The organism is Saccharothrix sp. NBAS 001 (assembly GCF_056640475.1).
In genome coordinates this window covers 4,812,482-4,867,702 of record NZ_CM153251.1, presented here as the reverse complement: position 1 = coordinate 4,867,702, position 55,221 = coordinate 4,812,482, and the positions used below count along the sequence as shown (strand labels likewise).

Below are 55,221 nucleotides of genomic sequence, written 5' to 3'. Positions count from 1 at the left end.
TTGCGGGCGACCGGGACGCGGGCGGCGGAACTGCGCTCCTCGATGAGCCCCGGCACCACCTCGCTGTGGCCCGACCTGCCGATCGGCTCGGTGTCGGCCAACGTCACCGCCTCCCACGACCGGCTGCGCACCATGGCGCTGGCCGTCGCCCTGCCGGGCACCGGCCACACCGGGTCGGCGGCGCTGGCCGCGTCCGTGGTGAGCGGGCTGAAGTGGCTGCGCGACAACGCCTACACCGCCGGACGGGCCGCCTACGGCAACTGGTGGGACTGGCAGATCGGCACCCCGCAGAAGCTGCTGGACACCTGCGTGCTGGTCGACACCCCGAACCTCGCCGAGCACCTCGCGGCCGTCGACCACCACGTGCCGAGTTCGCTGGTCTCGTCCTACACCGGCACCAGCACCGGGGCCAACCGGGTCGACCTGTGCCACGTCCTTGCGCTGCGCGGCGTCCTCGGCAGGACAGCGGCCAAGCTGGCGACCGCGCGCGACGCGCTGTCGCCGGTGTTCCCGTACGTGCTGACCGGCGACGGGCTCTACCCCGACGGGTCGTTCATCCAGCACACCTGCGTGCCCTACGCGGGCGGCTACGGCGCGGTCCTGCTGATCGGGCTGACCCGCGTGCTCGGGCTGCTGGCCGGGACGCAGTGGGCGGTCACCGACCCGGACCGGCAGGTCTTCCTCGACTCGGTGGACCGCGCGTTCGCGCCGTGGATCATGAACGGCCTGGTGATGGACGGCGTGTCCGGACGCGGCATCAGCCGGGGCGGCGCGGGCGACTTCGGCCGGGGCCGGGGGATCGTCGGCGGTGTCCTGCTGCTGGCCGGGTCCGGGCTGGGCACGGCCGCCGAGTCGGCGCGGTGGCGCGGTCTGGTCAAGGGCTGGATCACGCGCGGCACCTTCCGGCCCTACCTGTCCGACAGCGCGGTGAGCGTGCCGGACCTGGCGCGGGCCAAGGTGCTGCTGGACTCCGCCGTCGCGGCCTCGCCCGCACCGGTCGGGCACCGGCTGTTCGCGGCGATGGACCGGGCCGTGCACAACCGTCCTGAGTGGACGTTCTCGGTGAGCATGTCGTCCGCGCGCACCACGTTCTACGAGACCGGCAACGGCGAGAACCTGCGCGGCTGGCACACCGGCAGCGGCATGACGTACTGGTGGGGCGACACCTACGGCAACGGCCAGTACACGGACTCGTTCTGGGCGACCGTCGACCCCTACCGGCTGCCCGGGACCACGGTGTCCCGCAAGGCTCTGGCGGACGCGGCAGGCGGCGCGTGGAACCAGACCCGGCCCACGTCGGTGTGGGCGGGCGGCGCGAGCGACGGCGTTTACGCGGCGCTGGGCCAGGACGTGCGCGGCCTCCAGAGCACGCTGACCGGTCGCAAGTCGTGGTTCTGCCTGGACGATTCGGTGGTCTGCCTGGGCGCGGGCATCGCCTGCGCGGACGGCACGGCCGTCGATTCGGTGGTGGACAACCGGAACCTCGGCGCGTCCGGCACCCACCCGCTGGTGGTCGACGGCGTGACGCAGCCGACCACCCAGGGCTGGAACCGGACGTTCGGCAACGCGCGGTGGATGGCGATCGGCGGGTTCGGCGGGTACCTCTTCCCCGACGGGGCACCGGTCACGGCGTTGCGCGCGGAACGCACCGGCCGCTGGCGTGACGTCGACACCGGCGGCAGCACCGACCCCGTGACCCGGCGATACCTGACCCTCTACGTCGACCACGGCACGAACCCCGCGGCGGGCTCGTACGAGTACATCCTCCTGCCCGGCGCGGACGCCGCCGCCACGGCCGCGCGCAGCGCCTCGCCCACGGTCACGGTGCTGGCCAACACCGCTGCGGTGCAAGGGATCTCCGCGCCCGGAACGCACGCGGCGAACTTCTTCGCGGCCGGGACGTGCGGGCCGATCACGGCCGACGCCCCGTGCTCGGTGCTGGTGCGCCGCGCCGGCGGGCAGGTGTCGGTCACCGTCGCCGACCCCACCCGCACCTCGGCGACCGTGCTGGTCACGTTGACCGACAACGGTTTCACCAGGGCGACCGGCGACCCCGCGGTCACCGTGCTCGGCACCTCGCCCACCACCCGCCTGCTGGTCGAGGTCGGCGGTTCGCAGGGGCGCAGCCACACCGTGACCCTCGGGACCGGCGGTGCGGTCGGGGCCGAGGTGCGGAAGGTGGCTCCCGGCGCGGACGCGTACGTGCGCGACGGCAGCTACGCGTCGACCAGCTACGGCACGGAGACGTCCCTGGTCGTCAAGACCGTGTCCGGGGCCGGGTACAACCGCAACGCGTTCCTGTCGTTCGACGTGGCGTTGACGGCCGCGCCGAAGCGCGCGGTGCTGTGGGTGCACGGCGCCGTCGCGGACGCGGGCGGCACCCAGACCACGTTGTCCGCGCGCGGAGTCACGGCGGCGTGGACGGAATCGGTCACCTGGAACACCCAGCCCGCGATGGGGCCGGAGGTGGCGCGCGGCGCGGTCGGCCGGGCGGACTGGATCCCGTTCGACGTCACGGCGCACGTGCGCGGCCGGTTCGCGGACCGGACCTTGTCGTTCGCGCTCACCGGGAGTCCGCTCGCGGTGACGCTCGCCGCCCGTGAGAATTCCGCCGACCGCCCGTTCCTCGAAGTAGTCACCGACTGAGCGTTGGTGTGGATATGATCCCGGGACGATCGTTTGATCGTTCGATCAGCCGGGAGGCGCGCATGGACGCGAGCCGCAGACACCACGCCATCCTGATGGCCGTGCGCCGGGACGGGAGCGTCCGCGCCGCCGAACTCGCCACCAGGCTCGGCGTCTCCGCGATCACCATCCGCCGCGACCTCGCGGAACTGGAGGAACGCGGGGACGTCAGCCGGGTGCACGGCGGCGCGGTGCTGCCCAGCTCCATCCGGGACGCCGCGGTCGCGCCGGCCGTGCCCCGGGTGGCCGGCCGCCGACCCACCATCGGCATGGTGATCCCGGCCGCGAGCCAGTACTTCCGGGAGATAGTCGAGGGCGCGCGCCGCGCGGCGCAGGCCCGTGACATCAAGCTGGTGCTGGCCGTCTCGGACTACAACCTCGACGACGACCGCTCGCACGTGCAGCGGCTGCTGGAGGCCCGGGTCGACGGCCTGCTGCTGACCCCCAGCGAGCCGTTCTCCCGCCTGGCGCCCGCGCTGGAGTGGATCGCCGAACTGCCGATCCCGGTGCTGTTCGTGGAGCGCTCCTACGAGCCGACCGCCCACCTGCACCCGGTCGAGTACGTGTCGTCGGACCACCAGCACGGCGCGATCCAGGCGATCCGGCACCTGGCCGAGCTGGGCCACCGCAACATCGCGCTGGTCACCAGCCAGTCGCCGACCAGCGGCTGGATCACCCGGGGCTACGACGCGGCCGTGGAGGCGATGGGCCTGTCGGCCACCATGCCCCGCCACGAGAACCACACCCACGAGGGGATCGCCCAGCACCTGGACGACTTCCTCGACGGGTTCGCGGCGGCCGGCGTCACGGCCGTCCTGGCGCACCCCGACAACATCGCGATCCAGATCCTGCAACGGGCCCGCCAGCGCGGCCTGGTCGTGCCGGACGACCTGTCGGTGATCGCCTACGACGACGAGTTCGCGGGCCTGGCCGACATCCCGCTGACCGCCGTGGCACCACCGCGCGAGAACGTGGGCCGCCTGGCCGTCGAATTCCTGCTCCGCAAGCTGCACAGCGGCCGGACCGACCGCGCGGAGCTGCACATCCACCTGCTCCCGCACGTGGTGGTCCGAGCCTCGACAGCGGCCCCGCGCGCCACCGCGCGCGCCTGACCGGTCACCCGGGATCACCCCGCCGTTTGCGGTGGGCGACCCACCACAGGTCCACCACCAGCCCGGCGGCGAGCAGCGCGAGCACCACCGCGAGGAACGGGTAGTCGGCGCGCGCCAGCAGCACGGCCGCCCCGCCGTTGAGCACGATGCCGAGACCCGCGAGCCACAGCCGCAACGTCAACGCGCTGCGCGGCGGGGCGCGCGGTGGCAGCCCGTCCTCGTCCATACCCACCGGGTGCCCCGATCGGCCGACCCGCACACGGCCCACCCGCGGCCGTTCACCCGTAAGTGGGACGCGAAGCCGTCGACGCGGTGCCCTACCTGCGGTAACGGGTGGCGAGTTCGGGGCTTTGGCCCGCGAAGGCGGCGAGGTCGGCCTCGAAGACGCGCCTGAGCAGGCCCGCGTCCTCGACCCCGGGAGCGCACACCACCTCGCCGAGTTCGAGGCCGGCGAGCGCGGCGGTGACGACGTCCTCGGCGCTCATCCTCGGCACGCCGGACAGGTCGAGCCCCTGCACGGTGTGGAACTCGGTGGCGACCACGCCGGGGCAGACGACCTCCACCCGCACCCCGGTCCCCTCCAGCTCGGCGGCGAGCGCCTGGGACATGGCCACGAGGTGGGCGAGCGTGCCGGCGTAGACGGCGCGACGCGGCATCACCGACGAGGGCGCCGGTCCGGAGAAGGCGATCATCCCGGCGACGGTGACGATGGCCCCGCTGCCGCGTTCCAGCATTCCGGGCAGCACGGCGCGGGTGAGCAGCGTCGGTGCCGGCACCTTGACGCCGACGAGTTCACGGGCTTTCGCGGGCGGCAGTTCGACCAGCGGCATGTAGTGCGCGACACCCGCGTTGTTGACCAGCACGTCGACCGGCCGCGCCCGCGCGACCTCGACCACCGCGTCGAGACCGGCGTCGTCGGCCAGGTCGGCGGCGACGACCCGCACGTCGACCTCGGGCAGCGCCGCCGCGAGTTCGTCGAGGCGGTCCCTGCGGCGGCCGACCACGACGAGGTCGTGGCCGTCGGCGGCCAGGCGCTCGGCGAACGCCTTGCCGATGCCGGACGACGCGCCCGTGACGAGTGCGAGTCGAGACATGTCCACTGCCCTCCGCCGATGTCGAGCGCCACCACGGTATGCCCGCACACCCGGCACCGCATCCGCGCGACCGCCCGACTCCGGCCCGCCGGCCCGAGCCGGGACGACCGCGCAACCTGCCGGAGCGGAGCGAGGACTTCCGCAGCGGGGAACCGAGGGCAGTCGTGCACGTGATCGACGCCGCAGCGGAGAACGGGCGGTTTCTGCCGGTTCGCTGCGATTCACCGATTCCACCCCGATCGGTAACGCGGCCGGGTTAGCTTGTCGATCATGAGTGAACAGAACCCGACTGGTGCCGGTCTCCGTTCGATCGCGAGCGGAACGCGGCGCGTGGCGGTCGCCGCGGCCCTGGTCGGCACCGCGCTGCTCGGCGTGACCGCCTGCTCCGGCGGCAGCACCACGGCTGCCGGTGGGACCACCACGACCACCACCCGCCAGGAGTCCACGACCACCGCGGACGCCCCCGCCACGACGAAGGCGGACAAGGGGACGGCCACCGGATCGGTGAAGCTGCCCGACGACCTGCCCGCCGGCGTGGTCCTGCCGGAGGGCGGCCTGATCGAGGTCTCCGGTGCCGCCGGCGCGCGCGTCCTGGTGTTCAAGGGCGACCAGGACGTCGCCGAGTCCTACCACTCGACGCTGACCGGCAAGGGCTACATGGTGGTCGGCACGCCCACGGCGTTCACCGCGACCAAGGGCACCTCGTCCATCGTCGTCGCGGCGGGCGGCGACACCGTCACGGTGACCGTGGCGGGCGTCTGATCACCCGTTCCCGACCGCTCGGACCGCAGTCGAACCCGGTTCCTCCGGGCAGGGCGATCGCCCCGCCCGGAGGAACCTCCGGCACGGGAGGCCGTCGGCGTGTCAGGACTTCAGTACCCGGTGCGGTCGCGCCACCACTCGTCGTCGATGACCAGATCATCCGTCTCGAACAAGCGGCGGTCGAACTCGGCGACGTCCACCGGTGGCGGGGTGGTGTTCATGACGGCGGTGATTTCCGACGGCAGTCGGACGTCGTGCGCCTCGACGTAGTGCGCTAGCCCCGCCGGCCAGACGAAGTGAACACCGTCGGTCGACTCCGTGCTGCCGTTCGCCTGTCCGCAGATACGACAACGCGACACGCCTGCGGCGGCAACGATCACCGTCCCGTTGCGAAGGTATTCCACCGTCCGGTCGCGTAGTGCCGGGTCGGGGGATTGGTCGACGAACGACCGGACGTCCGGCCAGCCAGGTTCCTCCGGGCCGAGCCAGTACCCGATCAACCTCAAGGTTCGCGTGGTCGCGTGCACCGCGCCATCGTCTCAAATGCCGACCGTGTGCCGTCTCGTCGACGTGGGCGACACCACCACCTCGCGCACGGTCGAATCCACCACGCATGGGCGCACGAGGTTTGCCCGAATTACCTGATGTGCCTTGAAAGTTCCTTCTCCGCACGGGCCGTTCGGGCTACTGAAATCGGCGGGTGAGCAGTGGTAACCACGCCAAACGTGGTGCGGGCGCGGCGATTCCGGAAGACCGGAAGAAAGTAGGTTCCGCGTGGTGGGTCGGAGCGAGAAGGATTCCGGACACCACCAGAACGCGGGCCCGGCGGTCGCCGGCCGCCGCGCCGGCCAGTTGCCCGAGGAGGTGGCGCCGGTCCACGACGCGAGCACGTCCCTGCCTGCTCGTTGCCCGCAGGCGGCCGGAGGCCGCTGATCGGGAGACCTTGATGCGCAAGGTAATGCCGGCCGCGCCACCTGCGCGTGGCCGTGCAGTCGACCGGATCGACCGCCGGATCACCAAGCAGGCCGACGACCTGACGCCGACGCACCCGTCCGCGCCGGGTCGGCAACGTGCCCGTGGCACGCCCACCCGGAGACGACGGCCGGGGAGTGCGCCACTACGACCCTGTGTCCGGGCATCGCGCAGCACGCGGCCCGGATCAAGCAGCAGAACGAAAGGTGACCCATGACCACGACCCTTCGCCGCACAGCCCGTTCCCTGGCGGCGGGCATCACGCTGTTGCTGTCGCTCGCCCTGGTGCAGGGGTTCGCCGGCGGTACCGCTGTGGCGGCGCCCGCCGCCGTGCGCATCGTCTACTACGACGCGAGCCAGGCCCAGGAGTTCAAGGCCGCGGTCGACGAGGGCGCGGCGGCCTGGAACAAGGCCGTCCGCAACGTCCAGCTCAAGCCGGCCACCGGTGGCAACGCGGCGGTCCGGGTGTACGCGGACAACGGCTGGCCGCGCACCTACCAGTCGGGCTTCGGCCGGGGCACGGTGTACATGGGCCGCGAGGCCGTGAACGACGGCTTCTACCCGCCGCGGATCGCCACGCACGAGCTGGGGCACATCCTCGGCCTGCCGGACAACCGCAACGGCCGGTGCGACTACCTGATGTCCGGCCACAGCTCGCCGGTGTCCTGCAAGTCGACCACGCCGCACTCGACCGAGGCGGCCCAGGTCGAGCGCAACGCGGGCGGTGGCGTGGCGGCCCTCGTGCGCGACTCGCGTGAAGCGGCCTTCGCCGACTGCTTCGTGTTCTAGAAGAGCCTCACCCCCACAGCAGGTGGCCCGCCCCTCCCGGCCGGCCACCTGCTGCTCTCCCGGCGGCGCGGCCGTGCCGCACGGTGGCCGGCTCGCTGGTGACTGGTCGGTAGGGCTTGCCGCCGGCCGACATCTGGGGTCAACTTGTCGCCGGTAACACCACTCGGGAGGTCACGGTGGCCCTGCTGCGTCGCCCGCTGCTCGACGTCGGGCCCGACCGGAGGCTCCACCTGCGCTGACCCAGAGCGGTGTGCCGGCAGTCGTCGGTTGCGAGCAATGACCTTCATCCGGGTGCGAACGGGGCGCACCCGGACTCGGCCTTACGGAGAACCCCGTGTCAAAGCGTGTGATCGGACTGATCGCGGTCGTCGTCCTGGCGGTCGTCGGCCTGGTCGTCGTCTCACCGTGGGACTCGCCCACGGAGTCCGCCGGCAGCGGCGTCCCGGCGTGCACGAGCACCTCGACGGGTGCCTGCCCGGTCGCGACGCCGTCGTCGTCCTCGGCGGTCGTGACCTCCGCGTCCTCGGCGACACCACCGGCCACCACCACACCACCCGTGACGACGACCGCACCCCCTCGCGAGGAGCTGACGCTCCCGCTGGTCCCGTGGGAGGGCGGCCCCAAGTACTACGGGCAGTTCGCCAAGGCCGGGGCGTGGACCGACCCGAACTTCTTCCCCGTCGCGGTCTGGGGCGCCACCGTCGGCACCCAGCAGGACGTGGACCTCGACAAAGCGGTCGGCATCAACACCTACCTGGAACTCTACGACACCCCCCGACTCGACCTCATCCGCAACGCGGGCATGTTCGCGCTGCACGACCAGACCACCAACCCCCACCTCGGATCCGAGACCGTGGGCTGGCTGTTGGCCGACGAGCCCGAGCAGTTCGGCCAGGGCGACGCGTTGAACCTGCTGCGGTCCACCGCCTCCGGGCTGCCGAACGACGGGCGGATGCGGTACACGAACTTCACCGCGAACATGATCTGGCCGAACTACGCGCCCGAAGGCGGCACGGCCGGGCAGTGGCTCGACGTGAACAGCGCGGCGTCCCTCGACACCTACTGGTACGGCCGGTTCATGGGCTGTGACCGACCGTCCTACCCGGACCTCCCGGCCCTGAACCAGAGCCTGCTGACCGAAGCCGAGTGCTACCGCCCCTTCAACTACGGCTACGGCGTGTCGAAGCAGCGCGAGATCGCGGCGTCCTCGGGCAAGATGGAGAGCGTGTTCGGGTTCGTCGAGAACGGCCGGCCCTACGCGGAGAACGCGGCGATCAAACCCGATCAGCTCCGCGGTGCCGTGATGAGCATGCTCATCCACGGCGCGCGGGGGATCAACTACTTCAACCACACCTACGGCGACTGGTGCCCGAGCAGCAACAACTTCCGGTACACCGCCCAGCAGGGCGGCAACTGCTACGCCGACATGACGAAGGCCGCGACCAAGGTCAACGGCCAGATCAAGGCGCTGGCCCCGGTGCTCAACACCCAGAGCTACCAGTGGGAGTTCAACCCGTCGCTGGACACCATGCTCAAGGTCCACAACGGCAACGCCTACGTCTTCGCGATGGGCAAGGGCATCCCGGGCGGGACCGCGACCGGGTCGTTCGCCCTGAACCTCCCCCCGGAGGTCGGCGGCACCTCGGTGGAGGTCGTGGACGAGGGGCGCACGATCCCGGTCACGGGCGGCAAGTTCACCGACGAGTTCGCCTCCGACACCACCTATCACATCTACAAGATCCGGTTGTGACGGCGTGAGCGCCGGCATCGCCGGTGCTCACCGGGTACTCGCACGACGTCGTCGACCTGTTCGCCTGGTCCATTCGGGTTGCGCACCGGCGCGGTGGCGCGAAGGCCGCCTATCCTGGTGCCAGACGTGGAGGGGAGTACTCCCTAAAGCGGCGGCGTCGTCAGCACGGTGCGGTAACACGCGCCCGGTGCCGTCGGACGGGCTTTCGGGCCTGTTGGAGGAGACCTCCGGTTGCAGTTCAGCCTGCCTGAATGCAGCCGGAGGGCCCTCATGCTCGATCAGAGGTTCGTCCGGCTGGGAACTCACCGGAGGAACCCGTGCAGTACGCGCTGGAGATCGCGGACAAGATCACGAACATCGTCGCCGCGCTGCTCGCCATACCCGCTGCGGTCGTCACGCTCGCCAGTCGGCGGCGGCACGACCCGAAGCCGCCCGGGACGGCACCGACCTCCGGTGACAAGGGCCCCGAGTCGGCGGAGTAACCACCACGGACGGCGGCGCGGGCGGAAGCACGTCCGCGCCCCTCGGTCCCGCGTCGGGTGCCGAGGGTCAGGCGGCCAGTCGCAGCACGAGTGCCGCGATGCCGTCCGCCGGGATGAACAGGCCCACGACCAGGCCGAGGGCGCCGGCCGACTTGGCGACCGCCGGCCGGTTCCACCACGAACTCGGGACGACGCCGTACCGGGTGAGCGGTTCCACGACGAATTGCCGCTTGGTGAACAGGGAGTACCCGGAGAAGCCGATCCAGCGCGCGCTGCGGACCGCACCCGGATCAGGTCGAGGTGGACGGCCGGACCTGGTCGCCGCTCGTCCACGGCGAGCACTGCCCGCTCACCGGCACCGAGGACGGGGCGGAGATCGAGGGGCGCACCGACCGCCCCGACGCGATCGACCCGGGATTCCTGTTGCGGTACGCCGAATCCGCAGGCCGCCATCGGCCGAACCCGCCCGGGTGACCGTCGACCCGGAGACCTCAGGCGGGCGTCCCGCCGATCGGGTAGCCGATCAGGCCGACGTCGTCGGCGATCGCGGCGAGGGTGGTGGCGGGGTTGAGCGCGGCCACGACGTCGGCGGTCAGCGGGAGGCCGGTGTAGACGTGGCGTACCGCGCCGAGGTCGACCGGCCGTTCGTAGTAGTCCTGCGCCCAGTCCTGGAAAGCCTCGGCGGTGCCGTCGGTCAGCAGGCCGAACAGCCAGTCCGCACCGTCCTGGTCGCCGCCGGGGAAGGCGATGTCGCCGTGCCGCCAGCCGTCGTCGCCCGGTTCGCGCCACAGGCAGACCGTCACGCACGGTGTGCCGTGCTCGTCGCCGAACGCGGGTTCCTCGACCTGCGCCCGGAACACCTCGGGCACGGAGTCGAGCACGCCGGGCCACGGGTCGCCGTCGTCGGTCGCGTAGGGACTCATCGGCGACTCGTGGTCGAAGCCCCGCACGTACGCGCCGGAGGCGGTGAACACGATGGAGTACTCGTTGCCCGCGCCGTCCCGTTTGAAGGCCGTTTCCTCGCCGGGTGCCCAGGCGGGATCGAAGAGGTGGTAACGGTCGTCGCCGTCCGGGTCCAACACGACGTCCAGCACGGCCAAGGCCCGGCACAGGTCACGCAACTCGGGGATCGCCGGGAGGTTCTCCGCGACGTCGTAGGCGGTCATCCGCACATTCAAGTGCGGTGCGCGGTGGTCCGTCCCCCGGGGGTGGGAGCCGGCCGCGCCGCCGAGCGCCCGACCGGGCTACTCGACCTCCGTCAGCCCGACCGCGAACGGCAGGCCCCTCAGGTACCCGGCCATGCGCGAGTCCGGCTCGGCGGCGGCCATGCGGTCGAGCAGCCCGACGAACTCGTCGCGCTCGCGACCGGTGTACTGGAGGAGTTCGTGTCCCATGTGCTCCAGGCAGCGGACCGCGGTGTCGGGATCGACTTCGTCGGGCCCGCACTCCTCCAGCACCATCATCGCCACCACGACCGCCCTGATCAGAGGTTCTGGATCCACGCGGGAACTCCCATGTCACCGTGGGTCGGGCTCGCGGGTTGCGCGGGGTCTACCGGACCGTCGACGGTGCCGGGCCGGCCGCCTGGTCGCCCCGGATCCGGTCCAGCGCCGCGATGACGGTCCGCACCCGTCCGTCGAGCGGCCCGTCCAGCTCCAGCACCGGCAGGTCGCCCCAGGCGTCCAGCGGGTCGGTGTGGACCAGTTCCACCAGCGCGTCGTTCATCTCCGCGCGGAGCCCCGGCAGCTCGGCGGCCGGCAGGACCCGCTCCGTCTCGGGCGTGGTCACCGTGACGACCAGCAGGTCGAGGTTCGCGAAGGCCCGCCGCAGTGCTGCGGCGTCGGCTTCGTCCTCGGGGTCCGCCCCGATCGCGGCCAGGTAGGCGAGGTAGTCGAGCGGCGTCCGGTCGAAGACGATCCGCGGCGGCGGCGAGGCCAGGCCCCGCACCGAGCACGCCAGCAGGGCCCGGTAGTCGTCGGACGAAGGCGGGAACCCGAATTCGTGACCTTGTTCTTCCAGCAGGTAGTACGGCTCGTCCGCCGTCACGTGGCCGGGCAGGCGCTCGCACAAAGCCTCGGCCAACGTCGTCTTCCCGGTCCCGTGCGTTCCGGAGATCCCGACTCTCAACTACCGCTCCTGCTCGGGTGGGGGGCTGTTGCCGCGATCGTACGGCCCGCGCCACCGCGAATCACATCGGAAAACGGCGTGGGCCGGGTGGCAGCCCGGCCCACGTCAGTTCAGCTCAGACGAGCGTCACGCACGCGTATCCGGATTCGGCCCAGAACGAGGGCGTGACCTTGAACCACGCCGTGCCGCACACGGACGGGGCCGTGCCGCCCCAGTTCTCGTTGAGGGTGATGGTGAAACCGGTGGCCACCGGCGCATCCCCGTTGCTGTGGTTGAAGGTCGGGCCGGTGAGCTGGAAGTGCCCCCAGGTCAGGTTGCAGTTGTTGGCCACGGTGGCCGAGTTCACGAACCAGCTGACCGGGCCCGTGCGGGTGTAGTCGACGGACACGCGCACGCAGCGGTTCGCTCCGCTGCCGCCGGCGCTCGCGGCCGGCGCACCGGCCACCGACACCCCCGCCACGGCCAGCACCGCGCACGCCCCGGCCGCAATCTTCCGCAATACAGTCACGGCTACACGCCTTTCGATGCGGGGCGGCCGAATGCGCGAAACGCCCCGCACCCAACCGGATTCCCCAGCCCGCGAGACGTCGAATTCGACGCCCGGACGAGCGTATCGCCGCCGGCCCGGGTCGTCTCTCCGCTCACCGGGCGCACCCGATCTACTCAACGCGGTAAGGGGACTTACGCCTCTCGGGCGCGGCCTCCGGCGACTGCGAGCGTTTTTCCGCCGAGTGCTGTTGCCGATTCGGGCATCCGCGCGCGGTGGCCACCAGACCAATTTCGGAAGAGGTCCGGAAATGGGCGCCGGGGCGAGGTGCGCCGCCGGGCGCGCCGGTCGGCGACCGGGCCTGTCGCAGCACCGGACGGACCAGCCAGGTCGTCCGATCGGCCGGGCCGCGTTGTCCAGGGGTTGTTGTTCAGGTCCTGGTAGTCGGGCTTGAACAACCTCCGGGCGCTAGAACATCCCTTGGACCACCGCTGTCGCCGGGAGATCGCCGGCCGATCGACGGGGGAGGACGTTCATCGACGCCGCTGTGAGCTGAACGACGCTCGGTCCGGATTCCGACCGGTGCCGACCCGTGCACGACGACCAAGGGGGATTTCATGCGTAGGAACAGACTGGCAACCGCGATGCTGGTGGTACCGCTGCTCTTATCGGGAGCAGGAGCGGCCGAGGCGGTGACGCCGTTGAGCGGTTACACCGTGCTCATCGAAACCGGGGCGAGCCGGGCCGCCGCCATTGCCGCGATCCAATCCGCAGGCGGTGTCGTCCTCAAGGAGAACGCCGCTGCGGGCACGTTGACCGCAAAAGCGCCGAAGGTCGGGTTCATCCAGCAGGTGTCGGCTTCCGACGCCGTGTTCGGCGCGGCCCGCGACTTCACCGTCGAGGAGACCGCGCAGCCCGGGGCCGTCGAGCAGACCCCGGCGGCGACCACCGCGCCACCCGCGCAGCAGGTCGTCACGACCGGGGAACCGCTGGAGGACAAGCAGTGGGGCTTCCTGATGGTGCGCGCCGACCTGGCCCGGGACAAGCAGCTCGGTGACCCGAGGGTGCACGTGGGCGTGCTGGACAGCGGCATCGACGGCAGCCACCCGGACCTGGCCGGGCGGCTGAACCGGACGCTCTCCCGCAACTTCACCCGGGACGTGCCCAGCGTCGACGGACCGTGCGAGGTCGCGAACTGCGTCGACCCGCCGGACGTCGACGACGACGGCCACGGCACCCACGTGGCGGGCATCATCGCCGCCGCGCACAACGGGTTCGGCACGGCGGGCGTCGCGCCGAACATCACGCTGGTGAGCCTGCGCGCCACCCAGGACAGCGGCTACGCCTTCCTGCAACCGGTCCTCGACGCGTTGACCTACGGCGCGGACATCGGGCTCGACGTGATCAACATGTCGTTCTTCGTGGACCCCTGGCGGTACAACTGCGCCGCGAGCCCGAACGACACCGCGGAGCACCAGATCGAGCAGCGCACGATCGTCGCGGCTTTCCAGCGCGCACTGGACTACGCGCACGGCAAGGGCGTCACGCTGATCAGCTCCTTGGGCAACAACCACGACGACCTCGGCAAGCCGCGCACCGACACCACCAGCCCCGCGTTCCCGCCGGGCGGCGAGTACCCGAGGCCGATCGACAACGCGACGTGCACCAAGGTGCCCACCGAGAGCGGGCACGTGCTCGGCGTCTCCGCGCTCGGGCCCTCGCAGGCGAAGTCCAACCGCTCCGACTACGGGGTGGAGCAGATCGACCTGTCCGCGCCGGGCGGGTTCCTGAAGGACTACTGGGGCACGCCCTGGTACGAGACGCGGGAGAACCGGGTGCTGTCCACCTACTCGCGCAGCTCGTCCCTGGCCCAGGGCTTCATCGACGCCAACGGCGACATCACCCCGCTGGGCGATCAGAACCACATGGTGAAGCACTGCCTGGCCACCAAGTGCGCGTACTACCGCTACCTGGACGGCACGTCGATGGCCGCGCCGCACGCGAGCGCGACCGCCGCGCTGACCGTCAGCCAGTACGGCAAGCCGGACCCGGCCCGACCCGGCACCCTCACCATGTCGCCGGCGTCGGTGGAGCGGGTGCTCAAGACCACGGCGGACAAGGTCGCCTGCCCCGTACCCCGCACGGTGTCCTACGAGCACCTCGGACTCCCGGCGGAGTACAACGCGACCTGCGAGGGCGACCTGAACTTCAACGGGTTCTACGGGCACGGCGTGGTCAACGCCTTCGCCGCCGTGACCCGGGGTTCGGCCGTGCTCGCCGAGAACGGCTGAGATCCCGCTCGGATCCCGATCACCGAAGTCCGCATCACCGAATGCCGCATCACCGAAAGCCGCGCAGGAGTCGCCCGTCGACTCCTGCGCGGCATTCTCGTGCGGCTCGCCGCCGCACCGGGCGATGCGGGTGTTGCCGGTGCGTCGCGCGTTGGTGGCGCAGAGTGTTCAGTACGCTGGTCAGATGGCGGTCAACCGCAGTCGGAGCGCACGTGCCGCCCGCAAGCGCAAGCGTCGGATGGACAGCGTCGAGCACGACCTGACCGACGCCCAGTGGAGGGCGCTCAAGGAAGCCTGGGGCGGGTGCGCGTACTGCGGTGCGACCGATCAGGCGTTGCAGCGCGACTGCGTGCTGCCCATTTCCCGTGGTGGCCGCTACACGGTCGACAACGTCGTCCCCGCCTGCCGGTCCTGCAACGCCGGCAAGTGCAACGCCGAGGTCACCGGCTGGCTGCGGCGCAAACGGCTGGACGAGCGGGCTTTCCTGTCCCGCCACGTCGAGATCCGGACCGCGCTGCTGCCCGCCCCGGAGTCCGACGTGGACGCCGAAGAGGAGCCTGGGGTCGGCGTCGAGGAGGACGGCGTGGAATCGCGGTCCGCCTGAGTCAGAGGTTGGCAGTCAGGGGGTTGGTAGTCAGGGGTTGGCGCGCCACAGCGCGAACGTCAGCGCGGTGGCGAACGCGACCCACGCCCAGTACGGCACGAGCAGCAGCGCCGCCGCGCCCGAGATCCGCCGGAACAGGCCGATGTTGACCGAGATCAGCACCAGCAGGGCGACGATGTCCGCGCACGCCGCCGCGAAGCTCCCGGCTCCGAAGAACAGCGGCGTCCACAGCGCGTTCAACACCAGCTGCGCCGTGTAGACCCACAGCGGCAGGGTGAACCCGATGTGCCGCCACACCAGCCAACCGCTGACCGCGATCATCAGGTACAGCACCGACCACACCGGGCCGAACAGCCACGCCGGCGGTGCCCACGAAGGTTTGACCAGGGCGTCGTACCGGGTTTGCGCGCCGGTCACGGCCAGCGAGCCGACCAGCGCGACCACGACCACGGCCGCGAGGAACCCGGCAGCCGCCCACCACCGCCTGCCCTGGCGCCTGACCGGCGCGGCGACCGTTCGACCGTGACCCACACCGCCTCCCTCCGCGCGTCCCCGCAGGGTAGCCGGCCACAGGCCCGGTGAAACGGTCGCCGCGCCGATCAGTCCTTCCAGGGCATCTCGTTCCGGACGCCCTCGTGGATCGCGAAGGCGTTCTTGACCGCCGCCTTGAGCGCGCCCTCCGCCCACCGCCGGTGCCGGCGGTCGCACGCGTCGTTGGCGAACCACACCCGGCCCACCGGCCGGATCACGTCGTCGTAGAAGGTCTCGCTCATCTCGAACGCCCGGAACAGCGGGCCGATGCCGCACGCGAACCAGTCCAGCGCCCAGTCCTTGTAGACGCCGAACTCGAAGGTGTCCCGAGCCTCCGGGTGGATCTTGACCAGGTCTTCCAGCGCCTGCGCGACGCTCTCCTCGCCGGCCAGCGGCGTGTACGGCATGGAGTCCTGCTCCCAGCAGTACGACGCGATCATCACGCCGCGCTTGTAGCGGGTGTCCTGCCCGGCGGGCGGGTAGACGATGTTGCGGATGGCCAGGTCGGTGACGGTCAGGCCGTGCGTGATCCCGTACGAGGTCTCCCACCACCGCTCGGAGAACTGCATGAACAGCTTGTGGGCGCGCCCGTAGTAGGTGTTGCGGATCGCGTACCACTTGTCCGGGTCGAGGCCGCTGATCTCCATGTGCCGCAGGCTCGCGAACGGCACCGTGACGACGCACTCGTCCGCCGTCACCACCTGGGAGCGGCGGCCCGCCCGGAAGTGCACCCGCACGCCGGTGTCGTCCTGGTCGATCGCGTGCACCTGCGCGCCCAGCCGGATGTCGTCCATCAGGTGCGGCTCGAACGCGCGCGGCAGCGAATCCGCGCCCTGCTCGATGTAGACGAGGTGCCCGAAGACGTCTTCGTAGTAATGCGAGAACCACTCGACCAGGGAGAAGTGGTAACGGCCTTCGAGGTTGAACAGCGGGCCGAGCATGGACAGCGCGCCATCGCCGAGTCCGCGTTCTTTCAGGTAGCCGAGCAGCGTGTACTTGTCGTAGTCGTCGAGCAGCCGGTGCCACGCTTTGTCCGGTTCTTCGTTCTCCATGATGTCCACCAGCGGCTGCACGGTGTGCCGGAGCAGTTCGTGCGGCGGTTTGTCCGCCTCGGCCGGGGTCAGGTCGAACGAGAACGAGTCGGCGCGGAAGTCCTTGCGCCGCACGCCTTTGCCCTGGAGGTAGATGAAGGTGTCCTCGTCGTACATCGGGAACGGCCTGGTGGCCAGCCCGAACCGGTCCTTGATCAGGTGCTGGACCAGCGGGTGCTGTTCCGGGAACCGCATCGCGCCGAACTCGCCGTACATGTCGCCGGCGAACCCGCGGTGGGTCAGGATCCGCCCGCCCAGCCGGTTCTGGCCCTCCAGCACGACCACTTCGTGACCGGCTTCCTTGAGCAGCAGGGCGGTGGTCAGGCCGGCCATCCCGGCGCCGACCACGACGACTTTCCGGCGTGGCCCGGAATTGTCCGGCAAACCATCACGCAACACGTCCAGCGCGGCGAATTCCATGGGCCACGATTGCGCCACCGGGATCCGCCGGGCAAGCCCGACTGCCCGAATGGCTCGCCGCGTCCCTCAATCCGGCTACGACGGGCCGGCGCGGCACTTCGTTCCGTGACCGAGGTTTCCTTTCGAGGGACACCCGTCGCCGAATTGTGCGGAGATCTATTTGGGCAGCCGCGCCCACACGTCGGCGGCGACCGTCTTCGCGGCGGCGCACGCCTCGTCGATCTCGGTGCCCTGGGACATGCTGACCGTCACGAACGCGAGTTCGCTCACCCCGTTGTCGGCCGGGATGTGGGTGGTCTCGGCCGAGCAGAGGGCCAGCGACGCCGCGCTGGTCTTGCTGATGACGGTGGCCCGGCCGGCGACGTCCTCGGTGGTCCGGGTGCGGCCGTCCGGCTTGGTCGGCTCGCCCATGCCGAACGTCACGCGCACCCTGGGCGGGGTGGTCGAGCCGTCGGGGCTCCACCGGCACTGGTGGCCCGCCGGGTAGGCGTGCACCTTCGCCGCGCCGAGCCGGGGCACCCGGGCCAGCGTCTCCTTGCCCACCACCGAGCACGGGTCGAGCTTGCCGATCGACTTCGGCTTGAAGGTGCGGTGCTTGACGTCCTTGTCCAGCACGCGGTCGGCGGCGGCGGTGGCCAGGGCGTCCGCCGGGTTGCACAGCTCGGTCGACGTCGCCTTGCCGTCGCCGTAGTTGCTCACCGCGACGTTGAGGGTGACCAGGTCGTCGAACACCAGCCGGCGCACGCACTGGGTCGAGTCGGCGGTCCGGTAGGCGATCCGCAGCCCGCCCCGGTAGGCGCGGTACTCCGCCTCGAACTCGCTCTGCGAGGCGAGCTGGTCGAGGCTGCCGATCTCCACGTCCAGCTTCGCGCCGCCGGCGGTGGTCAGCGTGGCCAGGCAGTAGTCCAGCGACACCGGGGCTTCGAGGACGGCGGTGCCGTAGGACTTGAGGTCCGCGACGTCGAGCAGGCTGCACGGGTCGAACGTGGGCAGGTCGCCGAGCAGGCTCACGGCGGTGACCCGCGTCTGCGGTTTCGCGGTGGTGGGCAGCGTGGGGTTCGGCACCGCCACGGGCGTCCCGACCAGCTGCACGCTGCACCCGCTCAACACCAGCACGAGCCCCACCACGAGGGGAGCCCACCTGCGCGCCCTGATCATGGCGGCAGCCTATGTGACGTGCACGTGGCCGCACATGCGTACATATACTCGCGGCTGCGGAACTTTCCGGGGGATTCCAGTGGCAGTGGGCAGTGAAGTGTTCTTCGGTCTGGTAGGCGCGCTCGCCGAGGTGCAGCGCGCCGAGGGCGGGTCGTACAGCTCGTTCGGCGTGCGCGGGAAGAGGTTCGGCTACTACTGGCCGCGCACGCAGACCGTGGGGTTGAAGCAGACGTTGTCCGAGCAGCAGGCGCTGGTCGCCGAGCGGCCGGACGTGTTCGAGGAGCAGTTCACCGCCGGCGGCTTCGGCTGGGTCGTGGTCCAGCTGGCCGGCGTGGACGCCGACGAACTGGCCGAGCTGGTGTTCGAGGCGTGGCGGCTGTCCGCGCCCGAGGACCTGATCGCCACCGCGGTCGATCCCGCGACCACTCGTCGTGCCCCGGCCCGCCCCGCGACCGGACGCGGGTCACGCCGCTGACCGGTCGCGGGACGTCGTCGGGTGCGCCGCCGGGCGCAGGTCGTCACGCGCCGGCGGCGCGGACGAGGTCCCGGTAGGTGGCGAAGGCGGGCTTGGGCTCGTAGGTGTCGGTGACCAGACCGAGCGAGCCGAGCAGTTCCGGTGAGCCGCTGTCCGCGTCACGCAGGCTGAACAGCTCGTACTGGGCGATGTTCAGCGCCTCCTGGAGGCCGAGGACCGCGCCGATCATGTCGGTCAGCGATTCGCGCTGCGCGGCCCCGTCACGCGGCGCGCCGCTGGGGGAGCCGTTCTCGGCGACGTGGATCGGCGTGCCGGGCCCGAGGTGGGCGCGGGGCAGCGAGTGCTCGCGCAGGTGGCGCAGCGCGTGCTCGGTGAGCGATTCGACGTCGCCGGGCGTGCCGCGCGGAGCCACGGGGGAGAAGGCGTCCGGGTAGAGGCCGAGGCCGACGTAGTCCACGTGCGCCGCGAAGTCCTCGGGCGGGACCGAGCCCAGGTGCGCCCAGAACGCGTCGTCACCGCCCAGCCACTCGGCCGGCTCGGCCACCGAGAACCCGATCCGGGTGTCGAGCCCACGTCGGTCCACGGCCGACTTGGCGTGTGGGATGCCGTGGACCAGCGCGTCGAGCACGCCGGGCGAGCTGCCGTCGATCAGCGGGATCGGGAAGTTCGGTTCGAGCGTGACCTGGAGGAAGCGCGTCAGGTGCCCGTACCGGTCGAGCACGGCGTCGAGGAAGCGCAGCCACCCGGGCAGGTCGGCCGTCGCGGGGAGGTGGCTGACCACGAGGTCCAGCTCCCGGCCGTCGTCGAGGTACCACTCGTCGGGCATGGTCAGGCGGTCGAGGCCGTGCTGGGCGCCGAGGCTCGCGGCGAGTTCCGGCCGGGCAGGTTCGCCGAAGAAGTGCACGTACTCGCGGACCACGAACGGCCGGCCGCCGGCGAGCCGGTCGACCAGGTCGCGGATCGCCGCCGGGTCGGCGGGACGCGAGCAGGTGGTCCCCGCGCGCCCGCCGGGGTAGATGCCGAACTTCACGCGTGCGTCCTTTCCGGACGGTGGTCGGGCCAGTCCAGGTCGCCGCTGCGGATCCGGTGTGCGGTGGCCCGGATCCAGGCGATCTCGGTGGTGACGATCGAGTGCCAGTAGGCGGCTTCGAGCATGTGCGCCTCCCGCACGCCCTCGGGTTGGCGCAGGGCGTCCAGTTCGGTGTCGAGCCGGGTGGCGCGGCGTTCCAGGAGGGTGGCGGCGTGGTCGGCGTCGAGGATCGCCGCGTAGGCGACGGCCAGGGTGAAGTCGACCGACGCGGCCGGTGTGCCGGTCAGGCCGGACTCGACCTTGGCGCGGAAGTCCGCGAGGCCGGCGGCGGTGAGTTCGTAGGCGGTGCGCGGCGGCCGGTTGCCGACCTGCTCGGGGCTTCGGGCGGTGAGGAATCCGTTGCGCTCCAGGGATTTCAGCAGGGTGGTGACGGTGCTGCGGGTGACCGGGAGGTGGTAGCGCTCGCGCAGGCGGGTGGTGAGGTCGTAGGCGTGTGCGGGCTGTTCGACGAGGAGGCCGAGCAGCGGCAGGACCAGGCTGTTCCGGGTGGCGTCCAAGGGCACGCGACGACGATATAGGCGTATACGACTAAGTGCAACCCGGGACTGTCGGACTGTCGATCTATGCTCCTGGGGTGCGACGCCACACCGTTGAAGGACTGTTCGTGCTCGGCCACTCCGCGCTGGCCGAGGGGTCTCTGGTGCTGCTGGGCGAGCGGCCGGCCGGGGACGCGTTCGAGATGGTGCTGGCGTGGTGCGGCCCCGAGGGCGTGCGGGTCGACCGGCTCGACTACGTGCCGATGGACGGCTGGCCGAAGCACCGCCCGACGCTGCTGGCGCACCCTGGGGGAGGGTGCGTGGTGCTGCCCGAGCCGGAGCGGGCGTTCCGGCACACCGGGCCGGGAGAGCGGCGCGAGCTGCCCGTGACCGGCGTGGAGGTGCTGGCCGAGCTGACCCCGACACCCCGCCTGTTCGGCGGCTCGGCGGTGAGCGACGCGGCGGAGTGGGACGTGGTGCTGTCGCACGGAGTGCTGATCCAGGAACTTCGCCACACCGCCCGCCTTTCCCTGAACCCCGCCGACGACGCCGTGACGTGGCACTCCGTGTGGACCCCCACCCCAACCGACTTCCCCGCAGACCGCTTCGGCTTCGGCCCTGACGGTGACGGTGACCCGGACGACGGCCCCCACGACAGCACTCACGACGGCCCCCACGGCGGACTGGCCGGCGACGTGGGCGGCGGCGTAGACGACAGCGTGGGAAGCGGTGCGGATGGCAGCGCGGGCAGCGGTGCGGGCGGCGATGCGGACAGCCGGGCGGGCAGCGGGGGCGGTCCGGGAAGTGGCCTGCGCGGCGGCTCGGCGGGCGGCGGCTTCGACTTGGCCGAGTACTTCGGTGATGGCTTTGGCGACGTTCTGGACGAGGATCCGGGTGAGGATGCCGATGCCGCCGTCTCGGTGACCGCGACGCTCCGGCGGGCCGGCCGGACGTACGTGATCTCGGAGGGTTCGGACCTGGGTTCGATCAACGGCTACGGCTCGGATTTCTTCACCTGCGCGGAGATCCGGGACGGCCGGGTCGGCACGCGGGTGTTCCAACAGGACGGTTGGAAGCACCGTCCAGGCAAGCACGGGATCAACGGCCGATTCACCACGGACGGCACCCACCTGCTGTTGACGCCCGTCTTCAAGTCGGGAGAGTGGAAGGGACGTCAGCGCCTGATCGCCGTGCCCGACGGGGACCTGATCGAGCCGGCACTGCCCAGGGGCCTCACCAAAGCCACCGTCCTCGATCGCAACGGCGGCGTGTGGTGGCTCCGGCACGGTGACGAGTTCATCGCGTTGGACGACGAAGATCGGTCGATCATCCCCTGATCCCGGCCGTTGCACCTCGTTCTCGGCCCAGCCCTGCCTTGGGAAGCGTCGTTCCGCACCTGACACCTCCCGAACGGCGATCAACGTCCAGCCCGCGCCGAGGCCAGAGCCGCCGTGAGCGGCACTGGCGAGATCGAGATAGCGATCCGGCGTCACGGGCAGCCCTCATGAGCCGTGCCGTCCGTTGCCAGCCCGAATCGACACGGACCGACCGGCGGAGCTTCCAGGTCGCCAGTACCCGGGAGGACGCGCCGACACCAAGACCGGGCCACGCACACGAGGTGTCAACCAGAAACAAGCGCCCGAACCAACTCCTGTGATCATGGTCGGGGTGTGATGACGATTGGTTGGACGTTCTGCTGTCGCACCTTGCCGGTGTGACGGTCGAGCGGGTCGAGCGGACCTCCATAGGTGTGCGGATCTGGGCGTGCGCGCGGGCGAGGACCGCCTGCCGCCCGTCCTGCGGTGGGCCGTCGAACCGGGTGCACAGTCGCCACGACCGGAAGCCGGACGACGTTGCGGTGACCGGTAGCCCGGTGGTGCTGCGATTACAGGTGCGTCGATTCTTCTGCGACGTTGGTGACTGTCCGGTGGGGACGTTCGCCGAGTGGGTCGACGGTCTGACAGTCGGACACGCCCGTCGCACATTGTTGTCCCAGAAGGCTTTGGAGCGCATCGGATTGGTATTGGCGGAGAGGGCGGGAGGACGCCTGGCCGCCGACCTCCAGCTGCCGGCGAGCCGCAGCACGCGGTTGCGGCTGGTGCACGCCCTGCCCGAACCGCCGGTCGGGGCGGTGGCGGTGCTCGGTGTCGACGACGTCGCGCTGTGGCTCGGTCACCGCTACGCGACCGTGCCGATCGACGTGCTGCCCGACCGCAGGGCGCACACCCTGACCGCCTGGCCGCGCGAGCATCCCGGCGTGATCATGGTCTGCCGGGACGGATCGGCCACCTACCCCGAGGCCATCTGCCCAGGTGCACCGGACGCGATCCAGATCGGCGATCGACGGCACATCTGGGACAACCCAGCCGCAGCGGCGGAGAAAGCCGTGGCCGCTCACAGCCGATGTTGGTACGCCGAACCCGCGCAGCGCACCAGGACCCTGCAGGGGCGGACCGTGCAGGGTCACGCCGAAGCCCATGACCTGCTCGCCCGAGGCGTCGGGCTGCTGGAATGCGCACGACGCCTCGAAGTGTCGCTCAACACGGTGAAACGCCACGCCCGCGCTGCCTCCTCCGAGCAGTTGCGGCGTCCTCCACCCTGCCGCCGCACTCGGGTCGCCCCCTACCGCGAGCACCTACGCCGACGTCTCAAGCAGAGAGCCGACGTCCCGCTCGCCCACCTGCTCGCCGAGATCCGCGCCCTGGGCTACCGCGCCAGCGCCAACCTCCGGGTCCGCTACCTCAAACAAGGCCGCGCCAGACCCGACCGCACACCGCTCTCGCCACGGCACCCGTCACCTGGCTGGCGCGCTCGCGGTAGGGGTCGACGAGGGTCGGGCGGTAGGTGGGGGCGATGCGCAGGGCGTGGGGTTCGGGCATGCGGGCGTGGCGTTTGACCGTGTTCAGGGCCACGCCGGGACGCCGTGGGCAATCGGGCAGGCCGACACCCCGACCGGGCAGATCGTGGACCCTGTTCCAACGCTCGCGGATGGTCTGCTCGTGAACTCCGCCGGGTCGGGGCGGGTTGACGGTGGCCCGACACCCGACGTGCGCGCGAACCTTCGAGCAACACCTTGTCGCGGATATTGCTCCATAGGCGCCACCGGTCGCTGACTTGCACCGCGTCGGGCACGGCGCGGCGGACGGCCTCGGCGTAGGTGGCCGAACCGTCCCGGCACACGACCTCGACACCGGGATGCTCGCGTAACCAGGTCTCCAGGGTGGCCGCGTCGCAGCCGGGCAGGACCTCGACGCGTCGACCGGTCTCGGCGTCGATGACGATCGTGGCGGTGGCGGTGGCGGTGGCGGTGGCGCAGGGCAAAGTCGTCCACGCCGATTACCGTCGGGACCGGTGGCTGTGGCAGCGGCAGGCTCCGTAGACGGCGCAACGCGGTGCTGCGGGACACCGGCACGGCCAACAGGCCGGCCAGGCGAGCGGATGCCCGGCCACATGGTTGCCGTGTCACTTGGGATGTCTGTCGAACAAGCCGCACCGTGCGGCGCTGCTGGCGCTCCACCAGGCCGGGGACCTGTTCTCGGAAGGTCTGCTGCGGGCAACTCCAAACCTGGCAGACCAACCGCCGAGAGCGTAGGCAGGCGACGACCTGGCGGCCGTCGACCGGGACGTCGGTCACCGTCCGGTGGTGGTACCCGCGCACCTTCGTCGTCGCGGTCCCGCACACCGAACACGACACGGCTACGTCCCGGGTGCGGGCCGCGACCACCACCACCATGCCGCCGTCCTCCGCCACGTCCTGGACGACCAGCGCCGACAGTCCGGAAACACCGTCCCCACAAGGAAATCGACATCCACCACAAGATCATTATCGGGAATGGTTACCCCATGTCACCACCGACTTCGGGCCAGAGCCGCGCGATTGACAGTCCCGGCTGGGCGGCTGGGCGGGTGGGAGGGAGGGAGGGAGGGAGGGAGGCGTGAGTCAGGTGTGATTGAGGGCGGTGTGCGGGTGGCACCAGGTGGTCAGGGCTTGCTCCAGGCTGGTGTGGGTGGGGGTGGTGGTTGCCCAGGCTACGAAGCCGTCTGGGCGGACGAGGAGGGCTGTCAGGGGGTGTCGGCTTTGGTGGTGACTACGTGGGCTCGGTTGGCTGTGGTGGTGCGGAGGTCTGGGGAGTCGGCGAAGTCGAACAGGACCGGGCCGCCCTGGTGGAAGTGGTCGGCTGTGGTGGTGCCGTCCGACAAGGGGAGCAGGGGCATCGGGCGGCCTACTGCCGGGTGGTCGCCTGGCAGGTCGTAGTGGTGGTCCAGGCCGCCGATCATCTTGACGAAGTGGGCGTTGCCGTCCTCGGTGTCGATCAGGTCCGACATGACTTCGCGGAGGGCGGTTGTGTGGGCGTCGGGACGCATGAGGGCTACTTGGGCGCGGGTGATCTGGAGGACTCGGGCGCCGATCGGGTGGCGTTCGGCCGTGTAGGTGTCCAGCAGGGAGTCGGGGGCGTGGGAGTGGGCCACGGCGGCGAGCTTCCAGCCCAGGTTCACGGCGTCGCCCAGGCCCAGGTTGAGGCCCTGGCCGCCGAACGGGGAGTGGATGTGGGCCGCGTCGCCGGCCAGGAGCACGCGACCGCTGCGGTACGTCGTCGCCTGGCGGGCGTTGTCGGTGAACCTGGTCGCGCTGTGGACGGCGGTGATGGAGACGTCCGCCCCGCTCACCCGGCGCAGGCTCGCCTCGATCTCCGCCGGGGTGACCGGGGTGTCGCGTTCGGCGGGTGGGCCGTCGAACTGGACGAGCAGCAGGCGGCCCGGTTGTGGGCCGTGGACGAGCATGCCCACCCCGGTGCGGTTCCAGCCGGTGGGCAGGCGCTCCGGGTGGTCGATCTCGGCCAGGGCCTGGTGGCCGGTGATGGTGGGGTCGGTGCCGGGGAAGTCGAAGCCGGTGAGCTTGCGCACCGTGCTCCGGCCGCCGTCGCAGCCCACCAGGTAACGCGCGCGCAGCACACCGCCGGCCGCCCGCACGGTCACGCCGGACTCGTCCTGCTCGAACGACGCGACCTCCACGCCGCGACGGACCTCCGCGCCCAGGCGCTCGGCGTGCCGGGCCAGGACGCGTTCCAGGTCGACCTGGGCGACCGGCGCGATCGTGCCGCCGTCGGTGGCCGCCGCGTCGGGGTCGGCCGGGTCCAGCCGGCTCGGGTCGAGCTTGAACAGGCCGCCGAAGTGGCCGCCGACCGTGCGCATCCCCTGGCGCATGGTGGCGAGGTCGGGCGGGGCCTCGCCGGGCGGCACGCGCAGCGAGGCCATCTGCGTCAGCATGGCGTCCTGTAACGCCAGCACCTCGGGCAGCAGGCCGCGGCGGCGCAGCGCCTCCAGGGACGCGGCGTTGATCGCGCCCGCCTTGATCGTCCGGTCGGGCTCGGCCAGCCGGTCCAGCACCACCACGCTCGCGCCGTGCAGCGCCAGCTCGCCGGCGAGCATCAGGCCGGTCGGGCCCGCGCCGACCACGGCCACGTCGAAATCCATCTCTTCCCCCGGGGTGTGAGTTTTGGGTTCTGGTGATGACCTTAGACTCGGTACAAGTTTGTGTCGAGTACACTTTCGGGGGTGACCGGACTTCGTGAGCTCAAGAAGCGGCAGACCCGGCGGCGCATCTCCGACATCGCCACGGCCTTGTTCGTGGCCCGGGGGTTCGACCAGGTGACCGTCGCCGAGGTCGCGGAGGCGGCCGGGGTCGCGAAGATGACCGTCTTCAACTACTTCTCGCGCAAGGAAGACCTCTTCCTGGACCGGTCGGCGGAGGTCGTCGACGACGTCGTCGCGGCGGTGCGGGACCGGGAGCCGGGCACGACGGTCGCCGGGGCGTTGCGCGCGCTGCACCGGCGGTGGCTGGTCGAGCGGAACCCGATGTCGGGCGTGGTCGAGAACAGCACGGTGTTCTGGCGGGTAGTCGAGGAGACGCCTGCGCTGCGGACGCGGCTGCTGGAGCAGCGGGAGGAGTTCGTCGCGGCCGTGGCGGGCCTGCTGCGCGACGGGGGCGCGCCGCCGTTCGAGGCCGAACTCGCCGCCGGGCTGGTGTCGGCGGCGCACAGCACGATCTTCACCACCGCGATGCGGCGGGTGCTGGCCGGCGAGTCCGTGGACGAGGTGGGGCGCGACCAGGTCGCCGTGGTCGATTCGGCGTTCGCCGCGGTGGACCGGGCGTTGGCCGGCTTCGAGTGGGGGTCCGCCGGTCGGTAGCGCCGCCCGAGCGGAGCAACGGGTGCGGGCCGTTGGGGTGTCGTGTGGCCGGGCGCGCGCTCGTAGCGTCGGGGGATGGGCTTATGCGCGCGGACGTTGTCGGTGGTCGCGGTGGTCGTGGCGATGGTGTCGGGTGGTGCGGTGGCGTCGGCGGCCCCGGACCCCGGCGGGTATCGCGAGAACCAGGAGACCGGGCGTTACCAGGGGTACGGCGACAGCAGTTTCGGGTTCGCCTGGATCTACGCGCGGGCGGACGTCCGTCGAAAGGCGGTGGACGGCGGGTTCGCCGACCCGGAGACGCAGTGCAAGGAGGTCTTCGCCTTCGGCACCGTGTTCTCCGCGACCGTCATCTGGGAGTGCGCGCGTTGACACGCCCAGCGGATGCCCTGTGGGAACACCCGCGACACGCCGGTTCAGTTTCACGCACGATCTGCTGGTTGCGGGGTAGTTTGGACGCATGACGGAACAGCAGGAAGTCCTCGCGGAGTTCGGCTCGGCGGGCGTGCTGGACGGCCTGCGCTGGGCCTACAACTCGGCGACGACGCGGGCGCTGGAGGACTTCTCCGAGGCCGACGGCCACGACGCGGCGTGGCTGGGCAACACCCGCTTCACCCTGTTCCGCAACCGGCTCGACCGCGTCTTCCACTGCGAGCGCTACGCCGCGCCGGACGCCGACTCGGGCCTGGACGAGCTGTACGCCCGGCTGTCCGGCAAGGACATCGACTCGATGCCCCGGGTCGCGCCGGGCGCGGTGCACCGCTCGAACCTGAACAACAGCCCCGGCTGGGCGGTCGGCCACCGCCGCTTCCTGCTCGCCGCGGGCGAGTTCGGCAAGCTGGGCGAGCTGGCGTGGGCCCGGCGCAGCAGCACCAAGCAGCGGGTGGCGCTGCAACGCGAGACGCACCCGGCGCAACCGTCGCTGTTCGGGGCGGAGGAGGAGGTCGGTGGCCTGTTCGCGCTCACCTCGCAGGTCCTCGACCTCGACACGTACGTGGTCGCGCACAGCCTCGACCCGGTCAGCCGCCGGTCCGAGCTGATCCTGGGCCGCGCCCGGCTCAACGCGGGCGGCGGCCCGGCGTGGGCGTGGCGGGTCGACGTGCTGGGCGCGCCGGCGGTCGGCCGCGAGGCCGCCGCGACGCCGCCTCCCGTCACCGACCCGGCGTCCGGGCCCGAGTCCGGCACCGCTGCGGACGCCCCGGTGCGCCTGCGCGGCCGGGACGGTCTCGCCAGCGGTGAGCGGTGAACTCTCGCACTCCCGCGCGGGCGGCGGACGTCGCCCCGCTGTTCGACGGATCCCGGCTCACGCTCGCCCGCAAGCTGGCCGGTCTGCGCAAGAGCGACCTCGCGGGCCGGGTGGACAAGAGCCCGACCGCCGTGGCGGCGTGGGAGTCGGGCGCGAAACGGCCCACCGCGGCGACGGTGGCGCAGCTGGCGTTGAGCCTGGCCGTCGATCCGGGGTTCTTCGCGGTGCGCGCCGACGACGTGGCCGCGCTGAGCGCCACCCCGCACTTCCGGTCGCTGCGCTCGACCAGCCAGCTCGCCCGTGACCAGGCGTTCGCCTACGGCCAGGTGGCCGTGGACGTGGCGAGCAGCCTGGAGCGGCACGTGGAGTTCCCGGAGCCGGACGTGCCGTGCCTGCCGGTCGCCGCCGACGACCCGGACGACGGCCCCGAGCGGGCCGCCCGGCTGGTCCGCGAGCGGTGGGGGATGGGGTCGGGGCCGGCCGGGCACCTGGTCCGGCTGCTGGAGCACCACGGCGTGCTGGTCGTGTTCAGCCCGCCGCGGGCGGCGTCGGTGGACGCGTACTCGTTCGACAGCCGGCTGCGGCCGGTGGTGGTGCTCAACCCGGTCAAGCGCGACTACTACCGGCAGCGGTTCGACGTGGCGCACGAGCTGGGCCACCTGGTGATGCACGGCGACGCCGAGCCCGGCGGCCGGGGCGTGGAGGACCAGGCGCACCGGTTCGCCGCGGAGCTGCTGATGCCGGCCGACCGGATCCGCGACCTGCTGCCCGCGTCGATGGGCGGCGCGGTGTGGCCGACGCTGGCGCGGCTGAAGGAGCAGTGGGGCGTGAGCATCCAGGCGCTGCTGTACCGGGCGCGCTGGCTGGGCCGGCTCGGCGACGTCTCCTACCGCAACGCCATGACGACCATCTCCGCGCGGGGTTGGCGGCGCAGCGAACCCGGCCTGGTCACGGTGATGGAACAGCCGTCGCTGCTGTCGCGCGCGGTGGAGCTGCTGGCGTCGGAAGGGGTGGACGCGGGGGCGTTGATCGAGCAGTGCCGGGTGCCGTCGGACCTGTTCCGCACGGTCACCGCGCGCACGCCGGACGCGGCGGACACCACCCGCGCGGGAGCCCGGGTGGTGTCCATCCTGGACGGTCCTAGGGGATGAAGACCTGCCCGGTGAGCCCGCCCTCGACGGACCGCACGTACGCCCGCGCCGCGTCGGCGACGTCGACCGGCGGCATCCCCGGGAAGAACGGTTCGTAGGCGTCGAGGCTCTCGGTGAACACGGTCGGGCTGACCGCGTTCACCCGCTGCGGCGCGATCTCGATCGCGGCGGCCCGCACGAACGACTCCAGCGCCCCGTTGACCAGCGACGCCGCGCTGCCGGTGACGATCGGCTCACGTGCCAGCACGCCCGTGATCAGGGTGAACGACCCCTTCTCGGCGATCTTCGACACGCCCTGGCGGACGAGTTCCACCTGGCTGAGCACCTTGCCCTCGAAGCCCGCGCGGTAGTCGTCGGCGGTGAGTTCGGCGAAGGGCTTGAACGGCACCGAGCCCGCCGCGCTGACCACCGCGTCGACCCGCCCGGCCCGCTGGTACAGCTCGGCGATCCGGTCCGGGTCGGTGATGTCGACGCGCAGGTCCCCGGAGGCGCGGTTGGCGGTGAGGACTTCGTGGCCGCGTCCGACGAGCGCCTGGTGGACGGCCGTGCCGAGCGTGCCCGATGCCCCGATGAGCAGAATCTTCATGCGGTCGACGTTAGGTGCGGTCGCGGGGGTGGGGGAAATGCTTCCCACGCACGATTTATGCTCCACGGTTATGAACGTGGAGCTGCGCCACCTGCGCGCGCTGGCCGCGATCGGCGACGAGGGGACCATCACCGACGCCGCCATCGCGCTGCGGATCAGCCAGCCTGCCTTGTCCCGCACCCTGGAGCAGCTTGAGCAGCGGCTGGGCACCCGTCTGGTGGAGCGCACCACCCGGCGGCTCGCGCTGACCGAGGCCGGACAGCGGCTGTGGGAGCACGCGCACCGCATTCTCACCCAGGTGGATGACGCCCTGAGCGAGGCGTCGACGGGTCCGCGCCCGCTGCGCGTCGGGTTCGGGTGGGCGGCGCTGGGCCGGCACACCGTGCCGCTGCTGCGCGGCTGGCGCGACCACGACCCGCACACCGCCGTGCAGGTGCGCCGCTGCGACGACCCGGAGGTGTCGCTGCGGCGCGGAGACGTCGACGTGGCGTTCATGCGCACCACGCCGAACGACCCGAACCTGGTCGTGCGCACCTTGTACCGCGAGCCGCGCATCGCGGCCGTGCCCGAGCACGACCCGTTGGCGCTGCGCGACGCCGTGTGGCTGGCGGACCTGGCCGACCGGCCGGTGGCGTTGTGCTCCACGGCCGCCACGACGAGCGCGGACCTGTGGCCGGAGGGCCTGCGCCCGGACACGTTCGAGGTGCCGGGCGCGGACGAGTGGGTGACCACGATCGCGACCGGCGACGCGGTGGGCGTGACCACCGAGGCGACCGGCCACAGCCACCCGCACCCCGGCATCCGCTACCTGCCGCTGGCCGACGCGGGCCCGGTGCCCGTGCACCTGGTGTGGCCCCGGACGCCGACCCACCCGGCCACGGCGGCGTTCCGGGAGCACGCCGCCGCGCTGCTGGGTGGTCGACCCGCCGGGCCGACCACCGTCCGGCGCGGGGCGGCGCCCGCCTCGGCTCAGGTCTCGTCGTCCGGGCCCTGGAGTTCCCACGCGCCACGACGCCGCAGCACCAGCAGGTAGTACAGCGCCGACACGACGGCGATGCCCGCGGTGATGATCAGGCTCGGCCGGCCGATCACCGGGTCCATCGCGTTCTGCCACACCACGTACGCCAGCGCCACCAACGCCAGCACGGGCGCCACCGGGAACAGCGGCATCCGGTACGCGGCGTGCGCGGTGGACCGGTTGCGCCGTCCGTTGAGGACGGCCAGGCACAGCGCCGCGTACACCGCCACGATCGACGTGGCCGTGACGACGAGCAGGAAGTCCTTGTCCACGAAGCACAGCACGGTGGCGAACGCGCCGGTGACCAGGGTGGCGATCCACGGCGTGCCGGTGCGCGGGTGGATGGCGGCGAGGTTGCGGCTGATGTTGCCCGGCCACGCCGAGTCGCGGCCGGTGCTGAACACCATCCGGGAGGTGATCAGGATGATCGCCAGCACGGCGTTGAGGATGGCCAGCGCGATCGCGAGGCTGATGACCGTGTTCACCGTGGACCCCGCCTGGGCGGTGACGAAGTAGCTCATCATGTTCTCGGCGGCGAACAGGTCCTCCAGCGACGGCGCGCCCATCAGCACGGCGGTGACCGGGACGAGTTCGGACGCCACCGTGATCGCCAGCGCCCACAGGATGGCGCGGGCGATGCCGCGGTGGGCGTTGGAGGTCTCCTCGCCGAAGTACACCGCCGAGCCGTAGCCGTTGTAGGAGAAGATCGCCACGGCCGCCGCGGCGGAGATCAGGCCGATCGAGGCCGGCCCGACCACGCCGTCGGACGCGGCGACGGGGTTGGTCAGCAGCTCGCCCAGCGGGCGGGCCGGGTCGAACAGGCCCAGCGCGCTGACCACGACCAGCGCGATCATCTCGATCACCAGGAAGACCCCGGTGATCCAGGCGTTGAGCTTCACGTCGAACACCGCCAGCACGGTCGCGCCCGCCGTGGTCACGGCCGCCACCAGCGGTCCGGGCAGCCCCGGGATCAGCACCTCCAGGTAGGTGCCGACGCCCAGCGCGATGACCGCGATGATCAGCAGCTGGGTGACCATGAGCAGGCCGAGCGTGACGAATCCGGGCAGTTTGCCCAGGGTCCGCCCGACGATCGCGTACTCGCCGCCGCTGAGCGGGTAGGCGGAGGCGAGTTCGGCGTACACGAACGCCATGAACACGCCCACGACGGCGGCGAGCGCGAAGCTCCAGAACGCGCCGCTGCCCGCCTGCGCCACCACGCCCGGCGCGATGATGAAGACCGAGGACGCGGGCGAGATGGCGGACAGCGTGATCAGCAGGGTGCCGAGCACCTTCAAGCCCCGGCGCAGGGCCGGTGTCGAGCGTTGGTCGGACGGTGACGGTGCGGGTGACGACGACGGATCCGGCATGGCGGTCTCCTCGGGCCCAGTTCTTTGACTGGTCATCAAAGAACCGTCAACGCCCGGAGTCAATAGCAAACCCGGCTACAACTGGGTCTCTGTGGGCCGGGCTTGCGTTCTTCGATGATCACCCGAAGAATCGGGGCATGCCGAGACCCAGCCGGGCCCACGAGAAGCGCGGTGAGCTGGTCGCCGCCGCGCGCCAGGCCCTCCTCGACCGGGGGCTGTTCGACCTGAGGTTGCGCGACGTCGCCGACCGGGCCGCCATGTCCACCGGGTCGGTGCTGTACTACTTCCCGACCTTGGCCGACCTGCTCTACGAGGTGCAGCGGGAGGCGATCGAGCGGTTCTGCGTGGACCGCGAGGAGGCCGCCCGGCGCGAACCCGACCCGCGCCGCCGCCTGGTCGTGACCATCCGCGCGGGCCTGCCCACCGGCCAGGACGACGAGCTGTGCCAGTTGATCTACGAACTCGGCGCGTACGCCCGGCGCGACGCGGCCTACGCGGCGCAGCACATCCGGCTGTGCGAACGGCAGGTCGCGCTCTACACGTCCATCCTGGAGGCGGGCTCCGCCACCGGGGTGTTCGACCTGACCAGGGACGCGACGACCATCGCGCGCGCCCTGGTGTCCCTGGAAGACGGGCTGGGCCTGCACATCACGCAGGCCGTGCCCACGTTCACCGTCCCCCAGGCCGAGGCGATCCTGCTCGCGTACGCGGCCGACACCACCCGATGCCAACTGGAGGCGTGAATGCGCGCACGTGACCTCGGAATCCGACTGCTCGGCGACACCGGACCGCTCAACGCGATCACCGACGTGCCCGGCGTGGAGGTCGGCTACACCACGCTGATCGAAGGCGACGCGGTGCGCACGGGCGTCACGGCCGTCCTGCCGCGCGGCCGGGCGGGGATCAACGTGCCGTGCACGGCGGGCTGGTACTCGTTGAACGGCAACGGCGAGATGACCGGCACGGCCATGCTCAGCGAGGCCGGGCAGCTGCGGATGCCGGTGCTGATCACGAACACGCACGCGGTCGGCCCGTGCCACCGGGGCGTGATCGACTGGGTGGCCCGCGAGCACCCGGAGGTGGCCGCCCAGTGGCTGCTGCCGGTCGTGGCCGAGACCTGGGACGGCTACCTCAACGACATCAACGGGCCGCACGTGCGGGCCGAGCACGCGGTGGCGGCGATCGAGGACGCCCGGGGCGGCGCGGTGGCCGAGGGTTCGCTCGGCGGCGGGACGGGCATGAACTGCTACGCCTTCAAGGGCGGCAACGGCACGTCCTCGCGCGTGGTCCGGTACGAGCGCGACACCTACACGGTCGGCGTGTTCCTCCAGGCCAACTTCGGCGGTCGGCGCGAGCTGACGGTGGCCGGCGTGCCGGTCGGGGAGGCGCTGACCGACGACAACCCGATCGAGGACGGCGACTGGAAGAACCCGCCCGGCGCGGGATCGGTGATCGTCGTGGTCGCCACCGACGCGCCGCTGCTGCCCGGCCAGTGCGCGGCGCTGGCCCGCCGGGTGCCGCTGGGCCTGGCCCGGACCGGGACGACGGGGTCGCACTTCTCCGGTGACATCTTCCTGGCGTTCTCGACGGGCAACGGCGAGTCGATGACGCCCTCCGCGTTCTCCGAGGGGGAGTTGGGCTACGACCAGGTGCGCAACATCCCGTGGAGCCGGATGGACGACTTCTTCGCGGCCGTGGTGTACGCGACGGAGGAGGCCGTGCTCAACGCGTTGGTGGCGGGCCGCGACATGATCGGCCGCGAGGGCCGGCGGTCGCCCGGGCTGCCGCTGGACCGCGTGGCGGAGCTGGTGAAGCGCTAGGCGCGCGGGCTCGCGGCGGCCGGATCCGGCCGCCGCGCGGCCTCACCCCCGGGCGTCGCGCGCGAACCGTTGCAGGAAGCGGGCTTCCACCTGGGCCATGGCGGCGAGTTCGGCGGGGTCGAGGCTCTCGTTGGGCGCGCCGACCCGGGAGGCCGGTTCGGCCACGCCCAGCAGGACCAGCTCCGCGTCGGGGTTCACGGCGGCCAGGCTGGTGCACAGCGGCAGCGGTCCGCCTTGGCCCAACGCGGTCATCGGCGTCCCGTAGACCTCGCGCATGGCCGACGCGACGATCCGGTGCGCGAAACCGTCCACAGTGGATCTAAAGGGTGCGTCGAGGCCGAGGGTGTGCGTGTTCACCCGGACGCCCCAAGGCGCGACGTCGTGCAGGTGGTCGATCAGCGCGGTGTGGGCGAGTTCGGCGTCCAGGCCCGGTGGCACGTGCAGGGCCAGGTGCGCGGCGGCGTTCGGGGCGATCGTGCCGGTGGGGCAGTCGATGCCGAGCACGGTCAGCGCCGGCCGTGCCCACAGCGCGTCCGCCACCAGACCGTCGCCCAGCAGGTCGACGCCGTCCGGCACGGCCGCGTCGAGCCGGAACCGGTCCTCCGGGTACGGCTCGCCCAACCAGACCTGGTTGTGCGGCAGGCCGCGCACGGTGGTCTCGCCGCGCGCGTCGCGCAGGCTCGCCAGCATCGACGCGAGCGCGGCCACCGCGTCCGGCGCGGCACCGCCGAACGCACCCGCCGGCAGGCCCTCGTCCAGCGCTTCGACGGTCACCACCAGCTCGACCACGCCGCGCGCGCTCACCGTCACGGCGGGCCGCCCGACGCCGGCGTTCCCGTTGACGCCCACCAGGACCACGTCGGCCTGGAACAGGTCCGGGCGCTCCGGCGCGAACTTCGCCAAGTCGGCCGGGTCGCCCACCGCGAGTCTGAGGTGCACCGGCAGCTCGGCCAGCGCCCGCAACGCCGTGAGGTGCATGAGGGTGTTGCCCTTGCCGCCGGCGGTTCCGCGTCCGTACCAACGCCCGTGCACCTCGGTCAGCCGGCACGGCGGCGTGCGCCACGACGACTCGCCCGACGCCGGCGGCTCGTGGTCCGAGTGCAGCAGGACGGTCGGCGCGTCCGGGCCGGCGGGGCGTGACCCGATCACGGCCTGGCTCCCGCCGGGCAGGTCCTCCAGCCGGATGTCGGCGAAACCCAGTTCCAGGAACCGGTTCAGCACCCAGCGGGCGGCGTTGCGGGACTCCAGCGCGTGTTCGGGCCCGAAGGCCACCAGTTCGGACAGGTCGTCGCGGGCCCGTGGCATCAGGCCCGCGATGCGTTCGCGCAACGGCATCGGCACATCCTCTGTTCGGCGGGAGAACTTCGTGGGCGGCGGTGCTCACCGGTCGACCTCGTCGCTGCGCCGCCGCACGGCCGTCAGCACGACGCGCAGCGCGCCGCCGAGCAACAGCAGGTCGCCGACCATCTGGACGGTGACCAGCGCCCGCGCCGCCTGTGACAGCGGCACGACGTCGCCGAAGCCGACCGTGGCGAACACGGTGACGGTGAAGTAGAGGGCGTCGGTGTGCCCCAGCGCGGTACCGAACCCGTCCGGGTCCGCGTGGGTGAGCAGCACGTACGCGTAGGAGAACACCAGCAGGAACAAGGGGAACACCAGCGCCATCGCCTGCACGCCCTGCCACAGGGGACGCGGCGACCGGACGATGACGCGCACCTCGACCGCCAGCACGGCCACCACCAGGACCAGCCCGAGGGCCAGCCACACCACCGGTCGTCCGCTCGCCAGGGGGTCGACGGGCAACCGGTAGTAGGCGACGACCAGGGCGGTGACCGTGGCGAGGGGGCGGAGCACGGTCACCGCCCGGCGGAGACGTCGCCCGCCGGTCACCATCCCGGCATGGCGGCGAACGCCTCCCGTGGCGGTCCGTCCCGTGCTCCGTCCACGGTGCCGGACACCCGCACGGCCAACGTCGTCATGCGTTCCTCCTCGTCTTTCACACCACCACGATGTCCGCCGCCGCAAGGCCGGGCATCGCCCGCCCCGGGTGGATTCCGCGCGGTCGGGGCGGGCGGTCATCCACGGCAGGTGAGGCGGGCCGCGCCCGGTCCGCCGCACGCTGGGCGCCACGTTTCCGGCTACCGAGGGGCAGACATGAGAACGCGCACCGCGATGGTGTTGCCGTTGGCGTTGGCCCAGTTCGTCGCGAGCTACGCCGCGACCACGATGAACGTGGCGATCAGCGCGATCGCCCACGACCTGGGCACGACGGTGATCGGCGTCCAGACGACGATCACCCTGTTCACCCTGACCATGGCGGCGCTGATGGTGCCGGGCAGCAAGCTCACCGACAGCTGGGGCCGCAAGCGGTGCTTCGTGATCGGGCTCGTCGTGTACGGCGCGGGCGCGCTGCTCGCCGCGTTCGCGTCCGGTCCGGGGCTGCTGCTGCTCGGCTACTCGCTGCTGGAAGGGATCGGTTCGGCGCTGATGATCCCGCCGATCTACATCCTGGTCACCGTGTCGTTCACCGATCCCGCCGTGCGGGCCCGGTACTTCGGGGTGGTCGGCGGCGCGGGCGCGCTCGGCGCGGCGGTCGGGCCGCTGCTCGGCGGGCTGGTGACGAGTTGGCTGGGGTGGCGGGCGTCGTTCCTGCTCCAGGTCGCGATCGTGGTGTGGGTCGTCGTGGCGGCGCGGCACATCGTCGACCAGCCACGCCCGCAGCCGCGACCCCGGTTCGACCTGCGGGGCGCGGTGCTGTCCAGTGCGGGGTTGTTCTTCGTGGTGTTCGGCGTGCTGCGGACCGGGACCTACGGCTGGCTCGTGGCGCGTGCGGACTTCGCGATCGGCGACCTGGTGCTGCTGCCCGCCGGCGGGTTGTCGCCGGTGTGGGTGTTCGTCGGGATCGGCGTGCTGGTGCTCTACGGGTTCTTCCGGCACATCAAGAGCGCGCCGGACCCGTTGTGCTCGCCGCGACTGTTCCGCGACCGCACGTCGAACCTGGGTTTGGGCACGCAGACCGCGCAATGGCTGGTGATGCAGGGCGCGTTCTTCGTGGTGTCGGTCTACCTGCAACAGGAACGCGGGTTGAGCGCCGTGCAGACCGGCCTGGTGCTGCTGCCCGCGACGGTCGGTGTGCTCACGGCTTCCGGTGCGGCGCAACGGATGGCGCGACGCCACCCGGCCCGCAGGCTGGTGATCGCCGGGTTCGCGGCGAGCGCGGTCGGACAGGCCCTGCTGCTCCTGCCGGCCCGTGACGACTCGACCGTGCTGCTGTTCGCGCCCGGCCTGTTCCTGCTGGGCGCGGGGGTCGGGACGATGCTGACCGCGTCGGTGAACCTGGTGCAGTCGGCGTGGCCGGACCGGTTGCAGGGCGACATCTCGGGTGTGTCGAGGGCGGTGTCGAACCTGGGTTCGTCGCTGGGCACCGCGCTGGCCGGGTCGGTCCTGGCGGGTGCGGCGGCTCCGGGTGGCCGACCGTTCGCGGCGGCCCTCGTGGTGCTGGTCGGGTTCGCGTTGCTGGGACTGGTGATCGCGCTGCTGGTGCCCCGGCGGCGGAACCAGGGCGGTGACCGCGGTGCGTAACACGATCACCGCCCGGTGGAGGCGTCACCCGCCGGTCACCGCTCCGACGTGTCGGCGAACGCCTCCCGCAGCAGCTCCTCCTGGTCGCCGGAGAGGTTGGTGCTGATCAGCTCGGCCCCGGTGCCCCGGAACTCGGTCAGCACCCGGTCCACCACCGCGTCGGTCGACAGCACGAACAGCGCGGACGTGCCGGGTGCGACCTTCTCCCGCACCCGGCGGATGAAGTCGTCGTCGATGCCCGCCTTGGCCAGCGACCCGGCGACCGCGCCGATCCCCGCGCCCACGGCCGCACCGAGCAGCGGCACCAGGAACAGCAAACCGAACAGCAGCCCCCAGAACGCGCCGCCCAGCGCGCCCGCCCCGGTGAACCGGCCGACCTCCTTGGTCCTGGGCCGCTTGGCGTCCTGCTCCCAGTAGACGTAGGCGGCGTCCTCGATCCTGATCAACTCCTGCTTGGCCAGCGACTCCAGCAGCGCGAGCGCTTCGTGCGCCCCGTCCGCGGTGTCGAACTTCCACACGGTCAACGTCGCCATGCGTTCCTCCTCGGCGTTTCGTACCACCACGATGTCCGCCGCCGGGCCGCCGGGGCATCGCCCGCGCCGGGTGGATTCCCGGGCCCCGGATCACCTGTCCCGGATGACGACCGGGCCTCGGCCGGCCGGAGATGCTGGAGGCCCCGGAGGACGAGGAGGCGACGTGATCCACAATGGACAGCCGGACGAGCTGGTGCCGCTGCCGATCGGGTTCGACGTGTCGGTGTGGGGCTTCCGCCGCGACCAGGTGCGGCACTACGTGCACGACGCCGAGTTCGAGCTGCGGACGCTCGCCGCCGACCGGGACGCCGTCCTGAGCCGCGCGGAACGGCTGCGCCGGCACCTGGAGGCGGCGCGGTCGGAGAACCGCCGGCTGCGGGCGCGGGTGGACCGGATGTGCCGCCGACCGCTGTCCGCGGACGCCGCGGGCGACCTCGCCCGCCGGATCGTGGAACTGGCGAACGAGGAAGCCGCCGAGATCACCGCCCAGGCGCGGGCCGCCGCCGAGCAGAGCTGGGCGCAGGCGGCGGCCGGCGGCGGACGGCTGGCGCGCCGGCACCAGTGGCTGCTCGGCGAACTCGACGCGCGCCGCCGGGCCATGGAGCGCGACCACCGCGAACTGGTCGAGAACACGGTGGCGCACCTGGCTTCGGTGACCCTGCGCGCCGAGCGGCGACGGCGTGAGCTGGACGAACGCGCACGACGCCAGCGCGATCAGGTCGAGGCGGATTTCACGGCGGCCATGTCGGTGCGCCGCGCGGAGTCGTTGCGGCGCCTGGCCGACCAGGAGTCCGCCGCCGCGATCCTGGCCGCCGAACGGGACGCGGTGGCCGCGGCGAAGGCGGCCGAGGTGGTGCGGCGGGCGATCGGGCAGCACGACCAGGCCGCCGCCCAGGCCGCCCGGCTGGTGCGGGAGGCCGCCGAGCAGGTGGCGGCGCTGCGCACCTACCGCGACCGGGTGCTCACCGAACTCCGCACCGTCCAGGAACTGCTGTCCGACGCGGCGACGGTGATCGGGCCGGTGGCACCGCGTCCCCGGACGCCGGCGGAGCCCGCGCGGGCGCTGCCGTGACCGGGGTCAGGACTCGGTGCGGTCCAGGGCGTGGTCGAGGGTGATGGCGGCGTCGATCAGGCCGAGGTGGGTGAACGCCTGCGGGAAGTTGCCCAGCTGCTCACCGGTCGTGCCGATCTCCTCCGCGTACAGGCCCACGTGGTTGGCGTAGGTCAGCATCTTCTCGAACACCAGCCGCGCCCGCGTGGTCCGGCCCGCGCGCGCCAGCGCGTCCACGTAGTTGAAGGTGCACAACGAGAACGTGCCTTCGTCGCCGAGCAGGCCGTCCGGCGACGCGGCCGGGTCGTAGCGCAGCACCAGGCTGTCCACCACCAGGTCGCGCTCCACGGCGGCGAGCGTGTCCAGCCACATCGGGTCGCGCGGCGCGACGAAACCCACCTGCGCCAACCGGAGCAGCGACGAGTCGAGCACGTCCGAGCCGTACCGCTGCACGAGCGCCCGCCGCCGGGGGTCCCAGCCGCGCGACCAGATCTGCTGGTGGACGCGGTCGCGTTCGGCGCGCCACCGGGCGATCGGCGCGGGCAGGCTCTGCGCCTGCGCCAGGCGCAACGCCCGGTCGAACGCCACCCAGCTCATCGCCCGCCCGTAGGTGAAGTCGGCCCGCCCGCCGCGCGTCTCCCAGATGCCCTCGTCGGGCCGGTCCCAGTTGTCCGACAGCCAGTCCACCACCGAGGTCAGCGCCTGCCAGCCGCGCCGGCCGATGCGCAACCCGTTGCGGTGCGCGTGGTGCAGGCCGTCGAGCAGCTCGCCGTAGATGTCGAGCTGGAGCTGGCCGCCCGCGTCGTTGCCGACCCGCACCGGCCGGGAACCCCGGTAGCCCGCCCAGTGGTCGAGCACCTCCTCGGCCAGGTCGGGCGACCCGTCGACCCGGTACATGATCCGCAACGGCCCGTCGTCGCCGTCGGCCTGCTGGTAGCGCTCGGCCAGCCAGTTCGAGAACGCCGCCGCCTCCTCCACGAAACCCAGGCGCAGCAACGCGGACACCCCGAACGAGGCGTCCCGGATCCAGGTGTAGCGGTAGTCCCAGTTGCGCTCGCCGCCGAGCTGCTCGGGCAGCCCCGCCGTCGGCGCGGCGACCATCGCGCCGGTCGGCGCGTAGATCAGCAGCTTCAACGTCACCGCCGAGCGGTTGAGCGCCTCCCGCCACCGGCCCCGGTACGTGGAGCGCGCCAGCCACTCGTGCCAGAACCGCACGGTCTCCTGGAACGCCTGCTCGACCTCGGCCACCCCGACTCGCCGGGGCCGGTCCGAACCGCCCGTCTCCAGCACGATCCCGCGCACCTGCCCGGCGTGCAACGACACGAGCGCGCGGACGTCCCGCCCGTCGACCCGCACGTCGGACGTCGGCGTCTCGCCCGGCTCCCGCACGACGTGCAGCACCAGGCGCGTGTCACCGCCGTCGAACACCACGCCGTTCTCCACGGCGTGCACGCTGTGCTCCCGGCGCCCGTAGTCGAACCGGGGCGCGACCTCCACCTCGAAGTCGAGCTTCCCGCGCACGCAGCGCACCATCCGGATCAGCCGCCGCACGCCGTCGTCACCGGAGCCGGGCGGCATGAAGTCGACCACCTCGCCGGTGCCCTCTTCGGTCATGAACCGGGTGACCAGCACCGCGGTGTCGGGGAAGTACATCTGCCGCGCGGGTCCGGTGAACCCGGCCGGGCGGATCCGGCAGCGCCCGCCGCGTTCGTCGTCGACCAGCGCGCCGAACAGGGTGGGCGAGTCGAACCTGGGCGCGCAGAACCAGTCGACGGAGCCGTCCAGCGCCACCAGCGCGGCGGTCCGCAGGTCGCCGATGAGGCCGTGGTCCGCGATCCGGGGCGGGCCGTTCGTGGTCGGTGTCATACCGCCCACGGTCACCCGCCGCGCCCGGCCGGGTCGCCACGCGCGCCAGGTGACCTCTCCCGGCCCACCACCCGGCGCGGGTGAAACCGCTGCGCTCGCCCGCTGCGGGTGGTGAACCGCCGCGGCACCCGGTGCCACGGTGGTCGCCGACGACCGCAGGCGAAGGGAAATCGAGATGAGCGAGGACTTCTACCGGGCGGAACGCTCCAGCCGCCCGCCCGTCGACACCGGGTGGGTGGGCTGGATCGCGTTCGCCGGCATCATGATGATCATCATCGGCGTGTTCAACGTGATCGAAGGGTTGGTGGCGCTGTTCAACGACCGGTACTACGTGGCCGGCGACGGCTCCGTGCTGGTGCTCGACCTCACCGGCTGGGGCTGGGTGCACCTGGTCATCGGCGTCCTGGCCGTCCTCGCCGGGCCCGCGCTGTGGACGGGCGCGGCCTGGGCGCGCATCGCCACGGTGCTGGTCGCCTCGGTGAACGTCCTGGCGCAGGTGGCGTTCGTCGGCGTCCAGCCGGTGTGGTCGACCATCGCGATCGCCCTCAACGTCGTGGTGATCTGGGCGGTCGTGGTGCACGGCCGGGAGCTGGAGCGGGTGTGACGGTCGGCGTCGGGTGCCGTGTCACGGGCGCACGGTCACCTTGAACCAGCCGTCGGAGAACCGTAGGCCGCGTCGACGGCCGTCGCGGGGTAAGGGTTTCCCTGCTCGTCCCAGCGGGTCGGGACGTGCGTGACGGCCTTCGCGGTCTGCCGGTCGCCTTCGAAGCCGCGCGTGACGTCATCGCCGGTCGCCTTCGAGGTCCGGGTCCGGGGTGAGGGCGATCGAGCCGGGGACGTCCGCCGGGTGCAGTTCCAGGACCACCACCTCGTTGCCGCCTTCCCGCAGGATCGGGCGCGGCACGTAGAGGGTCCTCTGCGGACCGATGTCCCAGTAGCGGCCCAGGCAGAAGCCGTTGACCCACACCACGCCCTTGTGCCGGCCGGTCAGGTCCAGGTACGCGTCGCGCGGCTGGTCGACGTGGAGGGTGCCGGCGCGGAACTGCGGGCCGGTCGTGGTGGTGTCGCGGTCCCAGTCGATCTCGGGGAGCCCGGTCAGCGGGATCGCCGTGGTGGTCCAGCCGTGGACGTACTGGCGTTCGTGCAGGACCCCGCCGACGCCCTTGTGCTCGCCGAGCAGCGGGCCGTAGTTGATCCGGCCCATCGCCTCCACCAGCAGGTCGATCGTGACGCCGCCCGGCACGTCGACCGCCCGGTCCGGGTCGGCGCGCTCGAAGACGGCGGCCGGCTCGCCGTCCACGAACAGCTGGGCCCGGTCGCGGAGGTCCTTGAGCCGCAGCGGGAGCGGTGGGCGCGGGCCGGGGATCGTCGCCCGGTGCAGCAGGAAACCCTGGTGCTGCCCCATTTCCTCGAACGACGGTATGTGCGGCGTGCGGGTGGTGGGTGTGTCGAACACGTCGAACAGGCGCGCGGACCTGGTCAGCGCGATGGTCTGCGCGGGTAGCGGCGGCGGGGGAGCGGGGGGAAGGGGCGGGAGTTCCGCGTAGCGCCCGATGACCTCGCGGAACGCGTGGTACTTCGCGGTGGGGCGGCCGGCCTCGTCCATCGGGGCGTCGTAGTCGTAGGACGTGACGGTCGGCCGGTAGTCGCCGTCGTGCAGGTCACCGCCCGCGTTCGCGCCCGCCCAGAACCCGAAGTTCGTGCCGCCGTGCGCCATGTAGAGGTTCACCGACGCGCCCGCCGCCAACACCTCGTCCAGCGCTCGGGCGGCCTCCCCGGGGTCGCGCACCACGTGCCGGTCGCCCCAGTGGTCGAACCAGCCGTCCCAGAACTCCATGCAGAACAGGGGATCGTCGGGCCGCAGCGCGCGGAGTTCGGCGAACTGGCCGGTGGCGTCGCTGCCGAAGTTCACCGTCGCCACCGCCCCCGGCACCGCGCCACCGGTCAGGAACAGCGCCGAACCGCCGTCGGAGGTGAACAGCGGCACGTCGACACCGCGTGCCACCAGACCGTCCCGCAGGTGCTCCAGGTAGGCCGAATCCGAGCCGTACGAACCGTACTCGTTCTCGACCTGCACCAGCACGACGTTCCCGCCGCGCGTCACCTGGTGCCGCGCGACCAAGGGGATCAGCACGTCGAACCAGCGGTCCACGGCGGTCAGGAAGCCGGGGTGCGCGCACCGCAACGGCCCCGGCAGCCACGACGGCAGGCCGCCGTTCTCCCACTCCGCGCAGATGTACGGGCCGGGGCGGACGATCGCGTCCAGCCCGGCGTCGGCGGCCAGCCGGAGGAACCCGTCCAGCTCGTCGAGCCGCTCGTGGCGGCCCGGCCGGGGTTCGTGCAGGTTCCACGGGACGTAGGTCTCGACGGTGTTCAACCCCATGCCGCGCAACACCTCCAGCCGCTCGGCCCACTGCGCGGGGTGGGTGCGGAAGTAGTGCATCGCGCCGGACAGCACGCGGTGCTCCCGCCCGTCGCGCAGAAACCGCCCCGGGGCGACGGCGAATTCGGTCATGGCGACCTCCTGTTCGGACGTGTTCGGTTCGGCCGCTCGACTTGACGTGGCCGGAAAGCGCTTTCACCATGCGGTGCGGGACACCCCGAGGAGGGTCGATGGGTTGGCAGCTCGCGGTGAGCACGCTCGGCACGCCGGACTTGACGCTGGCGCAGGCCGCGCACCTGGCCGCCGCGCACGGCTGCGCCGGTCTGGAGATCCGGGTGCACGGCGAGGTCCACCCGGGCATGGACACCGGGCGGGCGCGCGCCGTGCTCGCCGACGCCGGTCTGGAAGCCGCCTGCCTGGCCGGCTACGCGAAGGTCTGCGCGCCCGGCCCCGACGAGCCGGTGCTCGCCGGGTTGCGCTCGCTGATCGGTCTCGCCGCCCGGCTCGGCGCGCCCGCGCTGCGGGTGTTCCCCGGCGGCACCGCCGACCCGCGCGGCCGGATCGCCGCCGTGCTGCCCGACCTGCGCGCGGCCGGCGTCCGGTTGCTGGTCGAGACGCACGACACGCACCCCACCGGGGCCGCCGCCGGCCGCCTGGTCGAGGCGTTCGAACCGGACCTGGTCGCCGTGCTGTGGGACGCCCTGCACCCGTGGCGGCACGGCGAGCCGCCTGCCGCCACCCGGGCCGCGCTCGGCGCGCACCTGGCGTACTTCCAGGTCAAGGACGCGGTCGCGGTCGACGACCCGACGCCCGTGCCGCCGGGGCGGGGCGCCGTGCCGCTGGACGGGTGCGCCGCCGCGCTCGCCGACTGGTCCGGCTGGGTGTCCCTGGAGTGGGAACGGCCCTGGTACCCCGGCCTCGGCCCGGTGGACGAACCGCTGCGCGCGGCCGCCGCCTGGTTGCACGCCCACCGCACCTCCGGCTGAACTCGACTGCCGAGGATCGTTCGGTCGGGGAGCGGACAAGTCAATCAGCCGGCGATCAGCCGATCAGAAGCGAACAGGCTCAGTCGTGGTCCGGCGCGCCGGTCAGGTGGTGCTCGGCCGCGCCCACGGCCTCCATCAGCACGCGCCGCACGTGCCCGCCCCGTGCCCGGTAGACCGCGCGCCGGCCCTCCCGGCGGACCGTGACCAGGCCGGTGAGCCGGAGTTTCGCCAGGTGCTGCGACACGGCGGGGCGGGCCGTGCCGACCGCGTCGGCGAGCGTGGTCACGTCGTACTCCCGGCCGCAGAGCAGCCACAGCATCCGGAACCGGGTCGCGTCGGCGAGCATCCGGAACCCGTCCACGGCCGCCTCGACGTGCGTGCCGTCGGGCAGCTGTTGCCAGTGGGCGGCTGTTGCAACGTCGTCGCGTGCGTACATGAGCACATATAGTGCCGGCATGCCCGGAGTTCTGCGCTCCCGCACGTACCGCCGGCTCTTCGCCGCCCAGGTCGTCGCCCTCACCGGCACCGGACTGGCCACCGTCGCCCTCGGGCTGCTCGCGTACCGGCTGGCCGGCGGGGACGCCGCCGTCGTGCTCGGCACCGCGCTGGCGGTCAAGATGGTCGCCTACGTGGCGGTCGCCCCGGTGGCCGGCGCGCTGGCCGGGCTCGTGCCCCGCCGGGCGCTGCTCGTCGGGCTCGACGTGGTGCGGGCCGGCGTCGCGGTCGCGCTGCCCTGGGCGGACGCCGTGTGGCAGGTCTACCTGCTGATCTTCCTGTTGCAGGCCGCGTCCGCCGCGTTCACGCCGACGTTCCAGGCGGTCGTGCCCGACGTGCTGCCCGACGAGCGCGACTACACCAGGGCGCTGACCCTCTCGCGGCTGGCCTACGACCTGGAGAGCCTGCTCAGCCCGTCGCTGGCGGCCCTGGCGCTGCTCGTGGTCGGGTACGAGAACCTGTTCTTCGGGACCGCGATCGGGTTCGCCGCGTCCGCGATGCTGGTCGCGTCGGTGGGGCTGCCCGGCCTCGGCGCGCGCAGTTCGTTCTCCGCCCGGGGGATCCGGATCTACCTCGGCACACCCCGGCTGCGCGGGCTGCTCGCCGTGCACCTGGCGGTGTCGGCGGCCGGGGCGGTCGTACTGGTGGGCACGGTCGTGCTGGTGCGCGACGGGCTCGGCCTGGGTGCCGCCGAGGTCGCCGTGGCCTTCGCCGCCAACGGGACCGGGTCCCTGCTCGCCGCGCTGGCGCTGCCGCGCGTGCTGGACGCCTTCCCGGAGCGGGCGGTGATGCTGCGCGCGGCGTGGGGGACGGGCGCGGTGCTGGCCGTCGGCTCCCTGGTGGCCGGGAGCTGGCCCGGGTTGCTGGTGGTGTGGTTCGTGGTCGGGGCGGGCGGTTCGCTGGTGCTGACCCCGGCGGCACGGCTGCTGCGCAGGTCCGCGCAGGCGGGGGACCGGCCGGGGTTGTTCGCGGCGGACTTCGCGCTGTCGCACGCCTGCTGGCTGGCGTGCTACCCGGTCGCCGGGTGGCTGGTGACGGTCGGCGGGGCCGGGTTGGCGTTGCCGGTGATGGGGGCGGTCGCGGTGGCGTCGACGGCGGTGGCCGGCCGCCTGTGGCCGTCGCCGGACGCGGAGGTCGTGGAGCACTCGCACGTCGGCCTCGACCCGGACCACGACCACGTGCGCGACGCCGTCCCGGTCGGCGGCGGCCGGCGGCACGCCCACCCGTACCGGATCGACGACCACCACCCCCGGTGGCCGCGCGGCTGACGGTCAGGCCGCCCGACGCCGGCTCACCGGCCGCAGGCGGGGCCGGGCCCGCGCTGCCGGGGACTCCGGCGGGTCCTCCACCCCCGCCCCGAGATCGGGCGCGTCCGGCAGCGGCTCCGCGACGCGCCCACCGTCCGGATCGCGCCGTCCCCGGTGCACGACCACCAGCAGCGCCAGCCCGAGCACCAGGATCGCGTGCGAGGTGACCCGCTGGACCGTCGCCTCCCCGTTCACCAGGTCCTGCACCGAGAACGCGCCCAGCACCGCGACGAACCCCGCGACCACCGGCAGCATCCCGGTCGTCGCGCGCGGCCGCAGCGCCGTCCACAGCAGCCCCAGGCCCAGCGCCAGGTTCCACGCGGTGCTCTCGTTGAACAGGTGGCTGCCGCTCGCCCCGTGGATCCCGTGCCCGGCCGGACCGCCCGCCGGACCCGACCCGAGCACCTGGCCCAGCCCCAACGTGATCTGCGCGACCGCGACCCCCGCCAACGCCACCCTCGGGTACCACCCGCGCGTCGCCCCGACCGGCGGCGCGGCCGCCAGCACCGAGTCCACCAGGTCCGGCGTCACCGTGGCCGGCCGCAGGCGCAACGTCCTGGTCAGCGCCGCGGCGTCGTCCTGCCACGCGCGGCACGCGGCGCACCCGTCGAGGTGCGCGTCGGTGTCGCCGGCGGGGGCGGGTTCGGGTTCGCCGTCCAGCCGCGCCGACAGGGCCTCCCGGCACGAGTCGCAGTCCACGCCCATATTGTCGGCCAAGTGGGTCTGGAAGTTCCCGGGGCGGGGTGCACTAGCCTGGGGCACTGTGTCGATCTCACGCGGTGACGACGACGCGGTCACGCGCCTGGCCCTGGCCGCCGGCTCCGGAGACCGCGCCGCGTTGGAGCGGTTCGTCCGCGCCACCCAGCGCGACGTGTGGCGGCTGGTCGCCCACCTGACCGACCCCGGCCGGGCCGACGACCTGGCGCAGGAGGTCTACCTGCGGGCGCTGCGCAGCCTCCCCGCGTTCGAGGGGCGTTCCTCGGCCCGCACCTGGCTGCTGTCCATCGCCCGCCGCACCGTCGTGGACCACATCCGGACCGCCGGCGCGCGCCCGGTGATCGCCTGGTCGGCCGACTTCCAGCAGGCCTCCGACGCCCAGCGCTCGGCCGCCCGGACCGCCGGCTTCGAAGACGTGGTCGAACTCAACCTGATGCTGGCCGCGCTGCCCGCCGACCGCCGGGAAGCGCTCCTGCTCACCCAGGTCCTGGGCCTGTCCTACGCCGAAGCCGCCGAGGTGTGCGGCTGCCCGATCGGCACCGTGCGCTCCCGCGTCGCCCGAGCCCGCGAAGACCTCCTGCGCGGCCAAGGCCACGAGGGCATGACCGCCGGCTGACCCGACACCTTCCGCTCACCGCCGAGCACGGGCGATCTCGGCCGGAAGCGGTGGCTTCCGGCCGAGATCCCCGTGGTCACCGGCCGGAGCCGGCGGTGGTCAGCGGCCCGACCGGGTGTTGCGGACGGTCCACTTCACCGCGCGGGTCGTGCCGTCGGCCGCGTTCGCCTGGCCGATGATCACCCCGTTGTTGTTGATCGCCACCGGGGCGCTGGACGTGCCGCCCAGGGTGCCCAGGTCGACGGCCTTCCCGTTGCGCCACAGGAACGCGCGCTGCTGGCCGGACGCCGAGCTGTAGCCGACGACGTCACCGGCGTCGTTGATCGCCAGCGCCTCGGCCGGTCCGGGCACGTCGAGCACGACCTGACGCCCGCCGCGCCACACCGTGGCCCGCCGCACGCCCGCCGCGTCCTGCGTCCACCCGACGACGTCACCGCACTCGTTGACCGCCTGCGGCGAGGACGCGACCGCGCCCACCCCGCCGGGCAGCACCGTCACCGCGTCGCCCTGCCACCGCACCGGCTGGTTGTCGCGGTTGCCGACGATCACGCCCGACTCGTTCGCCGCCACCACCGAGTACGGCCCGGTCCCGGCGACCGCCGCCAGGCGCGTGCACGAGCCGTCCTGGCAGCGGAAGGCGTTCTTGTCGTCGCCGAACATCGGCAGTTGCGTACCCGCGACCAGGCCGTGGTCGTTGATCACCGGGATGCTCAGGTGCGGGCCGCTCACCGACAGGCCCTGGTGCCGGTCGACCTTCCACAGCGCGGCGGCTTCCTGGTGGTAGCCGTACGGCGAGCGCGAGTACGTCATCGGCACGTCGCCGTTCGCGTTGATCGCGCTCGCGATCACCCAACCCGAACCGGACGGCCCGATGTTCGTGGTCGTGCCGTTGTGCCAGATCCTCGGCTGCTGCTGGTAGGTCCCGCTGACGCTGAGGGACTCCAGGCCCAGCACCTGGCCGCGCGCGTTGATCGCGTTGGCGCTGCCCCGGCCCAGGTCGGCCGGCGCGCCCCGGTCCCACAGCACGGCGCGGGAACCGGTGCTGCCGGAGTTGGTGCCGGCGATCTGCCCGTGGTCGTTGACGGCCACCACGCGGGCGGTGCCGCCGGGCAGCGGCGGGAGTTCGGTGATCGTCACGCGGGTCGCGGCGGCTTCGGCGGGTGCCGCGAGGGCCAGCGGCAGGGCGGCCGCGAGCAGCAGTGGTACCAGGAGTCGCTTGTGGGGCATGGTCGCTCCGATGTGGTGAACGTTGGCGGCGCGACTGGGACGCTAGCGGCGGTCGCCTGGAATCTGCGTCCGCCGGATAGCGGAAGATCACGCCGTCAGCCGGGATTCTGGTGAGCCGGCCGGTGGTGCTTGCTCCGTCTGGACGTGTACGGGACGAAATCCGGCCCGTCCGGGGTGTCGATCAGCTCCCACTGGAACGCCTCCAGCGTGACGTCCGTCCGCGCACCGAACTCGCGCAACAGGTCCGCGACGGGGCCGGGCGGCAGCAGGTCGGCGGTCCGGTTCAACTCCGCCTCCGGGTCCAGGCCCAGCTCCCGCGCCACGTGGACCCACAGCGCCAGGCCGGTCATCACCTCACGGGGGTCCCGCTCGTCGTCCTTCAGGCTCGCCGCGGCCGACGCCGTCATCGACGCCCGGAACAGCTCGGGGGACCGGGCGCGGAGGGCGACGACCACCGGTCTCGGGAAGTTCTTGCCCATGGCGGATTCCTGTCTGTCGTAGAGGTTCCTGTCGTCGGGGTGTTCGGCGGGCCGGACCGCCGGGCAGGGTGTGCTCCGACGAGTCTGGCAGCTCCCGGGGTTCGGCGGTGGGTCCGCGCGGAACGGCGGATCATCGATGGCGATCGATGTAGTGGTGTCGGATACATCGATGCGATTCGATTGACTCGCGGCTCGGCCGCTGTCCAGGATGTCGGTATGAGGACTGCCCGATGACGTTGACCGCGCACGACGCCGAGCGCTACGCCGACCGGTTCGCCTGCCTCGCCGACCCGACGCGGGTCCGGCTGCTGCACACCGTCGCCACCCACCGGGGCGAGATCGCGGTGGGCGCGCTGGCCGACGAACTCGGGATCGGCCAGTCGACCTGCTCGCACCACGTTCGACGGCTCGCCGGGGCCGGGTTCGTGCGGCTGCGCCGGGACGGCGCGGCCACGCTCGTGTCGGTCGACCCCGCCGCCCGCGCCGGGCTGCCCAGCGCCGCCGACGCGGTCCTGGGCACGGTCGCCCGCCCGCCGGCCGTGACCCCGCCGCCGGGCGTGCTGGTGCGCGCGATGACCGAGGACGACTGGGCCGACGTGCGGCGCGTCTACGGCGAGGGCATCGCGACCCGCAACGCCACGTTCGAGACCGAGGTCCCGAGCCGCCGCACGCTCGACGCCAAGTGGCTGCCCGACCACCGCTGGGTGGCCGAGGTCGACGGCCTGGTCGCGGGTTGGGGCGCGGCCACGCCCGTGTCGCCGCGCGAGTGCTACTCGGGCGTCGTGGAGACCTCGGTGTACGTGGCCGAGCACGCGCGCGGCCGGGGCGTCGGCAAGGCGGTGCTGCACCGGCAGGTGACGGCGGCCGACGAAGGCGGGCTGTGGACGTTGCAGACCGCGATCTTCCCGGAGAACCGGGCGAGCATCGCGCTGCACCACGCCGCCGGGTTCCGCACGATCGGTGTGCGGGAACGCATCGCGTGCCACTACGGGGCGTGGCGTGACACCGTGCTGCTGGAACGCCGGTTCGGCTGACCCGATCCCGGCGCGCCCGGCCGGGTGGTCGGCGGGATCGCGCCGGAATGCAACGAAGCCGTGCCAGGAGGTCACTGTCCCGTAGAGGGGGCGGCGGCCGTCGAGGGGCTGTCGCGGTGATCGGGGGAGCGCGCACATGGCCGGCGGGAAAACACTCGTGGTGGGGTTGGCGGTGGCCGGACTGGCCGCCGTCACCGGTCCCTCTTCCGCGATCGAGCCGGGATCGGCGAAGCCGGTGGTGGCCGCGTCCGGTCCGTCCGGCGTCGTCACGCTCGTGACCGGCGACCAGGTCGAACTGCGCGGCGGGAAGGCGCTGGTGCGGCCCGGCGAAGGACGTGCCGGTGTGCGGTTTCGGCAGGTTGTGGACGAGCGGGGTGACGTGCACGTCGTGCCGTCCGATGTCGCTGCTGATGTCCGGTCTGGTCGGTTGGACGGGCGGTTGTTCGATGTCTCGGGGTTGATCCGCGCGGGGTATGACGACCGGTCGAGTGGGGTGACTCCGTTGATCGTGGTGTCGTCCGGTCCGCGTTCGGCCGGTGCGGTGGATCTTCCGGGTGTGGGTGGTTATGCGGTGGAGGTCCCGAAGGACGGCGGGTTCTGGTCCGGTGTGCGTTTGGCGGGTGTGGACAGGGTGTGGTTGGACGGTCCGGTGCGGGCGTCGTTGGACCGGAGTGTGGTGCAGATCGGTGCGCCGGAGGCGTGGCGGGCCGGGTACACCGGGCGTGGCGCGAGGGTCGCGGTGCTCGACAGCGGGATCGACGCGTCGCATCCGGATCTGGTGGGTGCGGTGGTGGAGGCGAGGGATTTCACGGGTGGTGGGTCGACCGAGGACCGGGTGGGTCACGGCACGCACGTCGCCGCGATCGTCACCGGCTCGGGCCGCTACCGGGGTGTGGCCCCGGACAGTGTGTTGTTGGTGGGCAAGGTGTTGGGTGATACGGGTGGTGGTCGGGAGTCGGCGGTCGTGGCGGGGATGCAGTGGGCCGCCGAGGCGCACGCCGACGTGGTGAACCTCAGCCTGGGCGATTCGTGGCCGACCGACGGCGGGGACCCGGTGTCGACGGCGCTCGACCGGATCAGTGCCGAGCATGATGTGTTGTTCGTGGCGGCGGCGGGCAACGGTGGTCCGGAGGCCCGGACGATCGGCAGTCCGGCGGCGGCGGATGCGGCGTTGACGGTGGGTGCGGTGGATCGGGAGGATCGGCTCGCGGGGTTCTCCTCGCGTGGTCCGCGTTGGCGGAACGACGCGATCAAGCCCGACGTCACCGCGCCGGGTGTGGGGATCGTGGCCGCGAAGGCCGGCAACGGCAGGATCGGCGTGCCGGTGGATGCGGCGCATGTCGCGTTGTCCGGGACGTCGATGGCGGCTCCGCATGTGGCGGGTGCGGCGGCGATCCTGGCCGCCCGGTATCCGGACTGGAGCGCGCAGCGGCTCAAGGGTGCGTTGATGGGCAGTGCGTTCCCGGATCCGGGGTTGTCGGTGTTCGAGCAGGGTGCGGGCCGGGTCGACGTCGCCCGGGCTTCCCGTCAGACCGTGTGGTCGTCGCCGGGGTCGTTGAGCCTGGGCACCGCGCTCTGGCCGCACGACGACGACCCGGCCATCGAACGGAAACTGTTCTACCGCAACGACGGCACGTCGCCGCTGGTGTTGCGCGTCGAAGCGGAATTGAAGGACCCCAGGGGAAATCCCGCTCCGGGAGGCATGGTCGCGGTCACGCCGCAGGAGGTCGCTGTCGCGCCGGGTGCGTCGGCGGAGGTCGCGGTGACCGTGCGGACGTCGTTGGGCGGCCCGGATGGCGTCTACGGCGGTGTGGTCGTCGCGACCGGCGGCGACATCGTCCTCCGCACGCCGCTGGCCGTCACCAAGGAGGTCGAGAGCTATGACGTCACACTCGTCTTCCGCGGCAACGAAGGCGAACCGACGCCCGACTACTCGTACCGATTCGTCAGCCACACCGAGGAGCGTGCGCACGTCCAGTACGACCCGTCGGGTGTGGTGAAGACCAGGCTGCCCAAGGACGTCTACTACTTCGACGCCGGGATCGAGCAGCCGTCGAGCCGGCACCGGGCGCTGTTCGCCGAACCGGCGATCACCGTCGACCGGGCGGCCGAGTTCGTGTTCGACGCCCGGGACGCCAAACCGATCACGGTGGGCGTGGACCGGCCCGAAGCGGAGCCGGGCGGCACCTCGACGTCGGTCGGGATGACGACCGACCACGGCGAGGTCGGGACGACCTACCTCGGCTACGGCTTCGACGCCGACTACTACGCACCGTCCAAGACCACCGCGCCCGGCCGCGCGTCGTTCACCGTGCAGGCGACGCTCGCCCGGCCGGACGGCAACGGGACGTTCGTCGGCAGTCCGTACCAGTACAACGTGTCGTTCACGACCGACGGCGGGATTCCGGCGCACCTGGCGTACCGCTGCGCCGACCGCGATCTGGCTCGGGTGGACACGCGGGTCGCGGCGTCCGGCGCGGGCCAGATCGGGTTCCGCGACAAGATGGCCGGCGGGACGTTGCCGTTGAAGGTGGTCGAGCGGTACACGCCGGGCGTCGACTGGAGCACCTCGTTCACCCAGGCCGGGAGGCCGACCGCGCCCCCGGACGCGTTCCAGCGCGACGCCGCACCCCGCCGGTACCGCGCGTCCGCCGAGGTCGGGTGGAACGCCGCCGTGTTCGGTCCGGCGTTCCCGGTCGCGCCGGAGCCGGCCTGGTGGGCGGGCCGGCAGGGCGACCAGGTGTTCGTGGGCGTGCCGCTGTTCAGCGACCAGGACCCGCGCCACGCCGGGTTCTCGGCGACGGCGACGGCGCGCACCGCGCTGCACAGGGACGGCGTGCTCGTCGCCGAATCCCCGAACGCGGGCGGGCTGAACGCGACCGTGCCCGGCGGAGGAGGCGGCTACCTGCTGCACGCCGAGGCGTTGCGGTCCGGCGTGTCGGAGCTGTCCACGCACGTGAGCGCCGACTGGACGTTCACCTCGGACACGGTCGAGGGCGGCCCGGCGGCGTTGCCGTTGTTGGCGGTCCGGTTCGCGCCGGCGCTGGACGACCACAACCGGGCCGCGGCGGGCCGTCCGTTCGCGTTCCCGGTGTACGTGCAGCGCAACGGGGTGGCGACACCGGGCGACGTGCGGACCGCCGTCCAGGTGTCGTACGACGACGGCGCGTCGTGGAAGTCGGTGCCGCTGGTGCGGACCGGGCCGCGCTGGATCGCCGCGGTGCGGCACCCGGCCGGGGCGGCGTTCGTGTCGCTGCGGGCTTCCGCGTCGGACCGGGACGGCAACGCCGTGACGCAGACGATCATCCGCGCCTACGGGCTGCGGTAGGTCAGCCGGTCGGGTCCGTCGTCGGCGGGTCCAGCGGGTTGCCGAGCACGCGCGCGTCCCAGCCGGCGCGGAACAGGTCGGCCGCGGCGCAGTCGGGTTTGCGGTCGGCCTGGTCGCGGGCGTGCGCGAGGAACGCGGGTGCGAAGCCCAGGCGCGGGAAGCGGTGCAGCAGCTCGGCCTTGAAGGTGTCGGTGAACTGGTCCAGCCGGCGGCCGGAGACGTCGGCGCTGACCGCGACCTGGAGCAGGTGGCTCTCGGGGTCGTGCTCGGCCGGCACGTCGTCGCGCATGTGCAGCACGATGACCTCCGCCAGCCGGTCGCGCCTCGGCCGGGCCCAGCCCGCACCCGTGGCGAACACCTTGGCCAACTGGCCGCCCGCTTCCTCGAACGGCAGTCGGTGGCTGTCGAACGGAGGGGTGAGCGCGAGGTCGTGCAGGAGCGCGGCGACGTAGAGGAGTTCGGCGTCGTGCTCGATCCCGTGCGCGGCGGCGTGGGCGGCGGCCCAGGAGTACGCGCGCAGCGAGTGGTTGCGCAGCCACGGTTCCGCGTGCTCGTGGCACACGTCGAGGGCGGCGCGGGCGGCGGCCGTGTCGGGCCCGGTGAAGAAGTCCACGACGGTCAGCCTAGGTCAGCCCACCCACCCCTTCCCGCCCTGACACCGCCCCGCCTGCCCCAGGACTGGCCTGGCCCATCCTGCCCGCCGCCTACCCCTGGGACTGGCCCGCCCGCGCTGCCCTGCGCGCCCACCCCTCCCGCGCCACAACCTGGCGTGCCGCCGGTGTCGGTCTCGCCCCCACTGTTGCCCCACCCGCACCGCACCTTGTCGCGCCGCCTGGGGCAGCGCCGCCCACCGCCGCCTCGCCTCGCAGCGGGGTTGTGCCCCGACCCGCAGCATGGCCCCGGCCCCGGCGCACCGCGCTGCGCGGCATCGCCCTGGACCGCGCCCCTGGACCGGACCGCACGCCTCGCCCTGCCCGGACCGGCCTGGACCGCATGGCACCACGTGGGATCGCACCGATGCATCGCGCCGGGCGCGGATTCATATGGCATTGCAGCGCTGCATACGGCGCGCTGCATTGCGCGGGATTGCAGCGCTGCATGCGGTTGCAGCGCATTGCGGGGCGTTGCAGCGCTGCAAAAGCGGCCCGCAACCACGACGGCGGGGCGGCGGCGCGGCGTACTCGTCAGGGGAACTCGATGATCACCTTTCCACGCACGCCACCTTGCTCCAGCGCGCGGTGCGCGGCGGCGATGTCGGCCAGGGGGAACACCCGGTCCACCTCCGGGCGCAGTGCGCCGGTACCCACCCAGCGGCCCAGTTCGGCCAGCAGGGCGGAAGTCGGGTTGCCGCTGAAGAAGCGGACCCAGCGGTGGCGGTGCAGGGCGTGGGTCGCGACATAACCCAGCGAGCGGACCGGGTGGTCCAGGTCGAACGCGATCGTGACCATCCGCCCGCGCGGCGTCAGCAGTCTGCGGAACGCGGGCAGGTCGGTGCCCACCGTGTCCAGGACGACGTCGAAGTGGCCCAGGTCGCCGGTTGTGCGGTAGTCGACGGCCTCGTCAGCTCCCAGCTCCCGGGCCAGGTCCAGGTTGGCGGCGCTCGCCGACGCGGTGACGTGGGCTCCCATCGCCTTCCCCAACTGCACGGCGACGTGCCCGACGCCGCCGGTCCCGCCCCGGACCAGCAGGCGTTCGCCGGGTGCGAGCGCGGCCTTGTCGCGCAACGCGGTGATCGCCGTCGTCCCGGAAGGCAGCGCCGCGGCCCGCACCGCGTCCAGGCCGGCGGGCACGTGGTCGAGGCGTTCGACGGGCACCGCCACGTACTCGGCGGCCGAGCCCATCCGTCG

At 72.4% G+C, this 55,221-nt stretch carries 55 protein-coding genes and 1 pseudogene (2 of these 56 only partly in view); 27 read left to right on the top strand and 29 right to left on the bottom strand.

Translation table 11 applies throughout. From position 1 onward, the window contains the following. Positions 1–2,646: the 3' portion of a polysaccharide lyase family 8 super-sandwich domain-containing protein gene (locus AC0HI0_RS19960; protein WP_480933881.1), read on the top strand. It extends 216 nt beyond the left edge of the window; only the last 2,646 of its 2,862 coding nucleotides appear in the window; its start codon lies beyond the left edge, outside the window; the stop codon is at positions 2,644–2,646. A gap of 62 nt (positions 2,647–2,708) precedes the next feature. Further along, positions 2,709–3,797 (top strand): LacI family DNA-binding transcriptional regulator, encoded by a 1,089-nt coding sequence (locus tag AC0HI0_RS19955; protein WP_480933880.1) that lies wholly within the window; start codon positions 2,709–2,711, stop codon positions 3,795–3,797. A gap of 4 nt (positions 3,798–3,801) precedes the next feature. On the opposite strand, the gene AC0HI0_RS19950 is transcribed toward AC0HI0_RS19955, so the two are convergent. Further along, the gene (locus AC0HI0_RS19950) at positions 3,802–4,023 is read right to left on the bottom strand and encodes a DUF6343 family protein (RefSeq protein ID WP_480933879.1); all 222 of its coding nucleotides are present in this window, start codon (positions 4,021–4,023) and stop codon (positions 3,802–3,804) included. Positions 4,024–4,114: 91 nt separating this feature from the next. Further along, entirely contained in the window at positions 4,115–4,891 is a 777-nt protein-coding gene (locus tag AC0HI0_RS19945; RefSeq protein ID WP_480933878.1) for an SDR family NAD(P)-dependent oxidoreductase, read from the bottom strand. A 270-nt stretch (positions 4,892–5,161) separates the two neighbouring features. Between AC0HI0_RS19945 and AC0HI0_RS19940 the strand changes: the two genes are divergently transcribed. Next, positions 5,162–5,653 (top strand): hypothetical protein, encoded by a 492-nt coding sequence (locus AC0HI0_RS19940; RefSeq protein WP_480933877.1) that lies wholly within the window; start codon positions 5,162–5,164, stop codon positions 5,651–5,653. 110 nt (positions 5,654–5,763) lie between these two features. On the opposite strand, the gene AC0HI0_RS19935 is transcribed toward AC0HI0_RS19940, so the two are convergent. Beyond that, positions 5,764–6,180 (bottom strand): hypothetical protein, encoded by a 417-nt coding sequence (locus AC0HI0_RS19935; protein ID WP_480933876.1) that lies wholly within the window; start codon positions 6,178–6,180, stop codon positions 5,764–5,766. Between the two features lie 658 nt (positions 6,181–6,838). On the opposite strand from AC0HI0_RS19935, the gene AC0HI0_RS19930 reads away from it, so the two are divergent. From AC0HI0_RS19930 to AC0HI0_RS19920, 3 genes are all read left to right on the top strand, one after another. Continuing rightward, a complete protein-coding gene (locus AC0HI0_RS19930; protein WP_480933875.1) occupies positions 6,839–7,414 on the top strand; it encodes a snapalysin family zinc-dependent metalloprotease in 576 nt (191 codons plus the stop codon). A 334-nt stretch (positions 7,415–7,748) separates the two neighbouring features. Next, positions 7,749–9,164 carry a hypothetical protein gene (locus tag AC0HI0_RS19925; protein WP_480933874.1) on the top strand — a complete coding sequence of 472 codons (1,416 nt, stop codon included), beginning with the start codon at positions 7,749–7,751 and terminating at the stop codon, positions 9,162–9,164. A 317-nt stretch (positions 9,165–9,481) separates the two neighbouring features. Continuing rightward, positions 9,482–9,646 carry a hypothetical protein gene (locus tag AC0HI0_RS19920; protein WP_480933873.1) on the top strand — a complete coding sequence of 55 codons (165 nt, stop codon included), beginning with the start codon at positions 9,482–9,484 and terminating at the stop codon, positions 9,644–9,646. Between the two features lie 67 nt (positions 9,647–9,713). Here AC0HI0_RS19920 and AC0HI0_RS19915 read toward each other — a convergent pair whose 3' ends face one another. After that, positions 9,714–9,908: a DoxX family protein gene (locus AC0HI0_RS19915; protein ID WP_480934343.1), complete on the bottom strand. Its 195-nt coding sequence runs from the start codon at positions 9,906–9,908 to the stop codon at positions 9,714–9,716. A gap of 38 nt (positions 9,909–9,946) precedes the next feature. On the opposite strand from AC0HI0_RS19915, the gene AC0HI0_RS19910 reads away from it, so the two are divergent. Next, entirely contained in the window at positions 9,947–10,120 is a 174-nt protein-coding gene (locus tag AC0HI0_RS19910) for a hypothetical protein (protein WP_480933872.1), read from the top strand. Between the two features lie 17 nt (positions 10,121–10,137). Here AC0HI0_RS19910 and AC0HI0_RS19905 read toward each other — a convergent pair whose 3' ends face one another. The 4 genes from AC0HI0_RS19905 to AC0HI0_RS19890 all read right to left on the bottom strand — a co-directional run bounded on the left by AC0HI0_RS19905 (position 10,138) and on the right by AC0HI0_RS19890 (position 12,281). Next, the gene (locus AC0HI0_RS19905) at positions 10,138–10,812 is read right to left on the bottom strand and encodes a hypothetical protein (protein WP_480933871.1); all 675 of its coding nucleotides are present in this window, start codon (positions 10,810–10,812) and stop codon (positions 10,138–10,140) included. 78 nt (positions 10,813–10,890) lie between these two features. Continuing rightward, entirely contained in the window at positions 10,891–11,148 is a 258-nt protein-coding gene (locus tag AC0HI0_RS19900; RefSeq protein WP_480933870.1) for a hypothetical protein, read from the bottom strand. A 49-nt stretch (positions 11,149–11,197) separates the two neighbouring features. Beyond that, the gene (locus tag AC0HI0_RS19895; protein ID WP_480933869.1) at positions 11,198–11,773 is read right to left on the bottom strand and encodes an ATP/GTP-binding protein; all 576 of its coding nucleotides are present in this window, start codon (positions 11,771–11,773) and stop codon (positions 11,198–11,200) included. A 115-nt stretch (positions 11,774–11,888) separates the two neighbouring features. After that, complete coding sequence (locus AC0HI0_RS19890) at positions 11,889–12,281, bottom strand: hypothetical protein (RefSeq protein ID WP_480933868.1); 393 nt, start codon at positions 12,279–12,281, stop codon at positions 11,889–11,891. 596 nt (positions 12,282–12,877) lie between these two features. On the opposite strand from AC0HI0_RS19890, the gene AC0HI0_RS19885 reads away from it, so the two are divergent. Both AC0HI0_RS19885 and AC0HI0_RS19880 read left to right on the top strand, forming a co-directional pair. Next, complete coding sequence (locus AC0HI0_RS19885; protein ID WP_480933867.1) at positions 12,878–14,551, top strand: S8 family peptidase; 1,674 nt, start codon at positions 12,878–12,880, stop codon at positions 14,549–14,551. A 184-nt stretch (positions 14,552–14,735) separates the two neighbouring features. Continuing rightward, complete coding sequence (locus AC0HI0_RS19880; protein WP_480933866.1) at positions 14,736–15,155, top strand: HNH endonuclease; 420 nt, start codon at positions 14,736–14,738, stop codon at positions 15,153–15,155. A gap of 30 nt (positions 15,156–15,185) precedes the next feature. Here the strand turns inward: AC0HI0_RS19880 and AC0HI0_RS19875 are convergent, their stop codons facing one another. The 3 genes from AC0HI0_RS19875 to AC0HI0_RS19865 form a co-directional block, all read right to left on the bottom strand. Next, on the bottom strand, positions 15,186–15,686 hold the full coding sequence (locus AC0HI0_RS19875) for a TspO/MBR family protein (protein ID WP_480933865.1): 501 nt from the start codon (positions 15,684–15,686) through the stop codon (positions 15,186–15,188). A 68-nt stretch (positions 15,687–15,754) separates the two neighbouring features. Then, complete coding sequence (locus tag AC0HI0_RS19870; RefSeq protein WP_480933864.1) at positions 15,755–17,197, bottom strand: flavin monoamine oxidase family protein; 1,443 nt, start codon at positions 17,195–17,197, stop codon at positions 15,755–15,757. Positions 17,198–17,353: 156 nt separating this feature from the next. Further along, positions 17,354–18,355: a hypothetical protein gene (locus AC0HI0_RS19865; protein ID WP_480933863.1), complete on the bottom strand. Its 1,002-nt coding sequence runs from the start codon at positions 18,353–18,355 to the stop codon at positions 17,354–17,356. 79 nt (positions 18,356–18,434) lie between these two features. Here AC0HI0_RS19865 and AC0HI0_RS19860 point away from each other — a divergent pair, with 79 nt between their 5' ends. Further along, positions 18,435–18,830 carry an MmcQ/YjbR family DNA-binding protein gene (locus AC0HI0_RS19860; RefSeq protein WP_480933862.1) on the top strand — a complete coding sequence of 132 codons (396 nt, stop codon included), beginning with the start codon at positions 18,435–18,437 and terminating at the stop codon, positions 18,828–18,830. Between the two features lie 43 nt (positions 18,831–18,873). On the opposite strand, the gene AC0HI0_RS19855 is transcribed toward AC0HI0_RS19860, so the two are convergent. Together AC0HI0_RS19855 and AC0HI0_RS19850 are read right to left on the bottom strand one after the other, a co-directional pair. Further along, entirely contained in the window at positions 18,874–19,860 is a 987-nt protein-coding gene (locus AC0HI0_RS19855; protein WP_480933861.1) for a hypothetical protein, read from the bottom strand. Next, the gene (locus AC0HI0_RS19850) at positions 19,857–20,423 is read right to left on the bottom strand and encodes a PadR family transcriptional regulator (RefSeq protein WP_480933860.1); all 567 of its coding nucleotides are present in this window, start codon (positions 20,421–20,423) and stop codon (positions 19,857–19,859) included. The genes AC0HI0_RS19855 and AC0HI0_RS19850 overlap by 4 nt, the downstream gene beginning before the upstream one ends. 71 nt (positions 20,424–20,494) lie before the next feature. Between AC0HI0_RS19850 and AC0HI0_RS19845 the strand changes: the two genes are divergently transcribed. Next, on the top strand, positions 20,495–21,733 hold the full coding sequence (locus AC0HI0_RS19845) for a hypothetical protein (RefSeq protein WP_480933859.1): 1,239 nt from the start codon (positions 20,495–20,497) through the stop codon (positions 21,731–21,733). Positions 21,734–22,110: 377 nt separating this feature from the next. Beyond that, the gene (locus tag AC0HI0_RS19840) at positions 22,111–23,292 is read left to right on the top strand and encodes a transposase family protein (RefSeq protein WP_480934342.1); all 1,182 of its coding nucleotides are present in this window, start codon (positions 22,111–22,113) and stop codon (positions 23,290–23,292) included. On the opposite strand, the pseudogene AC0HI0_RS19835 reads toward AC0HI0_RS19840, so the two are convergent. From AC0HI0_RS19835 to AC0HI0_RS19825, 3 genes and pseudogenes are all read right to left on the bottom strand, one after another. Further along, positions 23,207–24,171, bottom strand: a pseudogene (locus tag AC0HI0_RS19835) (ISL3 family transposase); the annotation flags it as partial. The gene AC0HI0_RS19840 and the pseudogene AC0HI0_RS19835 sit on opposite strands and share 86 nt — an antisense overlap. Positions 24,172–24,336: 165 nt before the next feature. Then, on the bottom strand, positions 24,337–24,462 hold the full coding sequence (locus AC0HI0_RS19830; protein ID WP_480934341.1) for an aromatic-ring hydroxylase C-terminal domain-containing protein: 126 nt from the start codon (positions 24,460–24,462) through the stop codon (positions 24,337–24,339). After that, positions 24,459–25,871 carry an FAD-dependent oxidoreductase gene (locus AC0HI0_RS19825; RefSeq protein WP_480933858.1) on the bottom strand — a complete coding sequence of 471 codons (1,413 nt, stop codon included), beginning with the start codon at positions 25,869–25,871 and terminating at the stop codon, positions 24,459–24,461. The genes AC0HI0_RS19830 and AC0HI0_RS19825 overlap by 4 nt, the downstream gene beginning before the upstream one ends. Before the next feature lie 81 nt (positions 25,872–25,952). On the opposite strand from AC0HI0_RS19825, the gene AC0HI0_RS19820 reads away from it, so the two are divergent. From AC0HI0_RS19820 to AC0HI0_RS19805, 4 genes are all read left to right on the top strand, one after another. Continuing rightward, positions 25,953–26,585, top strand: coding sequence for a TetR/AcrR family transcriptional regulator (locus AC0HI0_RS19820; RefSeq protein WP_480933857.1), 633 nt, complete (start codon positions 25,953–25,955; stop codon positions 26,583–26,585). A 75-nt stretch (positions 26,586–26,660) separates the two neighbouring features. Next, positions 26,661–26,954: a hypothetical protein gene (locus tag AC0HI0_RS19815; RefSeq protein ID WP_480933856.1), complete on the top strand. Its 294-nt coding sequence runs from the start codon at positions 26,661–26,663 to the stop codon at positions 26,952–26,954. A gap of 88 nt (positions 26,955–27,042) precedes the next feature. After that, entirely contained in the window at positions 27,043–27,828 is a 786-nt protein-coding gene (locus tag AC0HI0_RS19810; protein WP_480933855.1) for a hypothetical protein, read from the top strand. Further along, positions 27,825–28,979, top strand: a complete 1,155-nt coding sequence (locus AC0HI0_RS19805; RefSeq protein ID WP_480933854.1) for a helix-turn-helix domain-containing protein — start codon at positions 27,825–27,827, stop codon at positions 28,977–28,979. Before AC0HI0_RS19810 ends, AC0HI0_RS19805 begins: the two co-directional genes overlap by 4 nt. On the opposite strand, the gene AC0HI0_RS19800 is transcribed toward AC0HI0_RS19805, so the two are convergent. Continuing rightward, positions 28,969–29,565, bottom strand: coding sequence for a short chain dehydrogenase (locus tag AC0HI0_RS19800; protein ID WP_480933853.1), 597 nt, complete (start codon positions 29,563–29,565; stop codon positions 28,969–28,971). The two genes, AC0HI0_RS19805 and AC0HI0_RS19800, sit on opposite strands and share 11 nt — an antisense overlap. A gap of 70 nt (positions 29,566–29,635) precedes the next feature. Here AC0HI0_RS19800 and AC0HI0_RS19795 point away from each other — a divergent pair, with 70 nt between their 5' ends. Next, positions 29,636–30,598 (top strand): LysR family transcriptional regulator, encoded by a 963-nt coding sequence (locus AC0HI0_RS19795; protein WP_480933852.1) that lies wholly within the window; start codon positions 29,636–29,638, stop codon positions 30,596–30,598. Here the strand turns inward: AC0HI0_RS19795 and AC0HI0_RS19790 are convergent. After that, positions 30,535–31,950 carry an APC family permease gene (locus tag AC0HI0_RS19790; RefSeq protein ID WP_480933851.1) on the bottom strand — a complete coding sequence of 472 codons (1,416 nt, stop codon included), beginning with the start codon at positions 31,948–31,950 and terminating at the stop codon, positions 30,535–30,537. The genes AC0HI0_RS19795 and AC0HI0_RS19790 overlap by 64 nt on opposite strands. A gap of 137 nt (positions 31,951–32,087) precedes the next feature. On the opposite strand from AC0HI0_RS19790, the gene AC0HI0_RS19785 reads away from it, so the two are divergent. Beyond that, positions 32,088–32,693 (top strand): TetR/AcrR family transcriptional regulator, encoded by a 606-nt coding sequence (locus AC0HI0_RS19785; protein WP_480933850.1) that lies wholly within the window; start codon positions 32,088–32,090, stop codon positions 32,691–32,693. Further along, entirely contained in the window at positions 32,694–33,770 is a 1,077-nt protein-coding gene (locus AC0HI0_RS19780) for a DmpA family aminopeptidase (protein WP_480933849.1), read from the top strand. Positions 33,771–33,812: 42 nt separating this feature from the next. On the opposite strand, the gene AC0HI0_RS19775 is transcribed toward AC0HI0_RS19780, so the two are convergent. Beyond that, positions 33,813–35,105: a M20/M25/M40 family metallo-hydrolase gene (locus AC0HI0_RS19775; protein ID WP_480933848.1), complete on the bottom strand. Its 1,293-nt coding sequence runs from the start codon at positions 35,103–35,105 to the stop codon at positions 33,813–33,815. Positions 35,106–35,150: 45 nt separating this feature from the next. Next, positions 35,151–35,630, bottom strand: a complete 480-nt coding sequence (locus tag AC0HI0_RS19770) for a potassium channel family protein (RefSeq protein WP_480933847.1) — start codon at positions 35,628–35,630, stop codon at positions 35,151–35,153. A gap of 294 nt (positions 35,631–35,924) precedes the next feature. Here AC0HI0_RS19770 and AC0HI0_RS19765 point away from each other — a divergent pair, with 294 nt between their 5' ends. Continuing rightward, entirely contained in the window at positions 35,925–37,352 is a 1,428-nt protein-coding gene (locus tag AC0HI0_RS19765; protein WP_480933846.1) for an MFS transporter, read from the top strand. 35 nt (positions 37,353–37,387) lie between these two features. Here the strand turns inward: AC0HI0_RS19765 and AC0HI0_RS19760 are convergent, their stop codons facing one another. Next, positions 37,388–37,885: a DUF1269 domain-containing protein gene (locus tag AC0HI0_RS19760; RefSeq protein ID WP_480933845.1), complete on the bottom strand. Its 498-nt coding sequence runs from the start codon at positions 37,883–37,885 to the stop codon at positions 37,388–37,390. Between the two features lie 163 nt (positions 37,886–38,048). Between AC0HI0_RS19760 and AC0HI0_RS19755 the strand changes: the two genes are divergently transcribed. Further along, positions 38,049–38,957 (top strand): cellulose-binding protein, encoded by a 909-nt coding sequence (locus AC0HI0_RS19755; RefSeq protein ID WP_480933844.1) that lies wholly within the window; start codon positions 38,049–38,051, stop codon positions 38,955–38,957. Positions 38,958–38,963: 6 nt separating this feature from the next. On the opposite strand, the gene AC0HI0_RS19750 is transcribed toward AC0HI0_RS19755, so the two are convergent. Beyond that, the gene (locus tag AC0HI0_RS19750; RefSeq protein ID WP_480933843.1) at positions 38,964–40,802 is read right to left on the bottom strand and encodes a glycoside hydrolase family 15 protein; all 1,839 of its coding nucleotides are present in this window, start codon (positions 40,800–40,802) and stop codon (positions 38,964–38,966) included. Between the two features lie 175 nt (positions 40,803–40,977). Between AC0HI0_RS19750 and AC0HI0_RS19745 the strand changes: the two genes are divergently transcribed. Beyond that, entirely contained in the window at positions 40,978–41,406 is a 429-nt protein-coding gene (locus tag AC0HI0_RS19745) for a DUF7144 family membrane protein (protein WP_480933842.1), read from the top strand. A 177-nt stretch (positions 41,407–41,583) separates the two neighbouring features. Here the strand turns inward: AC0HI0_RS19745 and AC0HI0_RS19740 are convergent, their stop codons facing one another. Next, positions 41,584–43,317, bottom strand: coding sequence for a glycoside hydrolase family 35 protein (locus tag AC0HI0_RS19740; RefSeq protein ID WP_480933841.1), 1,734 nt, complete (start codon positions 43,315–43,317; stop codon positions 41,584–41,586). Between the two features lie 98 nt (positions 43,318–43,415). Here AC0HI0_RS19740 and AC0HI0_RS19735 point away from each other — a divergent pair, with 98 nt between their 5' ends. Beyond that, positions 43,416–44,171, top strand: a complete 756-nt coding sequence (locus AC0HI0_RS19735; protein WP_480933840.1) for a sugar phosphate isomerase/epimerase family protein — start codon at positions 43,416–43,418, stop codon at positions 44,169–44,171. A 79-nt stretch (positions 44,172–44,250) separates the two neighbouring features. On the opposite strand, the gene AC0HI0_RS19730 is transcribed toward AC0HI0_RS19735, so the two are convergent. Beyond that, positions 44,251–44,607: an ArsR/SmtB family transcription factor gene (locus AC0HI0_RS19730; protein WP_480933839.1), complete on the bottom strand. Its 357-nt coding sequence runs from the start codon at positions 44,605–44,607 to the stop codon at positions 44,251–44,253. Positions 44,608–44,626: 19 nt separating this feature from the next. Between AC0HI0_RS19730 and AC0HI0_RS19725 the strand changes: the two genes are divergently transcribed. Beyond that, complete coding sequence (locus tag AC0HI0_RS19725) at positions 44,627–45,934, top strand: MFS transporter (RefSeq protein WP_480933838.1); 1,308 nt, start codon at positions 44,627–44,629, stop codon at positions 45,932–45,934. A 3-nt stretch (positions 45,935–45,937) separates the two neighbouring features. On the opposite strand, the gene AC0HI0_RS19720 is transcribed toward AC0HI0_RS19725, so the two are convergent. Next, positions 45,938–46,678, bottom strand: a complete 741-nt coding sequence (locus tag AC0HI0_RS19720; protein ID WP_480934340.1) for a zf-HC2 domain-containing protein — start codon at positions 46,676–46,678, stop codon at positions 45,938–45,940. 58 nt (positions 46,679–46,736) lie between these two features. Between AC0HI0_RS19720 and sigC the strand changes: the two genes are divergently transcribed. Further along, on the top strand, positions 46,737–47,306 hold the full coding sequence (gene sigC / locus AC0HI0_RS19715; protein ID WP_480933837.1) for an RNA polymerase sigma factor SigC: 570 nt from the start codon (positions 46,737–46,739) through the stop codon (positions 47,304–47,306). A 99-nt stretch (positions 47,307–47,405) separates the two neighbouring features. Here sigC and AC0HI0_RS19710 read toward each other — a convergent pair whose 3' ends face one another. After that, positions 47,406–48,533 (bottom strand): hypothetical protein, encoded by a 1,128-nt coding sequence (locus tag AC0HI0_RS19710; protein ID WP_480933836.1) that lies wholly within the window; start codon positions 48,531–48,533, stop codon positions 47,406–47,408. A gap of 95 nt (positions 48,534–48,628) precedes the next feature. Continuing rightward, positions 48,629–49,012, bottom strand: a complete 384-nt coding sequence (locus AC0HI0_RS19705) for a hypothetical protein (protein WP_480933835.1) — start codon at positions 49,010–49,012, stop codon at positions 48,629–48,631. Between the two features lie 230 nt (positions 49,013–49,242). Here AC0HI0_RS19705 and AC0HI0_RS19700 point away from each other — a divergent pair, with 230 nt between their 5' ends. Then, entirely contained in the window at positions 49,243–50,046 is an 804-nt protein-coding gene (locus AC0HI0_RS19700) for a helix-turn-helix domain-containing GNAT family N-acetyltransferase (protein WP_480933834.1), read from the top strand. A gap of 136 nt (positions 50,047–50,182) precedes the next feature. Then, positions 50,183–53,374: a S8 family serine peptidase gene (locus AC0HI0_RS19695; RefSeq protein WP_480933833.1), complete on the top strand. Its 3,192-nt coding sequence runs from the start codon at positions 50,183–50,185 to the stop codon at positions 53,372–53,374. Between the two features lies 1 nt (position 53,375). On the opposite strand, the gene AC0HI0_RS19690 is transcribed toward AC0HI0_RS19695, so the two are convergent. After that, entirely contained in the window at positions 53,376–53,987 is a 612-nt protein-coding gene (locus AC0HI0_RS19690; protein ID WP_480933832.1) for an HD domain-containing protein, read from the bottom strand. 571 nt (positions 53,988–54,558) lie between these two features. Continuing rightward, positions 54,559–55,221, bottom strand: partial view of an NAD(P)-dependent alcohol dehydrogenase gene (locus tag AC0HI0_RS19685; protein WP_480933831.1) — the 3' portion only. It continues 282 nt past the right edge of the window; 663 of the gene's 945 nt are visible here — the last part of the coding sequence; the start codon falls outside the window, past its right edge — the gene reads right to left on this strand; its stop codon occupies positions 54,559–54,561.

Excerpts from the sequence above, each read along its gene's own strand:
- AC0HI0_RS19780 (WP_480933849.1), top strand. The coding sequence starts at position 32,694 with ATGCGCGCACGTGACCTCGGAATCCGACTGCTCGGCGACACCGGACCG.
- AC0HI0_RS19765 (WP_480933846.1), top strand. The coding sequence starts at position 35,925 with ATGAGAACGCGCACCGCGATGGTGTTGCCGTTGGCGTTGGCCCAGTTC.
- AC0HI0_RS19945 (WP_480933878.1), bottom strand. The coding sequence starts at position 4,891 with ATGTCTCGACTCGCACTCGTCACGGGCGCGTCGTCCGGCATCGGCAAG.
- AC0HI0_RS19885 (WP_480933867.1), top strand. The coding sequence starts at position 12,878 with ATGCGTAGGAACAGACTGGCAACCGCGATGCTGGTGGTACCGCTGCTC.
- AC0HI0_RS19735 (WP_480933840.1), top strand. The coding sequence starts at position 43,416 with ATGGGTTGGCAGCTCGCGGTGAGCACGCTCGGCACGCCGGACTTGACG.
- AC0HI0_RS19810 (WP_480933855.1), top strand. The coding sequence starts at position 27,043 with ATGACGGAACAGCAGGAAGTCCTCGCGGAGTTCGGCTCGGCGGGCGTG.
- AC0HI0_RS19865 (WP_480933863.1), bottom strand. The coding sequence starts at position 18,355 with ATGATCAGGGCGCGCAGGTGGGCTCCCCTCGTGGTGGGGCTCGTGCTG.
- AC0HI0_RS19720 (WP_480934340.1), bottom strand. The coding sequence starts at position 46,678 with ATGGGCGTGGACTGCGACTCGTGCCGGGAGGCCCTGTCGGCGCGGCTG.
- AC0HI0_RS19775 (WP_480933848.1), bottom strand. The coding sequence starts at position 35,105 with ATGCCGTTGCGCGAACGCATCGCGGGCCTGATGCCACGGGCCCGCGAC.
- AC0HI0_RS19880 (WP_480933866.1), top strand. The coding sequence starts at position 14,736 with ATGGCGGTCAACCGCAGTCGGAGCGCACGTGCCGCCCGCAAGCGCAAG.
- AC0HI0_RS19740 (WP_480933841.1), bottom strand. The coding sequence starts at position 43,317 with ATGACCGAATTCGCCGTCGCCCCGGGGCGGTTTCTGCGCGACGGGCGG.
- AC0HI0_RS19730 (WP_480933839.1), bottom strand. The coding sequence starts at position 44,607 with ATGTACGCACGCGACGACGTTGCAACAGCCGCCCACTGGCAACAGCTG.
- AC0HI0_RS19930 (WP_480933875.1), top strand. The coding sequence starts at position 6,839 with ATGACCACGACCCTTCGCCGCACAGCCCGTTCCCTGGCGGCGGGCATC.
- AC0HI0_RS19760 (WP_480933845.1), bottom strand. The coding sequence starts at position 37,885 with ATGGCGACGTTGACCGTGTGGAAGTTCGACACCGCGGACGGGGCGCAC.
- AC0HI0_RS19750 (WP_480933843.1), bottom strand. The coding sequence starts at position 40,802 with ATGACACCGACCACGAACGGCCCGCCCCGGATCGCGGACCACGGCCTC.
- AC0HI0_RS19705 (WP_480933835.1), bottom strand. The coding sequence starts at position 49,012 with ATGGGCAAGAACTTCCCGAGACCGGTGGTCGTCGCCCTCCGCGCCCGG.
- AC0HI0_RS19790 (WP_480933851.1), bottom strand. The coding sequence starts at position 31,950 with ATGCCGGATCCGTCGTCGTCACCCGCACCGTCACCGTCCGACCAACGC.
- AC0HI0_RS19785 (WP_480933850.1), top strand. The coding sequence starts at position 32,088 with ATGCCGAGACCCAGCCGGGCCCACGAGAAGCGCGGTGAGCTGGTCGCC.
- AC0HI0_RS19870 (WP_480933864.1), bottom strand. The coding sequence starts at position 17,197 with ATGGAATTCGCCGCGCTGGACGTGTTGCGTGATGGTTTGCCGGACAAT.
- AC0HI0_RS19905 (WP_480933871.1), bottom strand. The coding sequence starts at position 10,812 with ATGACCGCCTACGACGTCGCGGAGAACCTCCCGGCGATCCCCGAGTTG.
- AC0HI0_RS19695 (WP_480933833.1), top strand. The coding sequence starts at position 50,183 with ATGGCCGGCGGGAAAACACTCGTGGTGGGGTTGGCGGTGGCCGGACTG.
- AC0HI0_RS19940 (WP_480933877.1), top strand. The coding sequence starts at position 5,162 with ATGAGTGAACAGAACCCGACTGGTGCCGGTCTCCGTTCGATCGCGAGC.
- AC0HI0_RS19825 (WP_480933858.1), bottom strand. The coding sequence starts at position 25,871 with ATGGATTTCGACGTGGCCGTGGTCGGCGCGGGCCCGACCGGCCTGATG.
- AC0HI0_RS19745 (WP_480933842.1), top strand. The coding sequence starts at position 40,978 with ATGAGCGAGGACTTCTACCGGGCGGAACGCTCCAGCCGCCCGCCCGTC.
- AC0HI0_RS19725 (WP_480933838.1), top strand. The coding sequence starts at position 44,627 with ATGCCCGGAGTTCTGCGCTCCCGCACGTACCGCCGGCTCTTCGCCGCC.
- AC0HI0_RS19710 (WP_480933836.1), bottom strand. The coding sequence starts at position 48,533 with ATGCCCCACAAGCGACTCCTGGTACCACTGCTGCTCGCGGCCGCCCTG.
- AC0HI0_RS19955 (WP_480933880.1), top strand. The coding sequence starts at position 2,709 with ATGGACGCGAGCCGCAGACACCACGCCATCCTGATGGCCGTGCGCCGG.
- AC0HI0_RS19795 (WP_480933852.1), top strand. The coding sequence starts at position 29,636 with ATGAACGTGGAGCTGCGCCACCTGCGCGCGCTGGCCGCGATCGGCGAC.
- AC0HI0_RS19815 (WP_480933856.1), top strand. The coding sequence starts at position 26,661 with ATGGGCTTATGCGCGCGGACGTTGTCGGTGGTCGCGGTGGTCGTGGCG.
- AC0HI0_RS19700 (WP_480933834.1), top strand. The coding sequence starts at position 49,243 with ATGACGTTGACCGCGCACGACGCCGAGCGCTACGCCGACCGGTTCGCC.
- AC0HI0_RS19950 (WP_480933879.1), bottom strand. The coding sequence starts at position 4,023 with ATGGACGAGGACGGGCTGCCACCGCGCGCCCCGCCGCGCAGCGCGTTG.
- AC0HI0_RS19800 (WP_480933853.1), bottom strand. The coding sequence starts at position 29,565 with ATGAAGATTCTGCTCATCGGGGCATCGGGCACGCTCGGCACGGCCGTC.